This is a genomic window from Serratia sp. J2 (genome assembly GCF_046269175.1).
In the GTDB taxonomy this organism is placed as follows: domain Bacteria; phylum Pseudomonadota; class Gammaproteobacteria; order Enterobacterales; family Enterobacteriaceae; genus Chania; species Chania fonticola_C.
The window spans coordinates 343,747-400,814 of record NZ_JBKABN010000001.1 but is presented as its reverse complement, the minus strand read 5'-3'; the positions used below and the strand labels follow the sequence as shown (position 1 = coordinate 400,814).

The window sequence follows — 57,068 nt, the reverse complement described above, 5'->3', positions numbered from 1 at the left end:
CCGCACCCGGGAGTAGATCCCTTTCATTTCTGGCGTCTGGCTGATATCAACCGACAGCATTTCGTCCAGCGGCAGGTGGGCATCCAACGTCACCATCGCCGTCATCAGCTTGGTGATCGAGGCGATAGGCACCACTTCATCGGGGTTACGTGAATAAATCACCCGATGCGTTTGCATATCCAGCACCATGGCACTGCCAGAAGCCAGCTCAGGCTGGGAGGCCTGCACTGCGGCGGTTTTATTGCTGGCTAATGCACTCGGCACCAGTCCAGAACCGGCTTGCAACGCGAGCAGGGTTAGAACCAAAACACGGATTTTCACATGTATTACTCTGTAACGGAGGAGAGAACCGACTGCGTTGAATTATAAGTGAGGGATATAGAATTGCACTGTGATTGTGAGTAGCTATTTGTGACAAAATCTATCGGCGCGAAATTTATGCAACCCGCGAGCGTACTGGGTTGTACGCCCGCAAGGTAAAAGTTACAGCGCTGGCTGCCAGGCAGACTGTGGCAACAGGTACAATCCGGCAGCATGCTGCTCACCGGCCCCCACGATATGCCCGATACCGGCGGCCATCACGGCCAGGGTCACATCGAAGGCATTCAGGCTGTCGCCGTAACCTGCCGTCAGGTTGAACATCGACCCGTTGGCCAGCAGATACAGCGTTTTGTCTGCCAGTTGGTAAGCATTCACAAATGGCATTGGCTCGCTGTGCGGCAGAGCCTGCAGGAAACCGACGTCAATCTCTTCCGCCACATGCCCAACGTTGAGGATGAACACCCCATCCTTGGCCCGCTCCAGATGCCGTGCTGACAACACGTTTTTGGCTCCAGTGGCCGTGGCAATCACGTCCGCCTGCTCTACGGCAGTGGCTAAATCGACTACCGCCCAGCCATCGTAGCGTGCTTGCAAAGCACGGGCCGGATCGATTTCCGCTACGATAACTTGTCCACCATACGCCTTGGCAGAAGCGGCTACGCCCTGTCCCACCAGCCCATAACCAATCACCACCACACATTTTTCATGCAGCGTCAGATGAGTGGTCTGGAAGAAGGTATGCCAGGCGGTCAGCCCAACCATGTGGCGATTATGCAGCCCTTCTTTTACCGGCAGGTCATCCCAGTTAAAGATCGGGTAACGTGGCGCAATGCCCCCCAAGCGGCTGATGCCTGAACCGGTCGCTTCCAGCCCAGCCTTGATCTGCGGGCCATTGGCAGATTGATGCAGGCGAGTGGTCAGATCGGCTCCCATCTCACACAGATGAGTCGGCCCCCAGGCCAGCGCACGGTCGAACGATTCAGACCAGTCGGCATCGCTCATATCACGCCAGGCGTGCGCTTGGGCACCGTGACGCTCCAGCCAGGCCACTACATCATCCTGTACCGTCGTCGGGTTACAGGTGGTGAGATAAATGGCCGCGCCCTTATCCAGCAGCCCGGCTACCAGCGGGGCCATTTTCAGATCCAGGTGCATGTTACACGCCAGGCGCACGCCGTGCAGGTCCGGTAAAGCCGCTACTGCCGCGCGGGTACGTGGCATATGGCGCATGGCCCACTTCAACTCACTGTCAAAATCCTGATACATCGCTTACTCCTCTACTACGCCACGCCGCCAGGGCATGGCAGAATGATTAATCTGCATCGCATGGCGGCTATTATCACTTATCTCACCGCAAAAAACCGAGGTGACTATCATGGCAACAGCATGAGTGATGGTTTTTCCGATCTATCAGGGGGAGGAACCTTCGAAGGGATTGTTCAGCAGGTGCGGGCCGCGATGGTGCAACTCACGGCCCGGTATCAATGATAAGGTTAGAACAGGTAACGCACGCCTAAAGCAAACTCACTGGAAACCAGGCGTGCTTTCATTTGCTCATCTTTTAACCCGCGGGCATTGGTAAAGTTATTGTAACCACTTTCAATCTTGCCCATATCCACGTAGCGGTAGCCCAAATCAAGATTGAGCCGCTCCATGGCCGCATAGCTGATCCCTGCGCCAATGGAGTAAGCCAGATTATTTTGCGTGCTTGCCGCGTATTGGCGTGAGGTATTACCCTGCCAGCCGTCGGATTTCACTTTGGCGATACCCAGGCCGACCGTGCCATAAAGCGAGAAGTCATACCCTAGCGCGTAGTCACGATAGGCATTGAGCATCAGGCGCTCAGCGTCCACTTTGTGGTGATTGTAGCTACTGGCAAAGGTGGTAGAGCCGCTGGTGTATTCGCTTTTCTTTTTGAACACATACTCTGCCTCACTGCGCCAGCCATTGCCAAATTGATAGCCTGCGGCGATAGCCCCGTTATAGAAATTATGCTTTTCGTCACCGCTGACAAAATCACCCACGCCAGGACGGCTGCTGGTATTCATATCTTCTGCCGACTGTCTGGCGTGCAATAGTTTTATCGCCCCATAGTATCCCTCTAAATAATCATCGGCTAAAACATTACCGGAAACAACGGAGAGGGAAACCAGCAGTACCAGAGGTTTAATATTCATGCGATCCTCGCTTGAAAGGTTATTTATGATAAACAATGAAGGTTCAGCTAAAATAACCAGCGCGCGGCGGTGTCGCAATTCGGTTGAATACCTAAGGCTCTAGGTGTTTTTACTTAACTCTTGTTGAAGAAAACAGCTCACCATAGACTTTCATTAACTTCACCGACGAGTTGATCGCCAATTTGGCAAATAAATTGGCGCGATGGGCTTCTACCGTGCGCGGCGAAAGCTCCAGTTCCTGAGCAATTTCCTTGCTGGATTTCCCTTGCATAATCAAGCCGGTGACCTCCAGTTCCCGTGCTGACAGCGCATTGAGCCTCTCTTGCAACTCGGCGGTGGCTTGCCGCTGTTGCTGAAAAATACGCTGATGCTCCAAGGCTCCAGCGACCGTTTCAATCAACAGATCGGCATCAATGGGCTTGGTCAGAAATTCAAAAGCCCCGTTTTTGAAGGCCCGCCGACATAAATCAATATTCCCGTGGCCAGTCATGATGATAACGGGGATCTCCAGGCCCTGCTGTTGCCACTCTTCCAGTAGCGTGATACCGCTTTTGCCCGGCATGCGGATATCCAGCAGCAAACAACCGCACAGCGCCTGCGGTTCTCCCATCCGCTGTTGAAAATCCAGACTATTTTCATAAGCCAGCGTTTGCCAACCCATGGTGGCCAATAGTGAACTGAGTGAACTACGGATGGCCCGATCGTCATCAATCAAATAAATAAACTGTTCCATCACTCCTCCTGAGTGTTAAACGGGAACCACAGGGTAAAACGCGCTCCCTGACCGGCCATATTTTCCACCGTAATAGTACCGTTCAGGCGCTGACCAGAGTTTCTGTCAGCGCCATGCCCAGCCCCAATCCCTCCTGGCGAGTCGTGAAGAAGGGAATAAAGACCTGTTGTAATGCTGGTTCAGAAAGCCCTGGCCCACCATCGGTGATCATCAGTTGGATCCCTTGAGCCGAGTATTCAGCATCGATTGCCACCCAGCCTGGCTCCGGCTGATTGGGCTGTTGTGCCTGAATGGCGTTGGTCACTATGTTATGGAAGATTTGTTCAACCCAGAGAGGATCGGCTCGCAGAGGAGGTAACGCATCGGGCATCCGGTTAACGATCCTGACCTTGCCCTTGTTGATCTCATCTTCCAGCAGCATAGTGACACGCAACCAGACCTTATGCAGATCGACCTCTTGCAATAACACCTGCTCGTGCGCCAACTTTTGCCGAAATTGCAGCAGCAACGTGCTGATGCGTTTGATTTGTATCACTGCCGCATCAAGCAAGGGCACGGCTTTATCCTGCTGCTGTTGGTCTAACAGACGCAGGGCGGCCTGGTTATAACTTAACACCGCAGTCAGCGGTTGGTTGAGCTCGTGAACCATACTGGCCGTGATTTCCCCCATAGCGTTAAGCCGAGTCAATTGCGAGAAGTGTTCACGCAAAACGGCAATATTGCGTTGGCGTTTTTGAATACGGTATTGGGTGATAAAATAGACGACACCAGCCCAGAAAACCGGCAGCAGCAATAACAGCAACCAAGGCATACGTGCCCAATCTGGGTCGTTTCGAGCGGATAATTCAAAGGGCTGTAAGGTGTTGTTGATCCCCTTGTCCCATTGCCAATACGCCGGTTCAGCATGATCCCCCTGCTCAAATAAAGGCTTATTTTGCCAACTCAGGCCGATCTGCCGGAAATCATGACGCTGGGGAATGTCCGCAAATAGCAGCGCAGGATCGATCAACAGCGCAAAATACTGGTGTGTCAGCCAGTAAGTTCCCTCTCCCGTTGGCGTTAAAGTCGGGATTGGCTGTGCCTGTGGCATGCGCTTCCATGCCACAATCTGCGGGAATTTTTGCTGAACGATGGTGGGATCGCTGGAGACCGACAGTAAGGAAAGCACCGTCTCAAGCTGGGATAATTTAACCGTCACCTCACGATATAAAATACGATAGGTGACTGATTGCTCTTCATATTGCTGTTGCAAAGCATAAATTATCACCCCGCCCCCTGAAAACAGAGATAAAACCAACCAGAGAGCAACCTTGAGCATAATATCTCCATGTCATTGGCAGACGAGTTTATTAATAGCGGATTAAACACTATGCGAATGCAAGAATCTATTATTAAGTTCGGGCCGTTTCAATTCATCTCCCGCTGCCGGAACAGGGTGTTATAATCCTATTTCATCGCGATAAAGGAACAACAATGACAGATCTGGCCCACTACATTACCCAATATGGCTACTGGGCACTGCTGATTGGCTGCCTGCTCGAAGGGGAAACCATCACTCTGCTGGGAGGAATTGCGGCACACAACGGATTGCTGCGCCTGCCGCTGGTGATTGCGGTGGTCGCCATCGGCGGCGCCTTGGGCGATCAGGTGCTCTATTTTACCGGGCGCCATTTTGGTGGGCGGGTGCTTGCCCGTATCGAAAGCCAACAAGCCCGCATTGAACGCGCCCAAAAGCTGATTGCCAGCCACCCGGTTTTATTTGTGATTGGCGTACGTTTTATGTACGGATTCCGGATTATCGGCCCGGTGCTGATCGGTGCCAGTAAGCTGCCACCATCGCACTTTATTCCGCTGAATATTCTAGGGGCTATCCTGTGGGCCACGCTATTTGTACTGCTCGGCTATTTTGGTGGCCAGGCCATCAGCAGTTTTGTCAGCGGTAGTGACAAAAAGCTGTATAGCCTGCTGTTCTGCGTGGTGACGATCGCCGTTATTCTGCTGCTTCGCTACTGGTGGCGGCGGCGTCATGCACAATAAGACTATTTGTTGAGCATCAGCTTCAGGCCCAGTAAGGCCAGCACGCTGCCGCCCAGGCGATCGAACCAGGCTTTGAAACGCAGGTAGACGCGGCGCGGGCGCGGTGATGACAGCACAAACGCCACAAAGGCATACCACAGCAGATCGACGGCCAGAGCAATCAGCGGCAACACGATATACAGCACCATGGGGATCTTATGGCTAAGCAGCGCCGCAAATACGCTGCCGAATACGATAGCGGTGTTCGGGTTGCCCAACTGGGTTAGCAGCCCGGTGGTGAATGCACGGCGAAAGCCTAGCTGCTGGCCGCCAACCGCTTCGATCATCAACGGCTGATTGGCTCCGCGCAGCATTTTGAATGCCAGATAGATCAGATAGGCCCCCCCCCAGCATTTTCAGCGTGGTATACAGCCAAGGCAGCGCAAGCAGCAGCGATTGCAGCCCCAACAAGGCAATGAGTGCGAAGATAAAACAGCCGATCCCCATCCCCAATGCCACCGCCATCCCATCACGCCGTGACGAAGCCACCGCCGTTCGCGCTACTAGAATAAAGCTTTGCCCTGGGCTCATCGCACCAAGTGTAATAGCCCCGGTAATGCTGAGTACCGATAATAACGTTTCGTTGATCATGCCCTTTCCCCTTGCCTGGTTCCGTTAATCAAATTAACGCGCTGGCCAAAATAAAAGCAATAGAAACGTAAGGATACGTGAGTAAAACTTCGGCGAGTGCGCAGCAATGTCCCCTCACCCCAACCCTCTCCCACAGGGAGAGGGAGCTAGCCCGGTGTTGTCGTCAGGTACAGAGCTTAGCTAGTTCGATGTTGTCGTCAGGTACAGAAGCTAGTCTGTGGCATGGCTGATGTTGAGGATGAATACCGTTGTTAATTTGTGGCTCGATCGGTCCCCTCTCCCTGTGGGAGAGGGTTAGGGTGAGGGGCCAGTCATCAACGCCACCAACTCCCTGGCCGCCTTCTGTTGCGGCTGGTGCTTCAGCCAAATCAGGTGCACCGGCAGGCGCAGTTCGTTTTTGGTATTTTTAAATTTCAGGCGGATCAACCGGCCCTGTTCCAGCAATGGCGCAGTTAACGACAGCGGAAAGTTGCCCCACCCCAGCCCGGCTTCCACCATGCTTAGCGCCATCGGCAAACTGTCAGTACGCCAGAAGGATTCCGCTACTTGTGGGCGTTTATCGGCCATAGGCAAATCCCGGCTGGCCACCATGATCTGCCGCACGTTGACCAGTTCCTCCAGGAACAACTCGGCACCGCCAGCACCCAGGGCTGAATGCTGCGCCGCAATGGTTGCCACCAACGACTCGCTACCCACATAGTGAAAATGTTCCTGGCTGTTAACGTCCAGCCCGCCGAATGCCAGGCACAGGCTGACCCGCTGTTGATGAAGCATATGCAAAACATCATCCTGCGGGGCGGTCAATACCTCGATATCCAACAACGGGTAGCGTTCCGCCAGCGCTTTCACCGCCGCCAATAGACCGCTGCTGTTGATATCAGACGCCACACCAATCGACAGCCTGCTTTCCAGCCCCTGAGAAAGCTCAATGGCGTGGTTCTGCAGCTGCTTGAGCTGTTCGGCGATCAAGCGCGCGTGGGGAGCCAGTGCCAATGCTAGTGCGGTGGGCACCGGTTCGCGATGCGAGCGGTCAAACAACTGAAAGCCCAGCTCTGCTTCCATATTGGCGATCCCCATGCTAACCGCCGAAGGCACGCGCCGCAATGCCCTGGCTGCCGCCGAGAATGAGCCGCGATCCAACACGGCCAAAAACAGTTCGATATTGTCACTGGAAAAATTCATCGCCCCACCTGTCAGTAAAACTGACAGCTCCTGACTTTTTCTATCAATAGCATTGACGTTATCTTACGCATCGGATTGCCGGACGTCATCAGGCACGAAAAATAAAGCAGGAGAAAGACATGCAAGGCGTGAAGCGCAAACTGGTCTATGTGACCGCTTATGAAGTTATCGGTATGGTCATTTCGGCCCTTGGTTTGGCACTACTCTCCGGCTCAGCCCCCAGCAGCACCGGGCCTTTGGCGGTGATCATCACCACCATTGCCGTAAGTTGGAACCTGATTTACAACTACTTGTACGAATTCTGGGAAAGCCGCCAGGCTTCACGCACCCGCACGCTAAAACGCCGCATTCTGCACGCAGTGGGCTTCCAACTGACGCTGGTGGTTTATCTGATCCCGCTGATCGCCTGGTGGATGGAGATTTCCCTGGTACAGGCCTTGCTGCTGGATATGGCGCTGATCGTGATTATCCCCTGCTACACCTTTGTGTTTAACTGGGCCTTCGACAAAATATTCGGGCTGCCGACCTCCGCCCTGCCTGCCGCCGAATCGGCCTGAGTGAAACCCTCTCCTTCTGCCTGGATAAAATATCCGTTGGGCAGGGGGAGATCATATTGGCTAACCTATTCCCAAACAGTCAATAAGATAAAAAATTTTATAATTCAATAGCCAAAATCACCTCTCACTTCCTCTCCAGACGCTCTCAAACCTATCCAACTGAATATTGCTTTTTTGGTATGAGCAGAAAGCAGGCAGGATAAATCGCCAATGGAACCGCAGTTTTTTTGCCTCGATTACACAGAACGGGTAGCATGCTTCGCCGTTATTTAACGGCGCTGGTATCAACCATAAACTGCGGAATGTTGCCATGACCTCATTCCCATGATGCAAACAGACAGGAAACAGGACGAATAATGCACTCAGACAAAACGACTGCACATGACAAGCAGGCGGCGAGAAAACGTTGGTTGGACTCACATGAGTCCGGTTACCACAAAAGCATGGGTAAACGGCAGATACAGATGATCGCCATTGGGGGCTCTATCGGCACTGGCCTATTCCTTGGCACCGGCGCACGTTTACAGATGGCTGGCCCGGCATTGGCGCTGGTATATCTGGTGTGTGGCGTGTTTTCTTTTTTCATCCTACGCGCCTTGGGCGAGCTGGTATTACACCGCCCATCCAGCGGCAGTTTCGTGTCCTATGCTCGCGAATTTCTCGGTGAAAAGGCCTCCTACGTTGCAGGATGGATGTACTTTCTTAATTGGGCGATGACCGGCATAGTCGATATCACCGCCGTAGCGCTGTATATGCATTATTGGGGTACCTTCGCCGAGGTTCCCCAGTGGCTGTTTGCCCTGGGTGCGCTTGGGATTGTGGCTACCATGAATATGATCGGCGTGAAATGGTTCGCCGAAATGGAGTTCTGGTTTGCGCTGATCAAGGTCGCCGCCATCTCTCTGTTCCTGGTCGTGGGGGTCATCTTCCTTGGCGTCGGCACACCGGTAGCGGGTAATACAACCGGTATCCACCTGATCACCGATAACGGCGGCATGTTCCCACACGGTCTGTTGCCTGCTTTGGTATTGGTACAAGGGGTGATCTTCGCCTTTGCCGGTATCGAGCTGATAGGCACCGCCGCTGGCGAGTGTAAAGATCCGGAAAAAATGATGCCAAAAGCGATCAACAGCGTGATCTGGCGTATCGGTTTGTTCTATGTCGGCTCGGTGGTACTGCTGGTTCTGCTGTTACCCTGGAATGCCTATCAGGCTGGGCAAAGCCCGTTTGTCACCTTCTTTTCCAAGCTTGGCGTACCCTACATCGGTACCATCATGAATATCGTGGTGCTGACCGCCGCCCTTTCCAGCCTCAACTCTGGTCTGTACTCAACAGGCCGTATCCTGCGCTCACTTTCCATGGGGGGGTCAGCACCGAAGCTGATGGCTAAAATGAGCAGCCAGCAAGTACCTTACGCCGGTATTCTGGTGACCTGCGGTATCTATGTGATTGGCGTGGTGCTGAATTATCTGGTGCCATCGCAGGTGTTCGAGATCGTGCTGAATATCGCTTCACTGGGCATCATCTGCTCTTGGGCATTTATTATCGTTTGTCAGATGCAACTGCGTAAGGCGATCAAGGCGGGGAAAGCCAAACCGGTGGCGTTTAAAATGCCAGGAGCACCGGTCACCTCGTGGCTGACGCTGTTGTTCCTGTTAGCGGTGGTGATCATGATGGCCTTTGATTACCCGAACGGCACCTGGACTATTGCCACCATCCCAGTGCTGGCCGTGCTACTGCTACTTGGCTGGTTTGGCCTGCGCAAGCGTGCCGCACAGGTGAAACTGGAACAACAGGCTCACGAGCAACAGATCGGCCAATAAAGGTTAACTTATCGGGTTTACCCAGCACTTTCGCTGGGTAAACCTGACGACGACACGTCACAGATCTACCAGTAGCATCGTTATTTAGGCAAAGCGTGATTTCATCCATTCGCGCAGCCGTTGAATATGCAGGTACAGCGCAGGAATAAAGAAGATCCCGACCAGCGTTGCCAGTAACATCCCGCCAAACACGGTAATACCGATGATTTGGCGGCTCATCGCCCCGGCTCCGGTGGCAAACACCAGCGGCATCACCCCGAGAATAAAGGAAATGGCCGTCATCATCACCGCCCGGAAACGTTGCCGGGCACCGTCCTGCGCGGCGTCACGAATGCTGGCTCCCTCTTCACGCCGCGCCTTGGAGAACTCAACGATCAGGATGGCATTCTTGGCCGCCAGGCCGATCAACAGGACCAGCCCGATTTGGGCGTAAACGTCGTTGGCGAACCCCATCATGCGTAACCCCGCGACCGCCCCCGCCACCGCGAATATCACCGACAGCATCACCACCAGCGGGACGCTCCAGCTTTCATACTGAGCCACCAGGAACAGATAGGCGAACACCAGCGCCGCCAGATAGATCAGCAAGGCTTGGTCACCGGTTTGTTGTTCCTGCCAGGACAGGCCGCTCCAACTGTAGCCGTAACCCTTTGGCAACTGCTCGGCCAATAAAGACTCCATGGTTTTCATCGCCTGCCCAGAGCTAACCCCCTCAGCAGCAGAACCGTTCACTGATACCGCCGGAAACTGGTTGAACTGGCTGATAAAAGGCGCGCCGATAGAAGGCGTGAGCCGCACCAGATTGGCAAGGCTCACCAAAGCACCGGTGTCGCTGCGCACGTTCAGGCGATTAATTTGTTCGGTGCGTTGCCGGAAATCCATATCGTTTTGTAACTGCACCCGGAACATGCGGTTATTAACCGAAAAATCCCCCACGTTCAGGCCGCCAAGCGAAACTTGCAGCGTATTGAAGATCCGGCTGACCGGCACCTGCAACAGCGCGGCCCGTTCACGATCGACCGCCAGGTCGATATCCGGCACCACGGCACTGAAAGTAGTAAATACCCGGCTCAGCTCTGGCCGCTGGTTAGCCGCAAAAATAATCCCCTGGGCCACCTGAGCCATCTGCTGCGGCGTTTGCCCCTCCAGCGCCAGCAGGCGTAAATCAAAACCGGCGGCGTTGCCTAGCCCGGCGATGGCCGGTGGATTAACCACCATGATCATCGCCGAGGGGATCGCCGCCAGCCTGCCCTGAAGATCGGCTAACACCCGGTCAACATGCTCGCGTTGGCCCCAGGGTTTAAGCATCACGATGGCGAACCCCGCATTGGGTGAATTCCCCCCGCTCAGCAGACTGAAGCCGGTAATTTTGATCACATCTTCCACCGCCGGGTTTTGTATCACCTGCTGATGCATCTGATCCATCACCGCCTGGGTACGTTCAAGGGAAGCCCCATCCGGCAGTTGTACGTTGACGAAGAAGTAGCCCTGATCCTCCTCAGGCAGGAAAGAGGTTGGCAGGCGGCTGTAGCCATACCAGGTGGCCAAGCCAACGACCAAAAGTGCAATCACCGTGGTTAATGCCCGCTTGCTGGCCAATGCGGCCAAGCGAACATAGCCATCGCGCATCCGGTCCATACCCCGGTTGAAACCACCAAAAAAACCGGTTTGCGCCAGCTCACGCCGCCGGATCAGCGTGGCACAAAGCGCCGGGGACAGCGTCAGCGCGTTGATGCTCGACAGGATCACCGCCGCCGATAGGGTCACGGCAAACTGACGATACAGCTCACCGGTAATGCCCGGTAGCACAGCAATCGGCACAAACACCGCCATCAGCACTAACGTCGTGGCGACGATCGGCCCGGCAATCTGGCTAATCGCCTTGCGGGTCGCTTCTGCCGGGCTAAGAGAGGGATCTTGAGCCAGCAGACGCTCTACGTTTTCCACCACCACGATGGCGTCATCCACCACAATGGTCAGCGCCAGGATAATGGCGAACAGGCTCAAGGTGTTGGCGGAGTAGCCGAAAGCGTACAGCACGGCGAAGGTACCGAGCAGCGATACTGGAATGGTCAGCGCCACGATAAAGGTGGCCCGCAGGCTCTGTAAGAACAGATAAACCACCAGCAACACCACCGCCAATGTTAGGGCCAGCGAGAGGGCTATTTCATGCAGCGTTGCCGTTACCGGGCGGGTGGAGTCATATTTGATGTCATAGCTCATATCGCTGGGGAAGGATTGCGACAGGCGTGCCATCTCCTGGCGTACCGCATTGGCAACATTCAGCGCGTTAGCTCCCGGCGTGGGGTAAACCACCAAAAATGCCGATTCCTGTTGGTTCATCGAAGCATTGACCTGGTAGTTTTGCGCTCCCAACTCGACCCGCGCCACGTCGCCCACCCGCACCGTGCCGCCATTGGCACCGCTGCGGATAATCACTCTGGCAAACTCCTGCGGATCGGTTAAACGCCCCTGCCCACTGATGGTCAAGGTTTGCTGCTGTCGGGAAGGAGAAGGCGCGGAACCGATCTGGCCTGCTGCGGCCTGCACGTTCTGCTGCTGCAACGCCTGTACGATGTCCTGCACGCTGATATTGAGCGACTCCATACGCTGCGGATCGAGCCAGACACGCATGCTGTAATCGCGGGCACCAAACACCTGCACATCCCCCACACCGCTGATGCGGGCCAAGGCATCACGCAGTTGGATACTGGTGTAATTGCTCAGAAACAGCGTGTCACGGCTGCCCTTGGGAGAGAACACGCTTACGCCCAACAGCAGATTCGAGGCCCGCTTGCGCACCGAAACCCCGTTGTTATTCACCTCCGCCGGTAGCTGCGCGCTAACCTGTGAAATACGGTTTTGCACCTCCACGGCGGCCATATCCGGATCGGTGCCGCTGGCAAAGGTAATGCTCAGTTGATAACCGCCGTTGTTGGCGCTGGTCGATTCCATGTACAGCATGTTGCTGACGCCGTTGACCTGAGCCTCGATGGGCGATGCCACCGCTTGAGCCACGTCGCGGGCGCTGGCTCCAGGGTAGAGCGCGCTGACGGAAACGACCGGTGGTGTGATATCGGGGTACTGTTCCACCGGGATCACCTTGAGGGAAACGATCCCCACCAGAGTGATCACCAGCGCAATCACGATGGCGAATTTTGGCCGCCGGATAAAGAAATGCAGCATCAACGTCCCCTTATGGTTGCGCGTTGGCGCTGGAGAGAATGGCGTTCACCTGCATACCGGGCCTGACGTGCTGTACACCGGCGATAATCACCCTTTCACCTGGGCTGAGCCCGGCGCTCACCTGATAATATTGTTGATGTTGTTCACCCAGCGTCACCGGCCGAACTTCCACAATATTCTCAGACGTGACCACCAGCACAAAGTGGCCCTGCTGGTTTTGCTGTAGTGCAGCAATGGGCACCAGCGTGATCGTCTGCGGTTGCTCGGCGGTCAGGATCACGTTCACCACGCCCCCGGGCAGCAGTAGATGATTTGGATTGGCAAAACGGGTGCGCAACGTAACGGTACCAGTATGGGCATCAATCTGGTTATCTACCGATTCAAAACTGCCCAGCTCTGGGTAGGACTTGCCGTTGGCCAGTTCAAGACGGGCGGAAAACTGCCCTTCGGCGAGCTTCCCCTCCCCACGCTGACGCTGATAGGCGGCGGTAATATAGTCCCGCTCATTGATAGAGATCGCCACGCGGATCGGATCGAGCTGCACAATGTTGACCAGTGCACCACTTGCCGCGTTGACCAGGCTACCCACATGAAAGCGGCTGTGGCCGATGCGCCCGGCAATCGGCGCATAAATACGGGTATAGCTGAGCTGTAGCTGCTGCGTATTTAGCGCTGCCTGAGCTTGGGCCACTGCTGCCCGGGTGGTATCCCGTTCGGCTGCCGCAGCGTCAATATCCGCTCTGCTGACCGCACGGTTATTACCTAGCTGTTGCAGACGCGTCAGGTTTACCTGCGCCAGATTTGCCGCTGCCGTGGCGCTATCCAGCTGCGCCTGAGCCTGTGCCACGGCAGAATGGTGCAAGGACGGCTCAATCTCGTACAGCAGGTCACCGGCCTTGACCATCTGCCCTTCGGTAAACGGCCGTTTGGCAATAAACCCTTCGGTACGGGTCTTCACCTCCACGGTTTGAATGGCCTCGATGCGGCCAAGATAGTGCAATGCGCGTTCGGGTTGGCTTTGTTCAATCATCGCCACGGTCACCGCAGGCAGCGGTGCAGCAACGCTCGGAGTGGCTATGGCCAGCAGCCACAGTGCCATACAACGGGATAGCGAAGGTTTAGTCATCGACGGCAGGACCACTCATTAATTAGTTACCAAGCTAAATTAATGAAAATTATAGTTCACCTATAGCAAGTCAGAATGGGCTCTGTTAACGATTTCTTGCAAGGACGCAAGCCCGCCCACCAGCGGTTTACTGCGCCGTATAGCCGCCATCAATGCTGTAAAAAGCCCCGGTGGTGAAACTGCTGTCTGTAGAAAGCAAAAAAACCACCGTTTTCGCCACCTCCTCACGCGTAGCCATACGCCCCATCGGATGGGAGGTAGCCATTTTCTCCCGCATCTGGGTGGGTAATCTGGCCATCGAAGGCGTATCGACATAGCCAGGCCCGACGGCGTTGATGCGTATCCCTTGATTGGCAAACTCCAGAGCTGCGGCCCTCGTCAAACCGATAATGCCGTGCTTGGCCGCGGTATAAGGCGCAATACCGGCAATGCCGACTATGCCATTGGCGGAAGAGAGGTTCACTACCGCGCCACCGCCTGCTGCCACAATAGCGGGCAACCCGTACTTCATCCCATAGAAAGTGCCGCTGAGATCGGTTTCAATCACCGCGTGCCAATCATCAATGGAATATTCATTCAGCGGCACATCGTGCGGCCCGGTAATACCGGCATTGTTGACCAGCAGATGCAATTGCCCGCCAAGGGCCAGCGTCTGCGCTACCGCACTGCGCACCGATTCAGGATCGCGAGCATCCATAACCAACGGAAATACCGATTTGCCTGTCGGATCGATACGTAGCGCCGTTGCTGCCAGTCTTGCGCGATTTCTGGCGGTTATCGCTACCTTCGCCCCTCGTTCGACCAACTCTTGAGCAATAGCTTCACCAATACCGGTGGAAGCACCGGTCACCAATGCCACTTTACCCGTAAAATCTTGCATAACGCCTCCCGATCGCTTTGAGTTAGGCGTTCAGGCTAAGGCTTGGGCATGACAGTTTCTGGCAGTGGCTATCCTCCAAAAATGCTGAAGCATCACCCCAATGGCAAAAGGATAAAACGAAAAAGCCCTGACAATATTTGCCAGGGCTTTTAGGTTACTGCATATTTAAAATTCAACATTAATCAACTTACTAACTGGGTACTACTTTCGATACTGCTTAAAATGTACTTGTTTATCACAGATAATATTGGGTATTAAAAAGCTAACTACATCCTCCCCTATACTGACTGATTTACAAATTCTGACTCACCTACCTCATAATAATTAGCCAAGGTAAAGCAAGCTAAACTGGTACATTCCCCCTCGCGATATAAACTATTGACGCATGGCTTTACTTTCATTGCAACAAACTTACAGGATAAAATTAACAAGTTGCAACATTAACACTTGAGAAACAGAGCCTTACATCATCGCGTATGGTACACACCCTGCGATCGTCGGTACTGACTACGTGGCCTTAAAGCATTGTCCTTGAGTCCGAACTGGCTACTCAACGACGACTTCCCCATACAACATAACTTCGTGGCCTTTATCGCAATATCACTAAACAACTTATTAAAGATAACCTTTTAATCTGTTATTTAGCTAAGCAGCTAACTATCAATTTCCTGCTGCTGGATACTAATCTACGACTTTTTCAAACTATGTCAATACTGTTTTTAACAACATACGTTTATTGGCTAAATCGCTCATTTTAAACGGACTGAAATCGATACGCATTTGTCTTTCTGGTTAATTACAGACGGCTTTCACATGCTTGCAAGCTCGGTGGCCACGACCAGTCAGGAAGACGAGTGTAATGAATTTGCACAAGCGGCTCTACGCCAGCGATTTTCAGCACCGCACATATTGCTTCCCCGACGGCCACAATTCCCGCTAATTTATGCAAAATTTCCCATATAGCGAGAATTCTGGTGGACATACCACGCTATCTGCAACACATCGGCTTCACAGGCACGCCACAGGCCGATCTGCAAACGCTGCAACAGCTGCATCGCTGCCATATGCTGGCGGTGCCCTTCGAGAATTTAAGCATTATCTATCATCAGAGGATCGATCTTAGCGAGGGTGGGCTGTTCAGCAAAATCGTCGAGCATAATCGCGGGGGGTTTTGTTATGAATTGAACCGGATATTCGCCCTGCTGTTGCAGCAGATCGGCTTTAAAGTGGCGTTTATATCCGGGGAAGTCCACGCCAGAGACGGCTCTTTTGGCCCGCCGTTTGACCATATGGCGCTAATGGTGACCTTGGATCAGCCGTATCTGGTCGATGTAGGCTTTGGCGATTCTTTCCTCGCCCCGCTGAAAATCACCACTACCGAGCAACAACCACAGGCCAGCGGCACCTTTCATCTTGAGCAAGATGGCGAGTGGTATCATCTGGAGCGCCGCAACGGCGATCGGACCTCCCACGCCAAGACGCTGTATCGCTTTACCCTGCAACCCCGGCAGCCAGAAGAATTTAACGACATGTGCCACTATCACAGCACTTCGCCACAGTCGCACTTTACCCAAAAGCTGGTGTGCTCCCGCCCCACAGAAGATGGCCGCATCACCCTCAGCGAGTTAAAGCTGATCGTGACCCAAAACCATCACCGTAAGGAGTCGACGCTGCATTCAGAAGAAGAACGGCTGGAAGCGTTGCGGCACTATTTTGCTATTGAACTCAGTAGTTAGCGGCAAATCACCCGCGCAATATCCTTGGAGTTGTTTAACGTGCGGATCTCGGTAAACAGCTCCGTGGCTTCCTGATACTCTTTGCGCAAGTAACTGAGCCACTGTTTGATGCGGGCGACGTGGTATAAACCGGTATCGCCCTGCTTTTCCAGATGCACGTACTTTTGCAATAGCTGTACCACCTGCGGCCAAGGCATACGCGGTTCGTTATATTTCACCACCCGGCTCAGGTTGGGGATGTTCAACGCGCCACGCCCCAGCATTACCGCGTCGCAGCCGGTGGCCTGCATACACGCCTGCGCACTTTGATAGTCCCAGATTTCCCCGTTGGCGATCACCGGGATGCTCAAACGTTGGCGGATCTCACCGATCGCCTGCCAGTTGATGCGATCGGCTTTATAACCGTCCTCTTTGGTACGGCCATGGATGGTGATTTCGGTCGCGCCCGCTTGCTGCACCGCATCGGCAATTTCAAAGCTGCGGGAATCTGAATCCCAACCCAAGCGCACTTTTACCGTCACTGGCAGATGCGCTGGCACCGCAGCGCGCATCGCTTTGGCCCCCTGATAAATCAGTTCGGGATCTTTGAGCAAGGTGGCCCCGCCGCCGCTGCCGTTGACATGTTTGGACGGGCAACCGCAGTTCAGATCGACACCGTAAGAACCCAGTTCGACCGCTTGAGCGGCGTTCTCCGCCAGCCATTCGGGATACTGGCCAAGCAGTTGCACCCGCACCTGGGTGCCAGATGGCGTTTTGCTGGCATGGTGCAGTTCCGGGCACAGCCGGTAGAAGGATTTGGCCGGCAACCGTTGATCGACGACCCGCAGGAATTCGGTGATGCAGAGATCGTAATCGTTCACCTCGGTGAGCAATTCCCGCACCAGAGAGTCGAGTACCCCCTCCATTGGAGCCAATAATACGCGCATGCCTACCCCTGCAATCAAAGAGGGCGCAATGATACGGGCGAAAGGCGGTGCCAACAAGCCTCCCGCCGATAAAATTACCCCAGCTTACGCACCGGCTCACCGGCAATAAACGCCTGGATATCGGCAATCGCTTCCCGGAAATAGGTGCGGTAGTTATCATCCGCGACGTAACCCACATGCGGCGTAGCCAGCACGTTGGGCAAGCGGCGCAATGGGTGATCGGCGGGCAGTGGCTCTACTTCAAACACGTCCAGCCCAGCACCGGCGATCTGCCCGGTTTGCAGCGCTTCAACCAGCGCTTGCTGATCGACAATCGCTGCGCGCGAGGTGTTAATCAGGAAGGCGCTGTTTTTCATCTGCGCCAACGCCTGGCGGTCGATCAGCCCACGGCTGCGATCGCTTAACACCAGATGCACCGAAACAAAGTCACTCGCTGCCAACAGCGCCTGTTTTGACTCGGCAAGTTGCACACCGAATTCCTGTGCCCTTTCAGCCGTCAGATTTTGGCTCCAGGCCACGACGTTCATGCCAAATGCCTGAGCCACCTTCGCCATCTGGCCGCCGATCTTGCCCAGCCCCAGTAGGCCTAACGTTTTGCCATGCAAGGTGATGCCAACATGTTGCTGCCAAGGTCCGTTGGCACGTAATCCCCTGCTTTCAGCCAGCAGATGCTTGGCCAAACCGAGGATGAGCGCCCAGGTCAGTTCCATCGGCGCTTCAGAACCGCTGGCGGTGCCGCAAACGGTGACGCCTTGCCGGGTTGCCGCTGGCAAGTCGATCGAAGCGTTACGCATGCCTGAGGTGATCAGCAGTTGCAGTTTCGGCAAGCGAGCAAGCAATGCGGCGGTGAACGGCGTGCGCTCTCGCATTATCACCACGATCTCGCAGTCTTTGATGCGGCTCACCAGTTGGTCTTCATCGTCAATATGATCACGCAGGGAGAAAACCTCAACCTGCTCGCCTAGGACGGACCAATCCGCCATCTTCAGCGCTACACCTTGGTAATCATCAAGAATTGCACACTTCAATTTCATCTGGATCTCCTGAAACAGGCGAAAAAAAACCGCCAATAAATGGCGGTTCAGTATAGATCATCAATCGAGGATCACTCAGACGGTTTACGGCTATGCGGACGGCGCGATGGAGCACCTGAACGTGGTTTGCCTTCACCCTGTGGGCGAGCACTGCCGCCGCCGCGATTTTCACGCTGACCGCCACCATTGCCACTACGCTGGCCGCCACCGTTACCGGTACGCGGAGCGCCGCCGCCGTTGCCACGTGGAGCACCACGGCCACCACCAGCCTGACGGCCATTGATGATCGGTTCGGCTTTGATGCTTGGGTCCGGCTCATAGCCTGGCAGGGCAATGCGTGGAATCTCACGCTTAAGCAGGCGCTCAATATCACGCAGCAGTTTGTGTTCATCCACACAGACCAACGAGATCGCCTCGCCGGTACGTTCGGCACGGCCGGTACGGCCAATGCGGTGGACGTAATCTTCCGGTACGTTTGGCAGTTCGTAGTTCACTACGTGTGGCAACTGATCAATATCCAGGCCACGTGCAGCGATATCAGTAGCTACCAGCACGCGGATTTTGCCGTCTTTAAAGTCTGCCAATGCGCGGGTACGTGCGCCCTGGCTTTTGTTGCCGTGGATAGCCGCAGCGGTGATGCCATCTTTATTCAGCTGTTCAGCCAAATGGTTGGCACCGTGCTTGGTACGGTTAAATACCAGCACCTGCTTCCAATCACCTTCGCCGATCATCTGGGAAAGCAGTTCACGCTTGCGCTTCTTATCGACAAAGTGAACGCTCTGTTCAATTTGCTCGGAAGCGGTGTTGCGGCGAGCCACTTCTACCGAGGCCGGGTTGGTCAGCAGTTTACTGGCCAGCCCTTTGATCTCATCGGAGAAGGTCGCAGAAAACAGCAGGTTCTGACGCTTGGCAGGCAGCTTGGACAGCACGCGGCGGATATCATGGATAAAGCCCATATCCAGCATGCGGTCGGCTTCGTCCAGCACCAGAATTTCAATTTTAGACAGATCAACCGCGTTCTGATGTTCCAGATCCAGCAGGCGACCCGGCGTTGCCACCAGGATATCGACGCCGCCGCGCAGCTTCATCATCTGCGGGTTGATGCTCACACCACCAAACACCACCAGCGAACGCAGGCGCAGGTGTTTGCTGTAAGCCTCAACGTTTTCACCGATTTGCGCAGCCAGTTCACGGGTTGGCGTCAGGATCAACGCGCGCACCGGGCGGCGGCCTTTGATTGGGTGATCGTGTTTGCTCAGCAGCTGCAATAGCGGCAAGGTAAAACCAGCTGTTTTACCGGTACCGGTCTGGGCGCTGGCCATCAGGTCACGGCCTGCCAATACCACCGGGATTGCCTGGCGTTGAATTGGCGTAGGTTCGCGATAGCCCTGTTCTTCAACAGCGCGCAGAATTTCAGCACTTAAGCCGAGGGTTTCAAATGACATAGTAGAGAAAAACTCCAGATCCCCCCTAACCTAAACAAATGTTCGGTGCAGTTTCCGGGAGGATTATCAGACGGGGCATAAGGAAGTGCTCGCACTTTTTTGCGGCAGATCCTCGGCATGACCTCGAGGGATTGGCACAAACTGCAGTGCACCAAGCGCGAGAGTGTAGCAGAAATCGAACAAGAAAAGGCAATTTTACGTGTTCACCGCACTTTTCGCCGAGCAAGCTCACGGAAAAGCAAAATGTTCTGGCCTGTGGTTTACATTTTAGCCCGCCCGGCCTAAAGTTAATCATATGATTGATTAACTTTTTGAGTCAACCTATGTCCACTGCAGAAAATCCGCCGCTCACCCCTCTCAAACGGGGTGAGCAAGCGCGCCAACAACTGCTCACCTCCGCGATTGAAGTGTTCGGCGAATATGGCCTTTCGGGCGCCACCACGCGGCAAATCGCCCAGCGTGCGGGGCAAAACATTGCCGCCATCACCTATTATTTCAACTCGAAAGAGGGGTTATATCTGGCGGTAGCCCAGTGGATTGCCGACTTTATCCAACAAAACTTCCGCCCACTGAGCGAAGAAATCGAACGTTTCTACCTGCTGCCCGCGGAGCAACGCCAGCCAGAACACTACCTATACCATCTCAAAAGCGGGTTGCTGGCCTTCAGCCAACTGATGACTCAACCCCACACGCTCAACCTGAGCAAGATCATGTCTCGCGAACAGCTTTCGCCAACGGATGCCTATCCGCTGATCCACCAGCAGGTGATAGCCCCGCTGCATCACGTACTTTGTCGCCTGTTAGCGGGCTACACCGGCATCGATGAGCGCTCCACCAAAATCGTCTTGCATACCCATGCGCTGATCGGTGAGGTACTGGCATTCCGCGTTGGCCGTGAAACCTTGCTACGACAGGCAGGCTGGCATCAGATCGCGGCAGAAGAAGCCCAGCAGATTAGCGAGGTGCTGGCCGAACATATCGACATTCTGGTTAACGGGCTACGCCAGCGTTATGCCGTCTAACTTTCCGTCTTGCAGTCAAGGAATATTATGAACAAGAAAAGAGTTGCCATTGTGGGTGTAGCGATCGTGCTGATCGCCGCTGCGACCTATGGTTTCTGGTCTTATCAACGCCAGCAGGACAAGCCTTTGACGCTGTATGGCAATGTGGATATCCGCACGGTAAACCTGGGCTTCCGCGTTAATGGCCGGTTGGCCTCGCTGGCGGTAGACGAAGGGGACAACGTGCAACAGGGGCAGTTGCTGGGTAAACTGGACGATGCGCCTTACCAGAACGCGTTGCTACAGGCACAGGCCAACGTTGCCAGCGCCAAAGCCAAGCTGGATTTATTGCAGGCAGGCTACCGCAACGAGGAGATTGCCCAGGTGCGATCCGAAGTTGCGCAACGCCAGTCGGCCTTCAGCTATGCCGACAGCTTCTTCCAACGCCAGCAGGGGCTATGGGCGAAAAAGGCCACCTCAGCCGACGCCCTGGAAGATGCCCGCACCGCGCGTAATCAGGCGCAGGCAAATTTGCAGGCGTCGAAAGACAAACTGTCGCAATACCTGACCGGCAACCGCCCGCAGGAAATCGAAGAGGCCAACGCCAATCTGGCACTAGCCGAGGCGGCACTGGCGCAAGCCCAGTTGGATCTGCATGACACCACCCTGCTCTCTCCGTCCGTTGGTACGGTAATGACGCGAGCCGTGGAGCCAGGCACCATGCTCAGCGCTGGCAGCACAGTGTTTACCCTATCGTTGACCCGGCCGGTATGGGTTCGTGCCTACATCAATGAAACCAGCCTGGGTAGCGCTACGCCAGGTACCGAAGTCTTGATCGAGACCGACAGCCGCCCTGGCAAGCCTTATCACGGCAAGATCGGCTTTGTTTCCCCCACTGCGGAGTTCACCCCCAAAAGCGTAGAAACGCCGGATCTGCGTACCGACCTAGTCTACCGCTTGCGGATCATTGTCAACGATGCCGATGACGCCTTGCGTCAGGGGATGCCGGTAACCGTCCATTTCACAAAACCGTAAGGAACCGTGATGGCACAGGCACATACGATTGAACTGGTGGCGTTGGAAAAACGCTTTCCATCACTCGATAAACCGGCGGTGGCCAGCTTGACGACCACGTTGCGCAGTGGCGCGGTGACCGGACTGGTTGGCCCCGATGGCGCAGGCAAAACTACCCTGCTGCGCATGTTGGCAGGTTTGCTGCTCCCCAGCAGCGGCAAGCTGACCGTCGCGGGGTTGGATCCGATCGCACAAGATCGCCAGTTGCACGCCATTCTCGGTTACATGCCGCAAAAGTTCGGGCTGTATGAAGATCTGACGGTAATGGAAAATCTCACGCTGTATGCCGATCTGCGCGGAGTCACCGGCGATCTGCGTAAGCAAACCTTTGAGCGGTTGCTGACGTTTACCGATCTGACCCGCTTTACCGAACGGCTGGCGGGCAAGCTTTCCGGCGGGATGAAACAAAAGCTCGGGCTGGCCTGTACGCTGCTTGGCCAACCCCAGGTATTGCTGCTGGATGAGCCCGGCGTCGGCGTCGATCCCATTTCACGTCGTGAACTCTGGCGAATGGTGCATGAGCTGGCCAACGATGGCATGCTGATCCTGTGGAGTACCTCCTATCTCGACGAAGCCGAGCAGTGCCGCGAAGTGCTGCTGATGAACGAAGGCGAACTGCTATTTAGCGGTGCGCCACAGGATCTTACCCAGCGTATGGCTGGCCGTACCATCTTGATCGATACCCCAGCGGGTAGCCACCGGGCGCTGTTGCAACGGGCGATCTGTCTGCCTGCGGTTAGCGACGGTGTGATCCAGGGGAAATATCTGCGGTTGATCCTCAAGCAGTGCGAAGATCATCAGCAAGTATTGCGGGATCTGGATCTGCCTAAGGCCGAATTAACCGAGGCCGATCCGCGTTTTGAGGATGCGTTTATCGATCTGCTGGGCGGTGGCCCGAACAGCAAATCCGCCCTGGCCGAGATCATGCCCACGGTAACGGGCGACAGCTCGGAAACGGTGATCGAAGCACAGGGGTTGACCAAAAAATTCGGTGACTTTGCGGCTACCGACCATGTGGATTTCAAGGTGCAGCGCGGCGAGATTTTTGGCCTGCTTGGCCCCAACGGCGCGGGCAAATCCACCACCTTCAAGATGATGTGTGGCCTGCTGGTGCCTAGCGATGGCAAAGCGCTGGTGCTCGGTATGGATCTAAAAACCAGCTCGGGCAAGGCGCGCCAGCATCTGGGCTATATGGCCCAGAAATTTTCGCTGTATGGCAACCTGACGGTGGCGCAGAACCTGAAGTTTTTCTCCGGTGTTTATGGGCTGAGTGGCAAGAACCAGCGCGATAAAATCGACGAGATGTCTCGCGCCTTCAACTTCGCCCCGATCCTCAACCAAACGCCGGATTCGCTACCGCTCGGTTTCAAACAGCGGCTGGCGCTGGCCTGCGCGCTGATGCATGAGCCAGACATTCTGTTTCTTGATGAGCCCACCTCGGGCGTCGATCCGCTGACCCGGCGCGAGTTCTGGCTGCATATCAACGGCATGGTGGATAAAGGCGTGACGGTGATGGTCACCACCCACTTTATGGATGAAGCGGAATACTGCGATCGCATCGGCCTGGTATATCGCGGCAAAATTATCGCCGCCGGTACACCGGACGATCTCAAACAGCAGATAGCCAGCGAGCAAAACCCCAACCCTTCGATGGAAGAGGCGTTTATCGAACTGGTGCAGGGCTACGATCGGGAGGAGACAACATGAGCAGCGACAACGGCTTTTCCTGGCGGCGACTGCGGGCGTTATGCCTGAAAGAAACCCGGCAGATCCTGCGTGATCCCAGCAGCGGGCTGATTGCTTTTGTCATTCCACTGATGCTGCTGTTTATCTTTGGCTACGGCATCAACCTGGATTCCAGCAAGCTGCGGCTGGGGATCCTGATGGAACAGCAAAGCGAAGAGGCACGAGATCTGGCCAATGCCTTTATAGGCTCGCCCTATATCGAACCCACCGTCAGCGATAATCGCCAGCAACTGATCCAGATGATGCAGGCTGGCAGTATCCGTGGCCTGGTGGTGATCCCTAATGATTTTGCCGAGCATCTGGCAAGACCCAACGACCGCGCTCCGTTGCAGGTGATTACCGATGGCAGCGAACCCAATACCGCCAACTTTGTGCAAGGCTATACCCAAGGGATCTGGCAAATCTGGCAGCAACAGCGCGCCACCGATCTGGGGCGTGATGACAAGCCGCTGATTGAAGTCCAGATGCGCTACTGGTTTAACCCGGCGGCCATCAGCCAGCACTTTATTATTCCAGGGGCCATCACCATTATCATGACGGTCATCGGTGCCATTCTTACCTCGTTGGTCATCGCCCGCGAATGGGAGCGTGGCACCATGGAGGCGCTGCTTTCCACCCAGGTCACGCGCAGCGAGCTGCTGCTGTCCAAACTGGTGCCGTACTATTTCCTGGGCATGATCGCCATGGTGCTGTGTATGGTGGTTTCGGTATTTGTACTCGGCGTGCCCTACCGTGGCTCCCTGCTGCTGTTGTTCGTGATCAGCAGCCTGTTCCTGGCCAGCACGCTCGGCATGGGGCTGTTAATCTCGACCATTACCCGCAACCAGTTTAACGCGGCAATGGTGGCCCTGAACGCCGCCTTTTTACCTTCAATTATGCTGTCTGGGTTTATCTTTCAGATCGACAGCATGCCCGCCGTGGTACGTGCGGTGACCTATATCATTCCGGCGCGCTACTTTGTCAGTACGCTGCAAACGCTGTTCCTGGCAGGCAACATCGGCACCGTGCTGGTGATTAACCTGCTGTTTTTGATCGCTTCGGCGGTGGTGTTTATCGGCCTGACGGCCTGGAAAACCCAGCGGCGGCTGGATTAAGGGGAAGCCATGTTTCACCGTCTCTGGACGTTGATCGTTAAAGAAATGCAGTCTCTACTGCGCGATCCGCAGACCCGCGCGATCCTGATTATGCCAGTGTTGTTGCAGGTGGTGCTGTTCCCGTTCGCCGCCACGCTGGAAGTCACCAACGCCACCATCGCGGTGTACAGTGAGGACAGCGGCCAGCACTCTATTGAGCTGACTCAACGCCTTGCCAAGGCCAAAGCCTTTTCTCACGTGCTGTTGTTGCGCAGCCCGCAGGAGATAAGAACCACTATTGATAATCAGAAAGCGCTGCTGCTGGTCCGCTTCCCGGCCAACTTCTCACGGGATATCGCCAGCGGTAATACCGCGCCGTTGCAGTTGATCCTCGATGGCCGTAACTCCAACAGCGCGCAGATCGCCGCCAACTATGTGCAGCAGATCGTACAGGACTACCAGAATGAGCTGATTGGGCAGCGTACCAAGCCCAACAACAGCGAACTGGTGGTACGCAACTGGTATAACCCGAATCTGGATTACAAATGGTTCGTCGTGCCTTCGCTGATCGCGATGATCACCACCATCGGCGTGTTGATCGTTACCTCGCTTTCCGTCGCGCGTGAACGTGAGCAAGGCACGTTAGAGCAGTTGTTGGTTTCGCCTTTAACCACCTGGCAGATTTTTATCGGCAAGGCGGTACCGGCCCTGATCATTGCCACCTTCCAGGCTTCGATCGTGCTGTTTATCGGTATCTTTGCCTACCAGATCCCGTTTGCCGGTTCGTTGCTGCTGTTCTACGGCACCATGCTGGTTTACGGGTTGTCTTTGGTGGGCTTCGGGCTGCTGATTTCTTCGCTGTGCGCGACGCAGCAGCAGGCGTTTATCGGGGTGTTTGTGTTTATGATGCCGGCGATACTGCTTTCTGGCTATGTCTCGCCGGTGGAAAACATGCCGGTTTGGCTTCAGCATCTCACCTGGGCCAACCCTATCCGCCACTTCACCGATATCACCAAGCAGATCTACCTCAAGGATGCCGGTTTCGGCATCATCTGGCACAGCCTATGGCCACTGTTGGTGATTACCGCCACCACCGGTAGCGCGGCCTATGCCATGTTCCGGCGCAAGATTGCCTGAACGGATCCGCCGGTTCATCGATTGATGATGGTGGAAACGTAGCTAAGGCCGGGGAGTTAACCACTCTCCGGCTTTTAATATTCGCGTCTGGGGGATCGCGTTTTATTGGTGATCCAGCCCGTTTTATCCCTCACCCCAACCCTCTCCCAAAGGGCGAGGGAGCTAGTACAGCGCTAGAGCTAACTACGAGAGTAAAACTGAGGCACCTTCGGTTCCCTCTCCTGAGGGAGAGGGTTAGGGCGAGGACACCGACTTTCCGCTTTTAGCGACGGTTGCCGAAGATACGCAACAGCATCAGGAACAGGTTGATAAAGTCGAGATACAGCGTCAATGCGCCAACGATGGCGTATTTGCGGAAGCTGTCTTTATCATCGGCATTCAGCTGTTCACCCATCGCTTTCAGTTTCTGGGTGTCATACGCCGTCAGGCCCACAAATACCAGCACGCCGATATAGGTGATTGCCCACATCAGCGCCGGGCTTTTCAGCCAGATGTTCACCAGTGACGCCAGCACAATACCAATCAGCCCCATAAACAGCATGCTGCCGAAACCGCTCAAATCGCGTTTGGTGGTGTAGCCGTACAGGCTCATCGCACCGAACATCCCCGCAGTGACCACGAAGGTGCTGGCGATAGAGCTATAGGTGTAAGCAATGAAGATGCTCGATAGCGTTAGCCCGGTCAGCGCCGAGTAGAGCATAAATAGCCCAGTGGCCATGGTTCCGCTCAGGCGGTTAACCATGCCGGAAATCACAAACACCAGGCCCAACTGCAGGATAATCAACCCAAAGAAGGTGATCTGGCTAGAGAAAATAAAGTTGATGATCGCAGGCGTATGCGCTGCATACCAGGAAACAAATGCGGTCAACAGCAAGCCACAGGTCATCCAGCCATACACCTGCGCCATATAAGCCTGAATGCCGCTGTTGGCACGTTCAACGATCGAACCATTACGTGGATATCGGTCCATGACGGTTACCTTTTACATGTGAGCCAAGTTTCGGGGAACTTCCCCTGCCAACAGTAAGCGTATCACAGAAAACGCTACGCGAAACGGGCAAAGGTATTGATTTATTTCCGCTGTTGAAGCTCGATTTACCAACGTTTGGCGGCTTGTTTATCCGTATCACGAGCCTCTACCCAGCGCTCTCCCTGCCCGGTCGCCTCACGTTTCCAGAAGGGAGCTCGGGTTTTCAGGTAATCCATAATAAATTGTGCCGCCTCGAAGGCCATGCTGCGGTGGGCGCTGGTCACGCCGACAAACACAATTTCATCACCAGGGAAGAGATCACCGATGCGATGGATCACCGTTGCCCGCTGCAATGGCCAACGGGCCCGCGCTTGTGCAACAATCTCTTCAAGGGCTTTTTCAGTCATGCCAGGGTAATGCTCCAACGACAGCGCGCTGACGTCATCCCCCAGATTGTGATTACGTACCTTGCCGGTAAAAGTCACCACTGCGCCGTCATCATCACACTGTGCCAGCCACTGGTATTCTTCACCTACGCTAAAGGTTGCCTGGCCAACGCGGATACGAGTATTTTCCACTGTTAACCTCCGGTTACCGGTGGAAAGAAAGCCACTTCATCACCGGCTTGCAGCGGATGCTCTGCGGCCACCAGCGATTGGTTCACCGCCGTCAGCAATTTACCGGGCTCCAGCGCCAGCGCCCAACGATCGCCACGCTCGCACAGCGATTTACGCAACTCTTCAACCGTAAGGTACTGCGCCGGCAGGCTCAGCATATTGGTACCGACCAGTTCACGCACCTGCGCGAAAAACAGAATAGTGATCATGATTCCACCTTAAAATCACCGGACTTGCCGCCGCTTTTTGCCAGCAGCCGCACCGGGCCAATTACCATATCTTTCTGCACCGCTTTGCACATGTCGTAGATGGTGAGTGCGGCCACCGAAGCGGCAGTCAACGCCTCCATTTCAACCCCGGTTTTACCGGTCAAACGGCAGCAGGTTTCGATACGCACTCGGTTAAATTCCGGCTGCGCTTCGAGCTGTACTTCCACCTTGCTTAACATCAACGGATGGCAAAGAGGGATCAGTTCCCAGGTGCGCTTCGCCGCTTGAATTCCGGCAATACGTGCCGTGGCAAATACGTCGCCTTTATGGTGGCTGCCGTCGATAATCATCGCCAGCGTTGCCGCCTGCATTTCTACAAAAGCCTCGGCACGGGCTTCACGTACCGTCTCCGCTTTGGCAGAGACATCGACCATATGGGCCTCGCCAGCGGCGTTAATGTGGGTTAGCTGCGTCATAGATTATTTCTTTAAATGGGGTAAGAAGTTGCACGGGCGATGGCGCGCGTCCAACTGTTCTTCAATAATACGCTCCCAGGCGGTACGACAGGCGCGGGTGGAACCCGGCATGGCGAAGATCACCGTCTGATTGGCAATACCGGCCAAAGCGCGGGACTGGATGGTCGCGGTGCCGATCTCTTCGTATGACACCATGCGGAACAGTTCGCCAAACCCTTCCACTTCACGGTCAAACAGCGGCAATAACGCTTCTGGCGTATTGTCCCCGGAGGTAAAGCCGGTGCCGCCGTTAATCAACACGGCCTGCACGTCATCGCTGGCAATCCATGCGGAAACCTGCGCACGGATCTGATAAATATTGTCTTTGACCAGGGCACGTGCCACTACCTGATGGCCGGTTTCCTGCGCGGCTTCTTGTAGATATTGCCCGGAGGTATCTTCCGCTTCAGTGCGGCGATCCGAAACGGTCAAAATGGCAATCTTGGCCGCAATAAATTCACTGCTGGTTTGGCTCATTGTGTGTTGTGCTCCTGATTGTCGATGGCCCCTCACCCTAACCCTCTCCTTTAGTGAGAGGGGGACCGTTCGAGCTGGTATTCATCATCTGACGTTCCCCATTGCTACAGGAAATCGTATCAACCGCCGATAAACGAGAGGTTCTGCGTGAGACCGCTATTGCCCTGATGCAGGAAGTGGGTCTGCTTTTTGGTTTGCAGCCCGCTTTGAATGCGCATTTTCAGCTGTTCCAACTGGCCGTCATCCGCCAGCAGATCGCGCAGGGTAATCCCTTGCTCACCAAACAGGCACAAATGCAGATTGCCAATGGCGGAAACCCGCAGGCGGTTGCAACTGGCGCAGAAATCTTTTTCGTACGGCATGATCAGCCCTATCTCGCCCTGATAATCCGGGTGGCTGAATACCTGCGCCGGGCCATCACTGCGGCCACGAACTTGGCGCTGCCAACCCTGCTGCTCCAACTGCAGGCGGATCACTTCGCCAGACACATGGTGCTTGCGGAACAGATCGCTGCCATCACCGGTTTCCATCAGTTCGATAAACCGCAGTTGGATTGGCCGATCCTTGATCCAGTTAAGGAAGCTGCCCAGTTGCTGGTGATTGACATCACGCATCAGCACTGCATTCACCTTTACCTTGCTGTAACCGGCGGTAAAGGCGGCATCGATGCCCTCCATCACCTGGCGGAACTTGTCCTGGCCGGTGATGGCATGAAACTGGCGCGCATCAAGGCTGTCTACGCTGACGTTAATCGCCGTGAGGCCCGCATCACGCCAACTGGCAACATCACGTGCCAGGCGATAGCCGTTGGTGGTCACAGCCAGGGTTCGGATCGCCGGGTTTTCGCGCACGGCGGCAATGATGTCGGTAAAATCGCGGCGTAAAGAAGGCTCACCGCCGGTCAGGCGGACCTTTTCGGTACCCAGTTCGGCAAAGGCACGGCTGACGCGCCGAATTTCATCCAGAGAGAGAAAGGCCTTGGGGCTGCCGCTCGACTTATAGCCATCCGGCAGACAGTAGGTGCAACGAAAGTTACACACGTCGGTGATCGATAGGCGCAAATAGTAAAATTTGCGCTCAAAAGCATCAATAAGTTGCGGCACCTGTAACACCTTCCAAATACGGGAGATGCGAGCGTTTCCACTCTGCACCCTGGTGGCTGACTTCGCCACGGCCAAGATACCCTATCGCTCCAAAGAACAACGTAGGTACCAAGGCTAGGAGTTTTGATCCCATCCCCGCTACCTCAAGTAGCCGGAACGAAACCGTGGTTTTCCTGAGAATTCTAGCGCTAAACAGCCGCGATAGCCAATGTGGATTAACGCTATATAGTTGTGTATACAGCGTTTTTTCACCTTCTCAAGTCTGGATAACCATAATAAACAACCGTTATGCCAGCGAATTGACCAGAATCACGCAAATCGCACTCTTTATCGCGTTTTTGTGCCAAATCCGCTACTTTATGCAGGCAGTCTACCTACCCTGAGTTAAGGAATTTTATGCGCAACCGTACCCTGGCCGATCTTGATCGCGTCGTGGCATTAGGTGGTGGTCACGGTCTTGGCCGTGTGATGTCTTCACTGTCCTCGTTGGGTTCTCGCCTGACCGGCATTGTCACCACCACCGATAACGGCGGTTCTACCGGCCGTATCCGCCGTTCTGAAGGCGGCATTGCCTGGGGTGACACCCGTAATTGCCTCAATCAGCTGATTACCGAGCCTAGCGTCGCCTCGGCGATGTTTGAATACCGTTTTAGCGGCAACGGGGAGTTGGCAGGGCATAACCTGGGAAACCTGATGCTAAAGGCCTTGGATCACCTGAGCGTACGCCCGTTGGAGGCGATCAATCTGGTACGTAGCCTGCTGAAAGTGGACGCTGCGCTGATCCCGATGTCGGAACAGCCGGTCGATCTGATGGCCCACGATCATGAAGGGCACCAAGTCTACGGTGAAGTGAATATCGACCAGCTAAGGATCATGCCGCAAGAGCTGATGCTCTCCCCGCCGGTACACGCCACCCGTGAAGCGGTTGAGGCGATCGCGCAGGCCGATCTGATCCTGATCGGGCCAGGCAGTTTTCTTACCAGCCTGATGCCACTGTTGCTGCTTGAGGATCTGACTCAGGCCCTGCGACGCAGCAGCGCCAATATGGTGTATATCGGTAACCTGGGCCGCGAACTGAGCGTCGCCGCAGCCGCACTGACGCTGCAAGACAAACTGACGCTGATGGAAGAGAAGATTGGCCGTAAAATGATTGACGCGGTGATCGTTGGCCCGGCGGTGGATACCAGCGCCATGCAGGATCGCATTGTGGTGCAACAACCGCTGGAAGCCAGCGATATCCCGTATCGCCACGATCGACAGCTATTACGCCAGGCGCTGGATACCGCGTTGGTGCAGCTAGCTAGCCGCGATTAATCTTGACCACGGAGCCAAGGATTATCGCTAACGCTGTCGATGTAGAGATCTTCCACCTGCTTGCGTGCCCACGGGGTGCGGCGCAAGAACTTGAGGCTGGATTTGATGCTCGGATCGCTGCTGAAGCAGTTAATGCGAATACGCTCTGCCAGCCCGTTCCAGCCATATTGGGCTACCAGCTTGTTCAGCAGTTGCTCCAGCGTAATGCCGTGTAACGGGTCTTTGGATGGGGTTGCGGTCATGGCGGCTACTCATCTCAATACTTGGGGCGCACACCTTAATCAGCAAACCGGCATACGGCAAGAAAATTTACCGGGGCGCGCATACCACGCCCCTTGGGTTCACTATGATAGCGCGATAAACTGCTCGCGCAATTGGTGGATTTCATCACGCACCGCAGCGGCCTGTTCGAACTCCAGATTCTGCGCATGAGAATACATCTGAGCCTCCAACTCCTGGATTTTTTGCTCCAGCGCTTTGGGGGTGAGCAGTTTGTATTGCGCCGCGCTCTCTGCCGCTTTACCCTTCCCTTTGTGCTTGCCACGGCTGCTTGGTTGCCCAAGTTGCAGAATATCCGAAACCTTCTTGTTCAGGCCCTGAGGTACGATACCGTTGGCTTCGTTATGCGCCTGCTGCTTGGCGCGGCGGCGTTCGGTTTCACCGATCGCCTTGGCCATGGAATCGGTGATCCTGTCACCATACAGGATCGCTTTACCGTTGAGGTTACGCGCCGCTCGGCCAATGGTCTGGATCAGTGAGCGCTCAGAACGCAGGAACCCTTCCTTGTCCGCGTCCAGGATCGCCACCAGCGATACCTCTGGCATGTCCAGGCCTTCCCTTAACAGGTTGATACCCACCAGCACGTCAAACTCGCCCAGGCGCAAATCACGGATGATTTCGACACGTTCTACCGTATCAATGTCCGAGTGCAGATAACGCACCCGCTCCCCGTGCTCTTCCAGGTATTCCGTCAGGTCTTCTGCCATACGCTTGGTCAACGTGGTGACCAGTACGCGCTCGTTGATGGCCACGCGCTTGCGGATCTCGGAAAGCAGATCGTCCACCTGAGTAGTGACCGGGCGCACTTCGACGATCGGATCCAGCAGGCCGGTTGGGCGCACCACCTGATCGATAATATCGCCGCCGGATTTCTCCAGCTCATATTTGCCCGGCGTGGCGGACACGTAGATAGTTTGCGGTGCCGCAGCGGCAAACTCTTCAAAACGCATCGGCCGGTTATCCAGCGCCGAAGGCAAACGGAAGCCGTACTCCACCAGCGTCTCTTTACGCGAGCGGTCGCCTTTGAACATACCGCCGATCTGCGGGATGGTGACGTGGGATTCATCCACCACCAGCAATCCGTCTGCGGGCAGGTAGTCGAACAGGGTTGGCGGTGGCTCGCCCTCACCGCGCCCGGAAAGATAGCGCGAGTAGTTTTCGATACCGGAGCAGTAACCCAGCTCGTTCATCATTTCCAGATCGAACTGGGTACGCTGCGTCAACCGCTGTTCTTCCAACAGCTTGTTGTTTTCCAGCAGCACTTTACGCCGCTGGGCCAGTTCCACCTTGATCTCTTCCATCGCCTGCACGATACGTTCACGCGGGGTAACGTAGTGAGATTTGGGGTAAATGGTAAAGCGTGGCACCACCTGCTCAATCTGGCCGGTTAGCGGATCGAACAGCGACAGGCGTTCGACCTCTTCGTCGAACAGCTCAACGCGCAGCGCCAACTCGTCCGATTCTGCCGGGAAAATGTCGATCACTTCGCCACGCACGCGGAAGGTGGCACGCTGGAAGGCCTGATCGTTGCGGGTATATTGCAGCTCGGCCAGACGGCGCAGGATCGAACGCTGATCGATGATCATGCCCTTGGTCAGGTGCAACATCATTTTCAGGTACAGATCCGGATCGCCCAGGCCGTAGATCGCGGAAACCGAAGCCACCACCACTACGTCACGCCGCTCCAGCAGCGCTTTGGTGGCCGACAGGCGCATCTGCTCGATATGTTCGTTGACCGAGGCATCTTTCTCGATAAAGGTATCGGAGCTAGGCACATAGGCTTCTGGCTGGTAGTAATCGTAGTAGGAGACAAAATATTCCACCGCATTCTCGGGAAAGAACTCTTTCATCTCGCCATACAGCTGCGCCGCCAGAGTCTTGTTGGGCGCCAGCACCATGGTGGGCCGGTTGAGGTCGGCGATCACATTGGCGATGGTAAAGGTTTTACCCGAGCCGGTAACCCCCAGCAGCGTTTGATGCGCCAGGCCGTCTTCCAGGCCCTCTTCCAGCTTTTGGATGGCTTGTGGCTGATCGCCGGCCGGTTTGAATTCGGAATGCAGTTTGAAATGTTTGCTCATATCCCCATCATCTTTCAGGTTTGCGGCCAGACGGTAGCGGCCTAATTATGGAAAGACCGGAAGATTTCCGCCAGTGCCCATGATACTGGATATAAAACCAGCTTCAAGCGGATTTACGCTATTGCGTCCGTTAACGGGGCGCGAACGCACCGGCAAGGTGACAATACCATGACATTTTTATTGTCAATCACTCTGTTATCCCCAGATTGCGTCACGAATTAACTTTTGGCCGTCAATACGCTAAAAAATCGCCCATCGGTACGTTAACGGTATCCGTTGGCTTGATTTTAATTAACTTATTGATATTAAATATATTTAATAAAAAGACGAGAATGCGGACAACCTGCATACAACCCGCGCCCGCTCTCTGTTCACACCGCTTTTCTAAGTATAATGCACAAGGTTATCCACAGGAATAGTGGATAACTCTCACTACCCCACGGGGGGCGGGAGTTGCGGAAAGAACGCTTTTCCCAATGAAACGTCAACGGAGCCGGTTTTTTAGTTATTTTTTGACAATATTATCGCTTTGGTTATGCCGATTAATGCTAAAAGCCGTGATAACAAAATTCTTCTTTTACCTATTTCGCTTGCCAGGGGTTGCAAGTTGCGGCAACAACCTTTAGGGCTTGCACCAACAGCTTGCCCTGCCGCACGGTAACGGTGCAAAAAACGCCCAAGTTAACCTTCAGGCCCTGGCAGAGCCCTTGCTCACCGGGCTCAATTCAATTAACAAAACAGTAACAAACTGACTTTTTCGTTGCGCAACGCCTGATGGCCTGGTAATTGCATTTACTTATTCAGGGGCGTGACCTTGCGGAAGAACTGGCAAATTTTGGCCAAAACCGGCTGGAGCCTACAAGGTTATCTTCGGCGAAAAAGTTCATTGCATACCAAAAAGCCCCCCTAGAGCCGCCAAACGACCGGTAGCGGCCATTTTTCAATTTTTTAGCCTGAGCCGCGATTAAGGTAATCAGCACAGCATTTGCCACACCCGGGAGAGACACCGCTTGCTGCGGTCAACGTTATCCATGCGTGAATATCGGTCTTGGAGGAGATGCCAAATGTTAAGCTTACGGGCGGTAAACCAATATTATGGACAACAGCATACGCTGTGGGATGTCAGCCTTGAGTTGCCTCGTGGGCAATGCACCCTGTTGCTTGGCCGTAATGGGGTGGGCAAAACCACGCTGATCAATTGCATCATGGGACACCTGCCGATCGTCAGCGGCAGTATGACCTGGCAGTTGGCGGATGAGCCACCGCAAAACCTGTTGCCACAGCCGGTAGAAAACCGGGCATTACTGGGCATTGGTTACGTGCCACAAGGGCGGCAAATCTTTTCCCAACTGAGCGTAGAAGAGAACCTGCAGGTAGCCTTGCTGGCCGAGCGTGGCAAGGTCCGCCGTATGCCCCCTATTATTTACAATCTGTTCCCACGGCTGCAGGCGATGCGTATGCGCCGTGCGGGCGACCTGTGCCAAAGTGAGCAACAGCAGTTGGCGTTAGGCCGCGCTCTGATGCTGGAACCGGAACTGCTGATCCTGGATGAACCCACCGCCGGTATGTCACCTTCCCTGGCGACGGAGATCGGCCTGGTGCTCCGTAAGCTGAATCAGGAGCTGGGCATGACCATTTTGCTGGTTGAGCACCAACTCCCCTTTGCCCGCCATCTGGCTGACCGCTTCTGTCTGATGGATAAAGGCCGTAACGTGGCCAATGGCACACTGGGGCAGTTGGATGAGGGGCTGATTGATGCCTATCTGACGGACTGATTCTGGCCCCTCCATGGGCCATCAGGTTAAGGGTTCAACCTGGTTAAATCGAGATACTGTCCCAATGCCTGCTGCTCTACCTGCGGTAAATGTGGGATCTCGCCCAACAGGGGCGCGGGCAATAGGCGGCAAAGAGTGGCAAGGTACTCTTGATGTCGTTTTCCCGGCGGGGTGACGTCATTGGCGATCCAGCCTGCCAGGGTCAAACCTGACTGTTGGATCGCCAGCGCAGTCAATAGAGCATGATTGATGCAGCCCAGCTTGATGCCCACCACCAGGATCACCGGCAGTTGCTCCTGCTGCACCCAGTCGGCAAAGGTTTCATGCTCAGAAAGCGGGGTAAACCAACCGCCTGCGCCCTCGACTAAAAGCCAGTCTGCACGTTGCTCAAGATGTCGTAAACCGGTGGAAAGCCGTGTCAGCGAGATGGGCCGCCCTTCGGCCTGGCTGACGATATGCGGCGAGGTCGGTTCTGCAAAGGTGTAAGGGTTCACTACGGCGTAATCCAGCGCTACGCTGCTGTTTCTCTGCAGTGCCAACGCATCGCTGTTACGTAACCCTTCATCGGTCATCTCACTGCCTGACGCTACCGGTTTATAACCAGCACAGCGCCATCCTGCCGCGCGGGCGGCCTGTAGCAAGGCACTGCTGGCCACGGTTTTGCCCACTTCGGTGTCGGTTCCGGTGACGAACCAGCGCTTAATCACGATAAATCACTCCATAAGCCAGATGATAACTGAGAGGAAACTGCCCATCCCGGCAAGGATAAGCAGCCTGCAACGCGGCAAGCCGTTGGCGTGAAAGCAGGCCAGCTTCGCGCCCTTGATGCAGGTGAGTCGCACCGATGCCCTTTAGCGATCGCATCAGCGTCATCACGTCGGGATAATTAAGCGTTTGCCAATCTGCCGTAAGCTGGTGCCGGTAGGGATGACAGGCGGCAGAGATGTGAGCTGGCGGCAGGAAGTTATTAACATGACGCTCACCATCGACTTGCTGCCAGGCGTCGCCTAACTCGTGTAAAGCCCCTTCAGCCAAAGTAGAAAACAGGATCAGTCCGCCGGGCCGCGTCACCCGATACAACTCTGCCAGCGCAAGAGGCAGATCGCTGCACCACTGCACCACCAGGCTGCTAAAACAGATATCCACCGAGGCGGTCGGCAAAGGGATGTGTTCGATATCCCCCAGCAGATAGCGATCCGCCGCTTGCTGCTGACGGGCAAAAGCCAGCATCCCCGGAGCCAAATCCAGTGCGCTGACCTGCTTGCCCAGCTCGCGCCAACGACGGCTGAAATACCCCGTGCCGCAACCGGCATCCAATACCTGCTGGCCTGGATGAGACAGCCCCATCCCCAGTAAGCGTTCACCAACCTCCCGTTGCAGCACCGCTGCGGTATCGTAGCTCGCCGCTGCCCGGCTGAAGGCCGCCGCCACCGCCTGCTTGTTCACCGTATCAATGGCAGACGTCATACAGTACCTCCAGCAAGCGATCGATATCCTGTGGCTGGTGGGCCGCAGTGAGCGTAATGCGTAACCGCGCTCCCCCCGGCGGTACCGTCGGCGGACGGATGGCGCTGACCCACAATCCCTGCTCTCGCAGGCGCTGCGCCAAATCCAGCGCCTGTTGGTTATCCCCCACCAACAACGGTTGGATAGCGGTATCCGACGCGGTTAGCGTTAACGGCAGACCCACCACTCCGGCACGAAAATGCTGAATGTGTTTTTGCAGCCGACTACGTAATTCATCCCCTTGCTGAATACAGCTTAAGGCCGCTTGCAAGGCACAGGCTTGAGCGGGCGGCATCGCGGTGCTGTAAATCAGATGACGGGCGAATTGCAGCAGATACTCAGCCAACGGTTCATCGCAGAGGATCGCCGCACCGCTGACGCCGAATGCTTTGCCAAAGGTGACGACCAACACCTCCGGGCGTACACCTTGCTGCCAGCAACTGCCGCGCCCTTGCTCGCCACGAACACCAATGCCGTGCGCATCATCCACCATCAGCCAGGCCCCCGCCTGCTGCGTCAACCGATGTAGTTCGGCCAACGGTGCGCTATCGCCGTCCATGCTGAACACCCCTTCGGTGATCGCCAACTGTTGGCCTGCACAGGTTTTTTGCAGCAAGGTGGCCAACGCCTGGGGCTGGTTATGGCGAAAACGCCGCAGTTGCGCCGGTGAGTGAGTGGCCGCTTCCAATATAGAAGCGTGGCTGAGCTTATCCGCCAGGATGCGATCGTCGGCCTGCATCAGGGCAGCAAGCAATGCCTGATTGGCCGCATAGCCGGAAATAAACAATAGCGCACGCGGGTAGCCGAGCCACTCCGCCAGTTGCTGCTCCAGCTCATGATGAGCATGGCAAAAACCGGTAACGTGGCCGGAACCGCCACTGCCAACACCGTACCGTTGTGCACCCTGCTGCCAGGCGGCGATCACCTCAGGATGTTGGCTCAGGCCCAGATAGTCGTTACCGGAAAAATTCACATAGCGCTGGCCGTCAAGTTGCAGATAACGGCCATTGCCGCCTTGATTCACTTGACGTTGTCGATAAGCGGCTGCTCCTCGCCGCTCCTCCAGCGCCTGTTCGATCCGTTGCTGCCAGCTCATTACAGCGCCGCGTTGTAGAATTCAGCGGTATCGGCGTGCAGCAACTGCTCGGTCAGCACCTGCTGCTGCTGATTGTCCCCCTGTTCGGTGGCAGTTTGCTGCGGATTCAGGCCCAGCTTACGGAACAATTGCAGATCCTTGTCCTCTTCCGGGTTGGGCGTGGTTAACAGCTTGCAGCCATAGAAGATGGAGTTGGCTCCGGCCATAAAGCACATCGCCTGAGTCTGCTCGCTCATCTGTTCACGGCCTGCCGAAAGGCGGACATAGGACGTTGGCATCATGATGCGGGCAATGGCAATGGTGCGGATAAAGTCGAACGGATCGACGTCGTCATTATCGGCCAATGGCGTACCTTTCACCTTTACCAGCATATTGATCGGCACGCTTTCCGGTGGCTTGGGCAGATTGGCCAATTGCACCAACAGCCCAGCGCGATCACGTACCGTTTCGCCCAGCCCGACAATCCCACCGGAGCAGACTTTGATCCCAGCGTTACGCACCTTATCCAAGGTATCCAGGCGTTCCTGATAGCTGCGGGTGGTGATGATGTTGCCGTAGAATTCCGGCGAGGTGTCCAGGTTATGGTTGTAATAATCCAGCCCCGCTTCGGCCAGCCGTTCGGCCTGCGCACCATCCAGCGTACCCAGCGTCATGCAGGTTTCCATCCCCATCGCCTTGACGCCCTGCACCATCTGTTGCAGATAAGGCATATCGCGCTCGTGCGGGTTTTTCCAGGCGGCTCCCATACAGAAACGGCTCGAACCGGCCGCTTTAGCCTTGCGCGCCGATTCCAGCACCTGTTCCACCTGCATCAGCCGTTCGGATTCCAGGCCAGTTTTATAGCGCGAGCTTTGCGGGCAGTACTTACAGTCTTCCGGGCAGGCACCGGTTTTGATCGACAGTAGTGTGCTGACCTGCACCTGTTGCGGATCAAAATGTTGGCGATGAACGGTTTGTGCTTCGAACAGCAGTTCGAGTAAGGGTTTATCAAACAGGGCCTGGGCTTGCCCCACTGTCCAGCGAATGCGGTCGGCCATTTACGGCGTCTCCAAAAGGGAAAAAAGTGTCGTCAGTGTAAAGTTTGCGATTATACTGTCAACCATTCTATTAAAATTTGGTTTACGGTTAATGTCTGTTTCTCCCTGCGATATTGAATTCGATCGACGCCACATCTGGCACCCTTACACCTCCATGACCCAACCCTTGCCTTGCTATCCGGTGGTATCCGCCAACGGCGTCGAGCTGCAACTGGACGATGGCCGCCTGCTGGTGGATGGCATGTCTTCCTGGTGGGCGGCGATCCACGGTTACAATCATCCGCACCTGAATCAGGCAGCCGTGCAACAGTTGGAGAAAATGTCGCACGTGATGTTCGGCGGCATCACTCATCCCGCCGCTATTGAACTGTGCCGCAAGCTGGTAGCTATGACGCCGGAGGCTTTGCAGTGCGTATTCCTGGCAGATTCTGGCTCGGTGGCGGTTGAAGTGGCGTTAAAAATGGCGCTGCAATATTGGCAGGCCCGTGGCGAACGGCGGCAGCGGATCCTGACCTTACGCCACGGCTATCATGGCGATACCTTTGGCGCGATGTCGGTCTGCGATCCAGATAACTCCATGCACAGCCTGTATCAGGGCTATTTGGCCACCCATCTGTTTGCTACCGCACCGCAGTGTCGTTTTGACCAGCCTTGGGACGAACAGGACATTGTCCCGTTTGCCGAATTACTGGAGCAGCACGCCGGGGAAATAGCCGCCGTGATCCTGGAGCCGGTGGTGCAAGGAGCCGGTGGGATGCGCATCTATCATCCAACCTATCTGCAACGCGTGCGGGAACTGTGCGATCGCTACCAAATCCTGCTGATTGCCGACGAGATCGCCACCGGTTTTGGCCGCACCGGCAAACTGTTTGCCTGCGAACATGCCGACGTGGTGCCGGATATTCTCTGCCTGGGCAAAGCACTAACCGGTGGCTATATGACCCTTTCCGCCACCCTGACCACGCGCCACATTGCAGAAACGATCAGTAACGGGGCCGCAGGCTGCTTTATGCATGGTCCAACCTTTATGGGTAACCCGCTGGCCTGTGCCGTCGCCTGCGCCAGCCTGTCCTTGCTGGAGGAAAATCGCTGGCAACATCAGGTCGCCACTATTGAAGCACAGCTTAAACAGCAGCTGCTACCGCTGGTGAAATCACCCAAGGTGGCCGACGTGCGGGTGCTTGGGGCAATTGGCGTGGTGGAAATGTATCAGCCGGTGGATGTGGCGTTGCTGCAACGCGGATTTGTCGAACGCGGCGTGTGGATCAGGCCCTTCGGTAAACTGATCTACCTGATGCCGCCTTATATCATCACGCCAGAACAGCTCACCCGGCTAACGGCGGCGATCGCCGCTGCGGTGGAGTAACGGTTTTAAGGTTGTATTGTGTCGGCAAAACGATCTAGCTTAGGGGTTCGGTATTTCAGACAACTGGGAGTCATTATGGCTTTTCGTTTGTACAGCAACGATCTGCAAGACGGCGCAAAAATGCCTGAACGGCAGGTATTTAACGGCATGGGCTACCACGGGGACAACCTCTCCCCTCATCTGGCCTGGAAAGATGCACCAGCGGGCACCAAGAGCTTTGCCATCACGGTTTACGATCCCGATGCCCCTACCGGCTCCGGCTGGTGGCACTGGGTGGTCGCCAATATCCCGGCAAACGTGCATGAACTGCCACAAGGTGCGGGTTCCGGCAAACCGGGGCTACCGGCTGGCGCAGTGCAAACCCGTACCGATTTTGGAAAGGCAGGCTATGGTGGCGCGGCTCCGCCGCAGGGTGAAAGCCATCGTTATCAGTTCACCGTGCATGCGTTGGACGTGGAAAGCATTCCAGTGGACGCAGAGGCGAGCGGCGCAATGGTCGGTTTTAACATCCACTTCCATAGCCTTGGCAAAGCGACGTTGACGGTAAAATACAGCTGAGAAACCTTGAGGGGCGAAGCGCTTCGCCCCATTTTTTAACCCACTATTTTGCCAGCACGCTCACCCACATAGGGCCTTTACCCACCGGGTAACGCGCCACGTCCGTCAGCTCACCGCTGTCTTGGTCAATCTGATACACACCGATATGGCCAGATTTCTGCCCTGCCGCAATCACGAAGCGACCGCTGTGATCGATATTGAAACCACGCGGCTGTTCTTCTGTGGCATGGTGGCCAACCACCGCAATCTTGCCGCCGTCTTCCGAGACGCTGAATACGGTCAGGATGCTGGCGGTGCGATCGCTGGTATACAGGAAACGACCGTTTGGCGTGAGGTGGATATCCGCCGCCCAACGGGTGCCGGTGAAATCGGCAGGCATCATGTCCAGGCTTTGCACCAGCGTATATTTGCCACCGTTGGCTTCGATGGCGAACACGTCCACCGTGCCATCCAATTCATTAACGCAGTAAGCAAATTTATCGTTGCCATGGAATGCCATATGGCGCGGGCCCGCTCCGCTTGCCGTCGCTACGGCTTCTTGGCCGTGTGGCGTCAGTTGGCCCTGCTGGCTCAGATTAAACAGGCGGATGCGGTCCTCTTTCAAGCACGGCACCAGCAGCAATTGATTGGTAGGGTCAATATTGGCTGAATGCGGCGCGGTCAGGCCATCGATCTGCTGGGTAGGCGCCAGCACTACGCCATCATGGCCAATCGGGCTGATGCTGGCACAGTTGCCGCTGTAAGACGCCGAGAACAGATAACGCCCCTGCAAATCGGTGGAAATATGGGTTGGGCTGCCTGGCAAAGGTGCCATCCCTGCCTCATGTAACGTGCCATCTTCCGCAATACGGTAACTGACAATGCCAAACGCCGGGCGTACCCCAACATACAGATGGGTGTTATCCGGATGGATCGCCATCGGCTGTACCTGCCCCGCCACCTCGACCGTTTGCAGCAGTGCCAGTGAGCCCTTGTCGTCTAACTGCCATACGTGGATCTGCTGGCTCTCCGGGCTGGCGACATAAACGATTTGCTTCATTTGCTCTCCTTAATGAGAAAGGGTAACCGGTTTCAGTTTGTTCTAGCTTACGCGACATTTGTGACATGGCAACCCTAGGCTGCGTCCCTCAACGCGGTTTTATCGAATGGTTATCCGGTGTACCATCGAGGTAATTTTGTTGCTAACTATAATGAGACCGCTATGAGCTACCGTGTTATTGCCCTCGATTTAGACGGCACTTTGCTAGACAACCAGAAACGTATCTTACCGCAGTCGCTGGCCGCGCTGGAGGAAGCCCGTGCCGCCGGAGTGAAAGTCGTGGTGGTCACCGGCCGCCATCACGTGGCTATCCACCCGTTCTATCAGGCGCTGCAAATCGATACGCCAGCCATTTGTTGTAACGGCACCTATCTGTATGACTTCCAGCAGAAAAAGGTACTGGCCTCCGATCCGCTGGCAAAAGAGCAGGCCAAGCAGGTACTGCAACTGCTCAAGCAAAACGATATTCACGGCCTGATGTATGTGGACGACGCCATGCTGTATCAGGAGACAAGCGGTCATGTGATCCGTTCGCTGGCTTGGTCAGAGACTTTGCCGGTAGCCCAGCGCCCAACGTTGTTGCAGGTCAACAGCCTGATGCAGGCGGCGGATGACGCGCAGGCCATCTGGAAGTTTGCCACTTCACATAGCGATCTCCCGGCGCTGCGCAGCTTTGCCGAAATGGTAGAAAAAGAGCTGGGCCTGGCCTGCGAATGGTCCTGGCACGATCAGGTGGACATTGCCAAAGGCGGCAACAGCAAGGGCAAACGCCTGCAGCAGTGGGTGGAGTCACAGGGGTTGAGCATGGATCAGGTGGTCGCCTTTGGTGACAACTACAACGACCTGAGCATGCTGGAAGCCGTTGGGCTGGGCGTTGCCATGGGGAATGCCGATAATGCCATCAAGGAACGTGCGGATCTGGTGATTGCCGATCACCTGCAGCCGGGGATTGCCGAAGTGATCCGTTCTCGCGTGCTGAATTAGCAAGATACCCCTCACCCTAACCCTCTCCCACAGGGAGAGGGAACCGATCGAGTTGGACTGAAAGTATCGTGATTCTTCATGAGCACCGGCAGATTCAGCTTGGTTGAAGGGGCGATCGAGTTTGCTGAGGTGACCTCTTTATTTCCAAAAGAGCAGGGGCTAATAGCTCCCTCTCCCTGTGGGAGAGGGTTGGGGTGAGGGGCCATCGCGGCTGATCGACACGCTCTTGACCTGTGCATACAGCCACTGGCCGGGCCTGATAGCCAGATCGTCACGAGCCCATGGAGTGATCCGCGCCCAGAGAATGTTCTCCCCGACCGTCAGCTTCACCTCAACCTGCCCTGCTACATCGAGACACTCCACCACCTTAGCGGGCAGAATATTACGGATGCTGCTGTTGGCTGGCGGTTGCAACACTAAAGAAACGTCGGCGGCGTTGATACGAATACGCATTTGGCTGCCCACCGGCGCTTCAATACCGCCGACCCACAGCCGCTGATCGCCCAGTGCCAGCGCGGTCATGGCATAGCGTGGGTGATGCTCAATCACGCTCACACTCAACACGCTGCTCTGATCTTCACGCTGTAGCCAAGGCCGCAGCGCGCTGCTGGCCCAAACCTCCTCCAACCCACCGTACGCCCGCACCTGGCCGTGATCCAACACCATCACCTGCTCTGCAAGGCGCAAGATCTCGTCCATGCTGTGGCTGACATAGAGGATGGGGATGTTGACGTCCTGCGCCAGCCGTTCCAGATACGGTAGCAGTTCACGCTTGCGCGGCATATCGAGCGAGGCCAGCGGTTCATCCATCAGCAACAGTTCCGGCGCGGTCAGCAGCGCCCGACCAATCGCGACGCGCTGTTTCTCACCGCCGGACAGGGTCAAAGGCAAACGGTTCAGCAAAGGCGCAATCCCTAACAGCTCGACAATGCTGTCAAACTGGCCGCGCATACTGGCCGCCATGCCGTATTGCAGATTGCCGCGTACGCGATAATGCGGGAACAGGCGCGCATCCTGGAAAACATAGCCAACCCGGCGTTTTTCCGGTGGCAAACAGACACCGCTGGCGGTATCCACCAGCGTGCGGCCATTCAGCACAATACGCCCCTGCTGCACCAGCGTCAGGCCACCGATGGCATTGATCAAGGAGGTTTTACCGGCCCCGGAAAGCCCGAAGATCGCCGTGATCCCCTGAGCCGGCAGATTAGCCTGCACATTGAGATTGAGATCGCCAAGCTGCTGGGAGAAATCCAGTTCTAACATCTATAGGCCCATACGCTTGCGGCCCCAGCGGGCCAGCCATTCAGAAACCATCAGGGCAGCCAGTGCCAGCACGATGGCAATCACGCACAAACGCGCCGCCGCCGCCTCGGCCCCTGGCGTTTCGATCAGGGTGTACATTGCCAGCGGGATGGTACGGGTTTCACCAGGGATATTGGAAACAAAGGTGATAGTAGCGCCAAACTCGCCCAAAGAGCGGGCAAAGGCCAGCACCACGCCAACGATCACACCGGGCAGCGAAAGCGGTAAGGTGATGGTGAAAAACACCCGCCACGGATTGGCGCCCAAGGTGCGGGCTGCCTGTTCCAAACGGGTATCCACCGCTTCCAGCGACATGCGGATAGCCCGCACCATCAGCGGGAATGCCACCACCGCCGAAGCCAAGGCAGCACCACGCCAGCTGAAACTGAAGCTGAAACCAAACCAGTTGTAAAGCCATTCGCCGATGAAGCCGCGCCGCCCCATGGCGATCAGCAGCAGATAGCCCACCACCACCGGTGGCAGGACTAACGGCAGATGAATAATGCTATCCAACAACGATTTACCGGGAAAATTGCAGCGAACCAGGATCCAGGCCATCAAAATACCCAGCGGCAAACTGCAGATCACCGCCAGGCTGGACACTTTCAGGCTCAGTTCAACCGCCTGCCACTCATACTCACTTAATATCATTTACGCGGGGTGAATCCATAACGTTCGAAGATAGCCGCAGCGGCCGGAGTCTTCAGGTAATCGTAGAAAGCCGTCACGGCTGGCGTCTGGTGATCTTTAACGATGGCCATTGGATACTCAACCGGCTTGTGGCTGTCTTCCGGGAAGATGGCAATCACTCTGACCTTGTCACTGGCCACGGCGTCCGAGCCGTAAACGATGCCCAGCGGAGCTTCTTCACGCTCAACCATGGCCATGGCGCTGCGCACATTATTAGCCCGGGCCAGCTGAGGTTCCAGCGTGGTCCATGCTCCCAGGTTCTGCAACGCTTCTTTGGCGTAGATGCCCGCAGGAACATGATCCGGATCGCCTACGGACAGGCGGCCGCCGTTGAGCAATTTGGCCCAGTCGGTTTGCTTATTGATGGTGATTTTATCTTGTTTGGCCGCTTTGGCGGCGATCAGCACCAACTCGTTGCCCAACAGGGTATAACGGGTGTCTTTCACCATCAGCTGCTTATCGATGGCGTAATCCATCCATTGCTGATCGGCAGAGATAAACATGTCCGCAGGTGCCCCTTGCTCAATCTGGCGTGCCAGCGTTGAGGAGGAAGCAAAAGAGGAGACGACTTCAACGTCTTTGCCTTTCTGGTATTCGGTGGCGATATCTTGTAAGGCGTTGGTCAGCGAAGCCGCGGCAAACACGGTGATTTTCTCCGCCGCAGAAACCTGTGCCACCAGCCCGCAAGCCAATGCCACACCGCCAACCCAGTTAATCCATTGCTGTTTCATTGTTTTCTCCGCAAGTTAACTCTCATTACATCGCTATGTAAAAAATAATATAACGCAGCGAGAACGATTGTCATGCGGTTTATCGGCAAAGCGAGAGATAACTTGAGAAATACCCGCCAAGAGAGCTCAGCGGGCATTTGGGAGGGGGATTAGCTGCGGTTTTCTTTAGGATGGCCAACTTTGGAGAAGATGTTAAACACCTCGCCCAAGCCATAAATCAAGCCTAAAATAATGGCCATCACTACCGGCACCATTACCACGGCAAACAACAGACTTTTCAATAATTCTAACATCGTAGCCTCACTTGACTGCTTTAAACCGCTGCGTAGGTTTCACTGTAAACCAAAACGCAGGCGAAAACGCGGTTATTTTACCGACTGCGGGAAATTTGTAACCGGCTAAACGTGCTCAGTTGGCGCTTTGCGGCAAATCGGCGACAATAGCCTGACTTACTGCCTTATAAGGACCCATCATGCAGGCCGAGATCCTCCTTACCTTAAAGCTGCAGCAGAAACTGTTCGCTGACCCACGCCGCATCGCGCTGCTCAAGCAAGTGGTGCATACCGGCTCGATCAGCCAGGGAGCCAAGCTGGCGGGGATCAGCTACAAAAGCGCCTGGGATGCCATCAATGAGATGAATCAACTGGCCGAGCAAACGGTGGTCGAACGCGCTACCGGCGGCAAAGGCGGCGGCGGTGCGCAGGTGACCCGTTATGGCCTGCGGCTGATCCAACTTTACGATCTGCTGGGCCAAATCCAGCAGAAGGCCTTTGACGTGTTACAGCAGGACAATTTGCCGTTGGACAGCCTGTTGGCCGCCATCGCCCGTTTCTCGTTGCAAACCAGCGCCCGCAACCAGTTTTTCGGCACCGTGATTGAACGCGACCACCAGCAGGTCCAACAGCATATCAGCCTGCTGCTGGCCGACGGCCACACCCGCCTGACCGCTGCCGTCACTCAGCAAAGCGCCGACCGGCTACAGTTGACGCCAGGCAAAGAGGTGTTGGCCCTGATTAAAGCGCCTTGGGTGAAACTCAGTACCGATCCGGCGTCGAACGGCCTGGCCGATAACGCGTTGGCAGGTTCCGTTGCCAGCATTCAGCCTGGCAGCGATCACAGTGAGGTTCTGGTGACGCTCAACGGCGGAGAAACGCTGTGCGCCACCGTCAGCAACCAGGAACTGGCGCAGTTGAAACTGAGCGTCGGCACGCCGATACACGCCTTGTTCAACGCCGATCGGGTGATTGTCGCGACGTTGTGTTAAACGCAACGTCACGTTGCAGTATTGCCGATTGACATCTTTTCCGCTTGCGCCTATTTCTAAAGCGAAACATTGCAGAATAGGGATTAGAAGATGTCGTCGTTGCACATTTCGCAAGGTTCATTTCGTTTAAGCGATACCCGCACGCTGGAGCTGGATCGGCTTGATATTCAGTCCGGCGATAGCTGGGCGTTCGTCGGGGCTAACGGCAGTGGGAAATCTGCGCTAGCCCGGGCGCTGGCCGGTGAGCTGACGTTGCTGAAAGGCGAACACCACAGTGATTTTCGCCACGTAGTACGGATCTCCTTTGAGCAGTTGCAAAAGCTGGTCAGCGATGAATGGCAGCGCAACAATACCGATCTGCTCAGCGCGGACGAAGACGATACCGGCCGCACCACGGCGGAAATCATTCAGGAAGATCTCAACGATCCCGCTCGCTGCGCGCAGTTGGCCGAGCAGTTTGGCATCACGCCCCTGCTTACGCGCCGTTTCAAATATCTCTCTACCGGTGAGACCCGCAAAACCCTGCTATGTCGCGCCCTGATGGCCCAACCCGATTTATTGATCCTCGATGAGCCGTTCGACGGGCTGGACGTCAATTCGCGCGCCCAGCTCGCCACCCTGCTTGGCGAACTATCACAGCAGGGCTATACCGTGGTCCTGGTGCTCAACCGGTTTGATGAAATCCCAGGCTTCATTGAGCAGGTCGGCGTGCTGGCCGATTGCACCCTCACCAGCCAGGGGCCACGGCAACAGGTGATGGCCGATGCGCTGGTCGCCCAACTGGCACACAGTGAAAACCTCAACGGCCTGGCGCTGCCAGAAACCGAAGATCCTACCCAGGTCATCAGGTTGCCAGACGATCGGCCACTGATCGTTCTGCATGATGGCGTAGTAAGCTACAACGATCGCCCCATCCTCAACCAACTCAGTTGGCAGGTTAACCCCGGTGAACACTGGCAGATCGTCGGCCCGAACGGAGCAGGGAAATCCACCCTGCTCAGCCTGATCACCGGCGATCATCCGCAAGGCTACAGCAACGATCTGACGCTGTTTGGCCGCCGACGCGGCAGCGGGGAAACCATCTGGGATATCAAACGCCATATCGGCTACGTCAGCAGTAGCCTGCATCTGGACTACCGGGTCAGCTCCAGCGTGCGTAACGTGATCCTGTCCGGCTTCTTTGATTCGATCGGCATTTATCAGGCGGTTTCCGATCGCCAGCATCAGCTGACCTCACAATGGCTGGCGCTGCTCGGGCTTGGCGCTATGGGCGATACCCCCTTCCATAGCCTGTCCTGGGGCCAGCAACGCCTGGCGCTGATCGCCCGGGCGTTAGTCAAACATCCGGCGCTGTTGATCCTCGATGAGCCACTGCAAGGCCTGGATCCGCTAAACCGCCAGTTGGTAAGGCGCTTCGTGGATGTGCTGATCCAGCAGGGCTCGACGCAGTTGCTGTTTGTTTCACACCACGCAGAAGATGCGCCGCAATGCATCACCCACCGTTTCTCCTTCATTCCTGAAGGCGATGGTTACCGCTATCAGCAAGACGTTCTGGCTTAACATACTCGGGATGAGTGCTACAGCGCTCATCCTGGGGACATATCCGGCAACACTTCCTCCACAACGCATCACATTTGGCCTTTTATCATTAAAGGGTACAGAGACGTTTTTGGAGAAGGTATGTCCGCCGCGCTGATTATTATTGACCTGATTGAAGATCTGGCTGGCCCTAAAGGGCGGGCGAATCACTGCCGCGAGCAACTCGTGACGCGGGATGTGATCGCGCACGTCAATACTGCTGCGGCCTACGCGCGGGTGCGTAAAATCCCGGTGATTTGGTTGCGCACCGGTTTTGCCGACAATTACCACGATATTCCCCGACACTCGCCGCTGTTCAATCATCTCAAACATATCGGTGCGCTGCGCTTAAGCAACGGGGGATGTCATTGGCTGGCCGGTCTGGAGGTAAAAACCGAGGATTTGTGCCTGGAAAAGAAAGGGCTTAGCGCCTTTGCCGGTAACAATTTGTTAGCCTGGTTACAGCAGCACCGCTGCCATCACCTGTTGTTGGGCGGTATCAGCACCCCGCTAGCCATAGAGAGCACCGCCCGGCAGGCGCACGATGCGGGCTTACAGGTAACGGTGCTACAAGATCTGTGCGCCGCCCCAACGGAAGAGATCCACCAGCAAAGCCTGGAGACCTTGCAGAACCTTGGGGAGGTTATGCGTTCACAAGCCTGGATGAAGGGTTAAAACCGTTTGCGCACGATTAACTACTGTCCCGACCTTTAAATTCACCCTGTTGTGCTACTATCCCAATTAGTGCTCGTTTAACCAGACATTAACACGCCGGATTTCCGGCATTGAGCGCCGTGTATCTATTTAAAGGGATAGCTATTATGTGGGGCGTACTTTCGGCTTCGTTGTTTTTTTTGCCATTTAACCGGCTGATTGCCTCGGTAGTATTGGCTGCGGCCGCCGCAATGGGGGTTTACCATCATATCCTGATGCCCGTCGGGCTGGGTTATCTGGCGGTTATCGCCATTGCCATCTGGCTTCATCAGCACTATCGCCAACAGCGCAGCATCGCGCTAGCGCTGGAAGTGTTTTTAGTCGCCTGCTCAATCGCACTGTTTTATCACCTGATACCGGGCTTCAATAACCAATTGATGGTCGATCAGGACAAAGTGGGCCCGATGAGCTCGCTGTATTCCATGTATTACAACTTCGATAAGGCACTGGTGCCCTTTCTGCTGTTAGCCTGCCTACCAACGCTGTTTAACGCTGGCAAGCCTGACAAGCAAGTCGGCGTCAGCGCCTGGCTGATCCTGGTGCTCTGCATCCCTGCGGTGCTGCTGTTGGCGGTGGCGCTCGGTGGGTTGAAAGTTGAGCTGCACCTGCCCTCCTGGATCCTGGCTTTCATCATGGCCAACCTGTTTTTTGTTTCGATGGCCGAAGAAGCGCTGTTCCGTGGCTATTTGCAGCAGCGTCTGCGCCAGTGGCTGGGAGCCTATCCGGCACTGATTATCACCGCTCTGCTGTTTGGTGCCGCCCACTTTGCCGGTGGCATGTTGATGGTGGCATTTGCCACGCTGGCGGGGGTGATTTATGGCCTGGCCTGGATGTGGAGCGGCCGCCTGTGGGTGCCCATTCTCTTCCACTTTGGGCTAAATCTGGTCCATTTGCTGTTCTTTACCTACCCGGCTTACCAATATTAGTCCCTCTCAAGGCCGGTAGACTTCTCTGCCGGCCTGCGTTGTGTAATCGCTACCACTTAACCCACCCTGTTGCCTTCCCTACCTCAACCGTATTAAAGCCTCAATCGATGTAAGCGATTCCATTTTTCGCGCTAGATCACCTTTTTCTCACCGCGAGCATGCTATCTTCTAGCCATTATTTTCCAAAATGCACTCGGCTAAGTCGGTCACGCAGCAAGTGAAAGCGATTACAATTAGCCCCGTTGCGAGATAAAGGAAGCGCAATGCCTGATTTCAATCCTATCGATCATCCACATCGCCGTTTTAATCCTCTTACCGGGCAATGGGTGCTGGTCTCCCCGCACCGAGCAAAACGCCCGTGGCAGGGCCAGCAGGAATCCCCCGCTCAGGAAACACTGCCAGCCCACGATCCCGACTGCTTCCTTTGCCCTGGCAACACGCGCGTGACCGGTGATAAAAACCCTGACTATCCGGGCACCTACGTGTTCACCAATGATTTTGCCGCCCTGATGCAAGATACCCCGCAGGCGCCAGAAAGTGACGATCCACTAATGCGTTGCCAAAGCGCCCGTGGCACCAGCCGGGTGATCTGCTTTTCCCCCGATCACAGTAAAACGCTACCGCAGCTGACGCTACCCGCGCTGGAACAGGTGATCGCCGCCTGGCAGGAACAGACCGCCGATCTGGGGCGCAGCTACCCCTGGGTGCAGGTGTTTGAAAATAAAGGGGCCGCGATGGGCTGTTCCAATCCTCACCCACACGGACAGGTATGGGCCAACAGCTTCCTTCCGAATGAAGCCGAACGAGAAGATCGCCTGCAACAGGAGTATTTCAGCCAGCATCAGTCCCCCATGCTGGTGGACTATGTTCAGCGCGAGCAGGCAGACGGCAGCCGTACGGTGGTGGAAACCGAGCACTGGCTGGCGGTTGTCCCTTACTGGGCTGCCTGGCCGTTTGAAACGCTGCTGCTGCCAAAAGCGCCGGTACAACGACTGACCGAGCTTAGTGCAGCACAAAGCCTCGATCTGGCCATCGCGCTGAAGAAACTCACCAGCCGCTATGACAACCTGTTCCAATGCTCTTTCCCTTATTCCATGGGCTGGCACGGCGCCCCCTTCAACCAGGCCGATAACCGCCACTGGCAACTGCATGCCCACTTCTACCCGCCGTTACTGCGCAGCGCCACGGTACGCAAATTTATGGTGGGTTATGAAATGCTGGCGGAAACCCAACGCGACCTGACCGCAGAACAAGCCGCTGAACGCCTGCGTGCGGTCAGTGATATCCATTACCGCGAAGCCGGAGTGAAATAATGAGTCTGAAGCAACTTACCCAAACCCTGTTTACCGAACACTTTGGCTACGCACCCACCCTGACGATCCAGGCGCCGGGCCGAGTCAATCTGATCGGCGAGCACACCGATTACAACGACGGCTTCGTCCTGCCCTGCGCCATTGATTATCAAACCGTGATCAGCGGGGCTCCACGTAACGATCGCCAGATCCGCGTATTGGCCGCCGATTACGACAACCAGCAGGATCAGTTTTCGCTGGATGAGCCGATCGTCAGCCACGCCAATCTGCGCTGGGCCGATTATGTACGCGGCGTGGTGAAACATTTGCAGACCCGCGATGCCAATTTTGGCGGTGCCGATCTGGTGATCAGCGGCAACGTCCCGCAGGGCGCTGGGCTTAGCTCTTCAGCCTCACTGGAAGTGGCTGTCGGACAGGTGTTGCAGGCACTTTATCAACTGCCGCTGGACGGCGTAGCACTGGCGTTGAATGGCCAGGAAGCGGAAAACCAGTTTGTCGGCTGCAACTGCGGCATTATGGATCAGCTGATTTCTGCGTTGGGCAAGAAAGATCACGCCCTGCTGATTGACTGCCGAACTCTGGAAACGCGTGCGGTGCCGATGCCAGCCGATGTCGCGGTGGTGATTATCAACTCCAACGTTAAGCGCGGCCTGGTCGACAGCGAATACAACACCCGCCGGCAACAGTGCGAAGCAGCGGCTCGCTTCTTCGGCGTCAAGGCGCTGCGCGACGTCAGCCCGGATCTGTTTTTCCCGATCCTGCATGAGTTGGATCCGATCGTGGCCAAACGGGCACGCCATGTGATCACCGAAAACGATCGTACCTTGGCCGCTGCCGATGCCTTGGCCGCTGGCAACCTGAAGCTGATGGGCAAACTGATGGCGGAATCGCACGCGTCGATGCGTGATGACTTTGCCATCACCGTGCCCCCTATCGATACGCTGGTCGAGATTGTTAAAGAGGTCATTGGCGAACGTGGCGGTGTGCGCATGACCGGAGGGGGCTTCGGGGGTTGCATCGTGGCCCTGATGCCGCAGGATCTGGTAGAGTCAGTACGTACGGCGGTAGCTCGCGAATATCCACTGCGGACCAACGGCCTGCAAGAAACTTTCTACGTCTGCAAAGCTTCACAAGGATCCGGTCTATGCTGAGTGATAACTCCGCCGTTGCCCCAGACGGCCAGCCCTTTATTCTCACCACCCTGAAAAATGCCGCAGGAATGACGGTCACGTTTATGGATTGGGGCGCAACCTGGCTTTCCGCCGTGCTGCCCTTGAAATCAGGGGAACAACGTGAGCTGCTGCTGGGGTGCCAAACTCCGCAAGACTATCTGCACCAAGGGGCCTATCTGGGGGCCACGGTCGGGCGCTATGCCAACCGTATTGCACATGCCAGCCTGAACATCGCTGGCAAGCCACACCCGCTGATCGCCAATCAAGGGGAGCATCAACTGCACGGCGGGCCAAACGGCTTCCACGCTCGCCGCTGGCAGATTGTGAAGCAGGATGAGCAGCAGGTGATTTATCAGCTCCATTCGCCAGATGGCGACCAGGGCTTCCCTGGCAACCTCTCCGTGACGCTGACTTATCGACTAACCGCCGATCACCGGCTGGAAATTGAGTATCAGGCACAGACCGATCGCGCCTGCCCGGTCAATCTGACCAACCATGCTTATTTCAATCTGGATGGTGCAGGCCACGACGCCCGACAACAGCGCTTGCAGCTGTTCGCCGACCGTTATCTGCCCGTGGATGGCGATGGCATTCCCAGTGCCGATCTGACGGCCGTTGCCGGTACCGGGATGGATTTCCGCCAGCCGAAAACCCTGCAGCAAGATTTATTGCGCGACCGCGATCAGCAACGGGTGAAGGGTTACGACCATGCTTACCTGTTGCACGATACCTGCCACGGGTTGGCAAGCCCGGCGGCTCACCTGTGGTCTGCCGATGGCAAGGTCGCGATGACGGTGTTCACCACCGCGCCAGCACTCCAGCTTTACAGCGGTAATTATCTGGGTGGCACACCGGCACGCGACGGCGGTAGTTACCAAAATTATGCAGGCGTGGCGCTGGAAAGCGAGTTCCTGCCGGACAGCCCGAACCACCCCGAATGGCCACAGCCGGATTGTTGGCTACAACCTGGTCAGCGTTATCAGAGCGCAACGCACTATCAGCTTATTCCTATCTGAGCCGCCACGCCCCTTGTCATGCGGTAAGGGGCGTGATTGTTATAATTGCTTACATTGCACCCCCAGGCCGTTACCTTTCCTTATTGCCAACCCCGCACTAGAATCAGGCTACCGTGGTATGCACAAGCCCGTGAGTGATATCACAATTTTCGGCCAGTTGGCCGTTCAATAGCTGAAGGAACACCTAATGCGTCTGATCACTGCACTTCCATTACTGGCAGGTTTGCTGCTGAGCACCAACCTGATGGCTGCCGACACCGCAGCAAAAACGCCTTCTCCGGCGCAGGCTGCCCAGCAAAAACGCATGACCGATTGTAATCAACAGGCTACCACCCAATCGCTGAAAGGTTCTGACCGTACCACCTTCATGAGCACCTGCCTGAAGGCCGAAGGCCACCATACCGAGAAGGCCCTGACGCCGCAGCAGCAGAAGATGAAAGACTGTAATGCCGACGCTGCTAAAAAGAGCCTGAAGGGTGACGAACGCAAAACCTTTATGAGTGGCTGCCTGAAAAAAACCGCCTGATCGCATTAACGCAGTGGCGCGGGTGAATAGCTCTCATTCGCGCCCTGTTACCAGCCTGAACGATTCAGCTCTTTCCTTCGCGCCCCTCTTACCTTGCAGCCAAAAATTGGCTATGGTTAACACTATGCCCAATGGCAGTAAGGGTTAGATAATGTCGCACGTCGTACGAAACCCTCGACTTTTAGTGGATATATTCACGGGTATATCGATTGCCGAGTGAGTAGCAGCAGAATATAATGATATTCGTTATCATTAAACCTTCAGATTATTAAGGAGTTAAGCTATGGCTGTAACTAAGCTGGTTCTGGTGCGCCACGGCGAAAGCCAGTGGAACAACGAAAACCGCTTCACCGGTTGGTATGATGTCGATCTGTCCGACAAAGGCCGTACCGAAGCAAAAGCAGCGGGCAAGCTGTTGAAAGACGAAGGGTTCTCTTTCGATTTCGCTTACACCTCCGTACTGAAGCGTGCTATCCACACTCTGTGGAACATTCTGGACGAATTGGACCAGGCTTGGCTGCCTACCGAAAAGTCCTGGAAGCTGAACGAACGCCACTATGGCGCGTTGCAGGGTCTGAACAAGGCTGAAACCGCAGAAAAATACGGTGACGAGCAGGTCAAGCAATGGCGTCGCGGCTTCGCAGTCACACCACCAGAGCTGACCAAAGAAGATGAGCGCTACCCTGGCCACGATCCGCGTTATTCAGCGCTGAGCGATAAAGAGTTGCCGCTGACCGAAAGCCTGGCGTTGACCATCGATCGCGTTATCCCTTACTGGGACGAAGAGATCCTGCCACGCATCAAGAGCGGCGAACGCGTGATCGTCGCGGCTCACGGTAACTCCCTGCGTGCGCTGGTGAAATATCTGGATAACCTGAGCGAAGACGAGATCCTCGAGCTGAATATCCCAACCGGCGTGCCGTTGGTGTATGAGTTTGATGAGAACTTCAAACCAATCAAACGTTACTACCTGGGTAATGCCGATGAGATCGCAGCCAAAGCTGCAGCCGTCGCCAACCAGGGTAAAGCGAAGTAAGTTTTCGCCCCTGAAAAGCAACAAGCCCCCGGTGTTGAGCCGGGGGCTTTTTTATTGCTCTTTGATCCTGGCCGCTTCGATAGCCTGCAAACGCGCCTGCATCTCTGGATGGGTGCTTAACCATTCCGGCACTTCTACTGCCACGGTTGACGTGCTTGCCGCCTGTTGCAATGCGCGGTAAAGATCTTCCATCGCCAATAACGAACGCCCCTGGCGCTGCATTTCTGCGATTGCCCAGTCGTCTGCCTCACTCTCCACACTGCGGGAGAACTGCATTTCATGCACAAATGAGGCTGATTGCAGCAAGGTATCGCCGATGCCGCTGACATCACCTGTCATCCACATAAACGTCAGTGCCACCAGGGATGAACGCACCACCATACGCATAGGATGACGGTACGCATGATGTCCCATTTCATGGAGCATCACCGCTGCCAGGCCGTCGTCATTGGTTGCCAACTTGGCCAGATCGTCGGTGATCACCAAAGTCCCATCAGGTAACATGAACGCATTGGCAACCTCTGGCACCGCCAGCAATTTCAACGTGAGCGGAGTGCGCTCTTGCCGCATCTGCTCCGGCATCACCTGTAAGAACAGCTTCTGTATCGCTTGCTGTTTCTCAGCGGGCAATTGCGATGGCTTGAAGCCACTGGTTTGCAGGAAATCGAGCGTATGCTTACCCAGCTTCTGTTCGGCCACAGTAGGAATACGCATGGCGATTTCACTGCTCGCCCAAGGAAGAACCAGGAAAACATAGGCCAGGGTCAACAAAACGGTTAGCAACAGCGTCAGCAACACGCCACGCTTATATCGCTCTAAGCGGTGCACCAGCCCCGGTGAACGACGTTGATAAAACCACTGGCGGAATGACGCATCATCGGCAGGCACAAACCGGCCTCCGTCTGGGAAGGTCAGGGTCAGCGGAATGCGGCCCAATGACTCGGAAACGGTAATTTGCGCTAAAGAAAAATAGCGATGTTCGCCATCATATTGCAGTGTTACTCCATCGCCCATATCGTTTAACAGCAGCCGGGCCGCCTGTTGGGCGGCCCGGCCAGGGCACTGATAGTGGCCTTCAAGGATCATCAGTCTTTACTCAAAAACTGGTGCCCAAATCGAGCGCCTGTACGGCTTCTTCTGCGATAGCGGTATTCGCCGTATCGTGATGAGCCTGTACCGACAACAGCGACAGATCGCCTTCAACCTGAGTGGACTCAGCAATATAGCGAGCATGACGGACGTGGGCCACCGGAGCTGCAAGGCCCAATGAGAAGACGGTGATCAGGCTGTTGGTGATCAACAGTCCCATATACGGCAGAGTCTGCATGGAAGAACGCAGTTTAACTTCACCTTGCAAGGTGGTTTGGTTAAACACGTAGTTACGCTGAGCGACAACCATATAACTGCTGGAAACCATCACACCTAACAACAGCACCAACATCATCAAGAACAGGCTACCAATATTACTTGCCATCTGGGCTTGTAACATTGCATCGGACATACCGCCAAACAGCGCCATTTGGAATAAGCTGACAAGGAACGAGCCAACCAATACCAAGGCGATGACCAGGAATGGCAAGAAGATCAGCAGGCTGAACAGTGCAATCTTAATAAACTCTGCTTTCTTGAATTGGGCTACAAATGGTGAAGTGCCAAAACGCAGGTTGTTCACATACAGATCATGTTGCAGGGTGGCCAGGATACCATTGATAGCGGCCAGCATCGGCACAAACAGGATGACCGTGATAGCTGCCAGCACAACGATCGCAGTCGGGCTGCCCAGACTGCTGCCAATCACCCCCAATACGATCATAACCGCATACAGACCAATCACTAGCAGTATCGGGCAGAACAGTAATACCCAGTAAGCGCGCCCGGTCTGGCATAAGTAATTGAAGCGAACACCACGATAGCTAGACATAATAGCGTTATAACGCCAGCTACGGATTATAATCCAAGGGATCAACGCCAGGAGTGCCAGCATGGCAATCATGCCAAGCAACGGGTTGATAAATAGAAGAATATAGAACAGGATCACAGCGCCGATCACCAG

General features: G+C 55.5%; 55 protein-coding genes, 1 pseudogene and 1 riboswitch (2 of these 57 only partly in view). Of the genes and pseudogenes, 24 read left to right on the top strand and 32 right to left on the bottom strand.

Features of this window, described 5'->3' with window-relative positions:
• Positions 1-327, bottom strand: partial view of a D-alanyl-D-alanine endopeptidase gene (gene pbpG, locus ACKWMY_RS01970; protein ID WP_074027980.1) — the 5' portion only. Its footprint begins 603 nt before the window's first position; only the first 327 of its 930 coding nucleotides appear in the window; its start codon is at positions 325-327; its stop codon lies off the left edge, out of view.
• Positions 328-483: 156 nt separating this feature from the next.
• On the bottom strand, positions 484-1,587 hold the full coding sequence (locus tag ACKWMY_RS01965; RefSeq protein ID WP_024527411.1) for an adenosylhomocysteinase: 1,104 nt from the start codon (positions 1,585-1,587) through the stop codon (positions 484-486).
• A gap of 42 nt (positions 1,588-1,629) precedes the next feature.
• On the opposite strand from ACKWMY_RS01965, the gene ACKWMY_RS01960 reads away from it, so the two are divergent.
• A complete protein-coding gene (locus ACKWMY_RS01960; RefSeq protein WP_024527410.1) occupies positions 1,630-1,809 on the top strand; it encodes a hypothetical protein in 180 nt (59 codons plus the stop codon).
• A 5-nt stretch (positions 1,810-1,814) separates the two neighbouring features.
• Here ACKWMY_RS01960 and ACKWMY_RS01955 read toward each other — a convergent pair whose 3' ends face one another.
• The 3 genes from ACKWMY_RS01955 to ACKWMY_RS01945 form a co-directional block, all read right to left on the bottom strand.
• Positions 1,815-2,498 carry an outer membrane protein gene (locus ACKWMY_RS01955; protein ID WP_074027978.1) on the bottom strand — a complete coding sequence of 228 codons (684 nt, stop codon included), beginning with the start codon at positions 2,496-2,498 and terminating at the stop codon, positions 1,815-1,817.
• Positions 2,499-2,607: 109 nt separating this feature from the next.
• Complete coding sequence (locus tag ACKWMY_RS01950; RefSeq protein WP_074027977.1) at positions 2,608-3,231, bottom strand: response regulator transcription factor; 624 nt, start codon at positions 3,229-3,231, stop codon at positions 2,608-2,610.
• Positions 3,232-3,313: 82 nt separating this feature from the next.
• On the bottom strand, positions 3,314-4,498 hold the full coding sequence (locus ACKWMY_RS01945; protein WP_409485805.1) for a sensor histidine kinase: 1,185 nt from the start codon (positions 4,496-4,498) through the stop codon (positions 3,314-3,316).
• 206 nt (positions 4,499-4,704) lie between these two features.
• Here ACKWMY_RS01945 and ACKWMY_RS01940 point away from each other — a divergent pair, with 206 nt between their 5' ends.
• The gene (locus tag ACKWMY_RS01940) at positions 4,705-5,268 is read left to right on the top strand and encodes a DedA family protein (RefSeq protein ID WP_024527406.1); all 564 of its coding nucleotides are present in this window, start codon (positions 4,705-4,707) and stop codon (positions 5,266-5,268) included.
• 2 nt (positions 5,269-5,270) lie between these two features.
• On the opposite strand, the pseudogene ACKWMY_RS01935 reads toward ACKWMY_RS01940, so the two are convergent.
• Positions 5,271-5,898 (bottom strand): annotated as a pseudogene (locus ACKWMY_RS01935) (LysE family translocator).
• 294 nt (positions 5,899-6,192) lie between these two features.
• Positions 6,193-7,080 carry a LysR family transcriptional regulator gene (locus tag ACKWMY_RS01930; protein ID WP_065686761.1) on the bottom strand — a complete coding sequence of 296 codons (888 nt, stop codon included), beginning with the start codon at positions 7,078-7,080 and terminating at the stop codon, positions 6,193-6,195.
• Between the two features lie 119 nt (positions 7,081-7,199).
• Here ACKWMY_RS01930 and ACKWMY_RS01925 point away from each other — a divergent pair, with 119 nt between their 5' ends.
• Together ACKWMY_RS01925 and ansP are read left to right on the top strand one after the other, a co-directional pair.
• Positions 7,200-7,637, top strand: a complete 438-nt coding sequence (locus ACKWMY_RS01925; RefSeq protein WP_065686760.1) for a PACE efflux transporter — start codon at positions 7,200-7,202, stop codon at positions 7,635-7,637.
• A 356-nt stretch (positions 7,638-7,993) separates the two neighbouring features.
• The gene (ansP, locus tag ACKWMY_RS01920; protein WP_024527403.1) at positions 7,994-9,460 is read left to right on the top strand and encodes an L-asparagine permease; all 1,467 of its coding nucleotides are present in this window, start codon (positions 7,994-7,996) and stop codon (positions 9,458-9,460) included.
• An 84-nt stretch (positions 9,461-9,544) separates the two neighbouring features.
• Here ansP and ACKWMY_RS01915 read toward each other — a convergent pair whose 3' ends face one another.
• The 3 genes from ACKWMY_RS01915 to ACKWMY_RS01905 all read right to left on the bottom strand — a co-directional run bounded on the left by ACKWMY_RS01915 (position 9,545) and on the right by ACKWMY_RS01905 (position 14,652).
• A complete protein-coding gene (locus ACKWMY_RS01915; protein WP_309048143.1) occupies positions 9,545-12,646 on the bottom strand; it encodes a multidrug efflux RND transporter permease subunit in 3,102 nt (1,033 codons plus the stop codon).
• Between the two features lie 10 nt (positions 12,647-12,656).
• Complete coding sequence (locus ACKWMY_RS01910; protein WP_409485804.1) at positions 12,657-13,772, bottom strand: efflux RND transporter periplasmic adaptor subunit; 1,116 nt, start codon at positions 13,770-13,772, stop codon at positions 12,657-12,659.
• Between the two features lie 127 nt (positions 13,773-13,899).
• Positions 13,900-14,652, bottom strand: a complete 753-nt coding sequence (locus ACKWMY_RS01905; protein ID WP_409485803.1) for an SDR family NAD(P)-dependent oxidoreductase — start codon at positions 14,650-14,652, stop codon at positions 13,900-13,902.
• A 974-nt stretch (positions 14,653-15,626) separates the two neighbouring features.
• Here ACKWMY_RS01905 and ACKWMY_RS01900 point away from each other — a divergent pair.
• Positions 15,627-16,388: an arylamine N-acetyltransferase family protein gene (locus ACKWMY_RS01900; protein ID WP_024527397.1), complete on the top strand. Its 762-nt coding sequence runs from the start codon at positions 15,627-15,629 to the stop codon at positions 16,386-16,388.
• Here the strand turns inward: ACKWMY_RS01900 and dusC are convergent.
• The 3 genes from dusC to rhlE all read right to left on the bottom strand — a co-directional run bounded on the left by dusC (position 16,385) and on the right by rhlE (position 19,793).
• Positions 16,385-17,314 carry a tRNA dihydrouridine(16) synthase DusC gene (gene dusC / locus ACKWMY_RS01895; protein WP_024527396.1) on the bottom strand — a complete coding sequence of 310 codons (930 nt, stop codon included), beginning with the start codon at positions 17,312-17,314 and terminating at the stop codon, positions 16,385-16,387. The genes ACKWMY_RS01900 and dusC overlap by 4 nt on opposite strands.
• A gap of 74 nt (positions 17,315-17,388) precedes the next feature.
• Positions 17,389-18,348 (bottom strand): D-2-hydroxyacid dehydrogenase family protein, encoded by a 960-nt coding sequence (locus tag ACKWMY_RS01890; RefSeq protein WP_409485802.1) that lies wholly within the window; start codon positions 18,346-18,348, stop codon positions 17,389-17,391.
• A 71-nt stretch (positions 18,349-18,419) separates the two neighbouring features.
• The gene (gene rhlE / locus ACKWMY_RS01885; RefSeq protein ID WP_024530562.1) at positions 18,420-19,793 is read right to left on the bottom strand and encodes an ATP-dependent RNA helicase RhlE; all 1,374 of its coding nucleotides are present in this window, start codon (positions 19,791-19,793) and stop codon (positions 18,420-18,422) included.
• 323 nt (positions 19,794-20,116) lie between these two features.
• Here rhlE and cecR point away from each other — a divergent pair, with 323 nt between their 5' ends.
• Genes cecR through ACKWMY_RS01860 form a run of 5 tightly spaced genes read left to right on the top strand, consistent with a single transcriptional unit; the run spans position 20,117 to position 25,824 of the window.
• Complete coding sequence (gene cecR, locus ACKWMY_RS01880; protein ID WP_308871160.1) at positions 20,117-20,815, top strand: transcriptional regulator CecR; 699 nt, start codon at positions 20,117-20,119, stop codon at positions 20,813-20,815.
• Positions 20,816-20,842: 27 nt separating this feature from the next.
• Complete coding sequence (gene hlyD / locus ACKWMY_RS01875; RefSeq protein ID WP_409485801.1) at positions 20,843-21,829, top strand: secretion protein HlyD; 987 nt, start codon at positions 20,843-20,845, stop codon at positions 21,827-21,829.
• A 9-nt stretch (positions 21,830-21,838) separates the two neighbouring features.
• Positions 21,839-23,575 carry an ATP-binding cassette domain-containing protein gene (locus tag ACKWMY_RS01870; protein ID WP_409485800.1) on the top strand — a complete coding sequence of 579 codons (1,737 nt, stop codon included), beginning with the start codon at positions 21,839-21,841 and terminating at the stop codon, positions 23,573-23,575.
• Positions 23,572-24,708 (top strand): ABC transporter permease, encoded by a 1,137-nt coding sequence (locus ACKWMY_RS01865; protein WP_024530558.1) that lies wholly within the window; start codon positions 23,572-23,574, stop codon positions 24,706-24,708. Before ACKWMY_RS01870 ends, ACKWMY_RS01865 begins: the two co-directional genes overlap by 4 nt.
• Positions 24,709-24,717: 9 nt before the next feature.
• Complete coding sequence (locus ACKWMY_RS01860) at positions 24,718-25,824, top strand: ABC transporter permease (RefSeq protein WP_021805223.1); 1,107 nt, start codon at positions 24,718-24,720, stop codon at positions 25,822-25,824.
• Between the two features lie 262 nt (positions 25,825-26,086).
• Here the strand turns inward: ACKWMY_RS01860 and ACKWMY_RS01855 are convergent, their stop codons facing one another.
• The 6 genes from ACKWMY_RS01855 to moaA form a co-directional block, all read right to left on the bottom strand.
• Positions 26,087-26,794 carry a Bax inhibitor-1 family protein gene (locus ACKWMY_RS01855; protein WP_021180400.1) on the bottom strand — a complete coding sequence of 236 codons (708 nt, stop codon included), beginning with the start codon at positions 26,792-26,794 and terminating at the stop codon, positions 26,087-26,089.
• A 125-nt stretch (positions 26,795-26,919) separates the two neighbouring features.
• Positions 26,920-27,372: a molybdopterin synthase catalytic subunit MoaE gene (gene moaE, locus ACKWMY_RS01850; RefSeq protein WP_024530556.1), complete on the bottom strand. Its 453-nt coding sequence runs from the start codon at positions 27,370-27,372 to the stop codon at positions 26,920-26,922.
• 2 nt (positions 27,373-27,374) lie between these two features.
• Positions 27,375-27,620, bottom strand: a complete 246-nt coding sequence (gene moaD / locus ACKWMY_RS01845) for a molybdopterin synthase sulfur carrier subunit (RefSeq protein ID WP_024530555.1) — start codon at positions 27,618-27,620, stop codon at positions 27,375-27,377.
• Positions 27,617-28,096, bottom strand: a complete 480-nt coding sequence (gene moaC / locus ACKWMY_RS01840; RefSeq protein WP_024530554.1) for a cyclic pyranopterin monophosphate synthase MoaC — start codon at positions 28,094-28,096, stop codon at positions 27,617-27,619. The genes moaD and moaC overlap by 4 nt, the downstream gene beginning before the upstream one ends.
• Before the next feature lie 3 nt (positions 28,097-28,099).
• Positions 28,100-28,612 (bottom strand): molybdenum cofactor biosynthesis protein B, encoded by a 513-nt coding sequence (moaB, locus tag ACKWMY_RS01835; RefSeq protein WP_024530553.1) that lies wholly within the window; start codon positions 28,610-28,612, stop codon positions 28,100-28,102.
• A 119-nt stretch (positions 28,613-28,731) separates the two neighbouring features.
• Positions 28,732-29,715: a GTP 3',8-cyclase MoaA gene (moaA, locus tag ACKWMY_RS01830; protein WP_409485799.1), complete on the bottom strand. Its 984-nt coding sequence runs from the start codon at positions 29,713-29,715 to the stop codon at positions 28,732-28,734.
• Positions 29,706-29,848: riboswitch (molybdenum cofactor riboswitch) on the bottom strand. (Overlaps the previous gene by 10 nt.)
• Before the next feature lie 263 nt (positions 29,849-30,111).
• Here moaA and yvcK point away from each other — a divergent pair.
• Positions 30,112-31,029: a uridine diphosphate-N-acetylglucosamine-binding protein YvcK gene (gene yvcK / locus ACKWMY_RS01825; protein WP_024530551.1), complete on the top strand. Its 918-nt coding sequence runs from the start codon at positions 30,112-30,114 to the stop codon at positions 31,027-31,029.
• Here yvcK and ACKWMY_RS01820 read toward each other — a convergent pair.
• Positions 31,026-31,271 carry a VF530 family DNA-binding protein gene (locus tag ACKWMY_RS01820; protein WP_021180393.1) on the bottom strand — a complete coding sequence of 82 codons (246 nt, stop codon included), beginning with the start codon at positions 31,269-31,271 and terminating at the stop codon, positions 31,026-31,028. The two genes, yvcK and ACKWMY_RS01820, sit on opposite strands and share 4 nt — an antisense overlap.
• 102 nt (positions 31,272-31,373) lie before the next feature.
• Positions 31,374-33,386, bottom strand: coding sequence for an excinuclease ABC subunit UvrB (uvrB, locus tag ACKWMY_RS01815; RefSeq protein WP_024530550.1), 2,013 nt, complete (start codon positions 33,384-33,386; stop codon positions 31,374-31,376).
• A 1,064-nt stretch (positions 33,387-34,450) separates the two neighbouring features.
• Here uvrB and ACKWMY_RS01810 point away from each other — a divergent pair.
• Positions 34,451-35,161, top strand: a complete 711-nt coding sequence (locus ACKWMY_RS01810; protein WP_409485798.1) for an ABC transporter ATP-binding protein — start codon at positions 34,451-34,453, stop codon at positions 35,159-35,161.
• Positions 35,162-35,187: 26 nt separating this feature from the next.
• Here ACKWMY_RS01810 and bioD read toward each other — a convergent pair whose 3' ends face one another.
• The 4 genes from bioD to bioB are packed head-to-tail and all read right to left on the bottom strand — an operon-like array spanning position 35,188 to position 38,800.
• On the bottom strand, positions 35,188-35,868 hold the full coding sequence (bioD, locus tag ACKWMY_RS01805) for a dethiobiotin synthase (protein ID WP_074027962.1): 681 nt from the start codon (positions 35,866-35,868) through the stop codon (positions 35,188-35,190).
• The gene (gene bioC / locus ACKWMY_RS01800) at positions 35,861-36,628 is read right to left on the bottom strand and encodes a malonyl-ACP O-methyltransferase BioC (RefSeq protein ID WP_024530547.1); all 768 of its coding nucleotides are present in this window, start codon (positions 36,626-36,628) and stop codon (positions 35,861-35,863) included. Before bioC ends, bioD begins: the two co-directional genes overlap by 8 nt.
• Complete coding sequence (gene bioF, locus ACKWMY_RS01795; RefSeq protein ID WP_308871165.1) at positions 36,612-37,763, bottom strand: 8-amino-7-oxononanoate synthase; 1,152 nt, start codon at positions 37,761-37,763, stop codon at positions 36,612-36,614. Before bioF ends, bioC begins: the two co-directional genes overlap by 17 nt.
• Positions 37,763-38,800, bottom strand: coding sequence for a biotin synthase BioB (bioB, locus tag ACKWMY_RS01790; RefSeq protein WP_024530545.1), 1,038 nt, complete (start codon positions 38,798-38,800; stop codon positions 37,763-37,765). Before bioB ends, bioF begins: the two co-directional genes overlap by 1 nt.
• Before the next feature lie 91 nt (positions 38,801-38,891).
• On the opposite strand from bioB, the gene bioA reads away from it, so the two are divergent.
• Positions 38,892-40,166: an adenosylmethionine--8-amino-7-oxononanoate transaminase gene (bioA, locus tag ACKWMY_RS01785; RefSeq protein ID WP_308871166.1), complete on the top strand. Its 1,275-nt coding sequence runs from the start codon at positions 38,892-38,894 to the stop codon at positions 40,164-40,166.
• 75 nt (positions 40,167-40,241) lie between these two features.
• The gene (locus tag ACKWMY_RS01780; protein ID WP_409485797.1) at positions 40,242-40,724 is read left to right on the top strand and encodes a kinase inhibitor; all 483 of its coding nucleotides are present in this window, start codon (positions 40,242-40,244) and stop codon (positions 40,722-40,724) included.
• Between the two features lie 43 nt (positions 40,725-40,767).
• Here the strand turns inward: ACKWMY_RS01780 and pgl are convergent, their stop codons facing one another.
• Positions 40,768-41,763 carry a 6-phosphogluconolactonase gene (pgl, locus tag ACKWMY_RS01775; RefSeq protein ID WP_409485796.1) on the bottom strand — a complete coding sequence of 332 codons (996 nt, stop codon included), beginning with the start codon at positions 41,761-41,763 and terminating at the stop codon, positions 40,768-40,770.
• A 162-nt stretch (positions 41,764-41,925) separates the two neighbouring features.
• On the opposite strand from pgl, the gene ACKWMY_RS01770 reads away from it, so the two are divergent.
• Positions 41,926-42,747, top strand: coding sequence for a pyridoxal phosphatase (locus ACKWMY_RS01770; protein WP_074027957.1), 822 nt, complete (start codon positions 41,926-41,928; stop codon positions 42,745-42,747).
• Positions 42,748-42,906: 159 nt separating this feature from the next.
• Here the strand turns inward: ACKWMY_RS01770 and modC are convergent, their stop codons facing one another.
• The 4 genes from modC to ACKWMY_RS01750 form a co-directional block, all read right to left on the bottom strand.
• On the bottom strand, positions 42,907-44,010 hold the full coding sequence (gene modC / locus ACKWMY_RS01765) for a molybdenum ABC transporter ATP-binding protein ModC (RefSeq protein WP_024530540.1): 1,104 nt from the start codon (positions 44,008-44,010) through the stop codon (positions 42,907-42,909).
• On the bottom strand, positions 44,011-44,700 hold the full coding sequence (modB, locus tag ACKWMY_RS01760) for a molybdate ABC transporter permease subunit (RefSeq protein WP_024483123.1): 690 nt from the start codon (positions 44,698-44,700) through the stop codon (positions 44,011-44,013). It lies immediately after the preceding gene.
• Entirely contained in the window at positions 44,697-45,470 is a 774-nt protein-coding gene (modA, locus tag ACKWMY_RS01755) for a molybdate ABC transporter substrate-binding protein (RefSeq protein ID WP_409485795.1), read from the bottom strand. The genes modB and modA overlap by 4 nt, the downstream gene beginning before the upstream one ends.
• Positions 45,471-45,619: 149 nt before the next feature.
• Positions 45,620-45,763, bottom strand: coding sequence for an AcrZ family multidrug efflux pump-associated protein (locus ACKWMY_RS01750; protein ID WP_021180335.1), 144 nt, complete (start codon positions 45,761-45,763; stop codon positions 45,620-45,622).
• Positions 45,764-45,942: 179 nt separating this feature from the next.
• Here ACKWMY_RS01750 and modE point away from each other — a divergent pair, with 179 nt between their 5' ends.
• The 9 genes from modE to gpmA all read left to right on the top strand — a co-directional run bounded on the left by modE (position 45,943) and on the right by gpmA (position 55,015).
• Positions 45,943-46,734: a molybdenum-dependent transcriptional regulator gene (gene modE / locus ACKWMY_RS01745; protein ID WP_024530538.1), complete on the top strand. Its 792-nt coding sequence runs from the start codon at positions 45,943-45,945 to the stop codon at positions 46,732-46,734.
• A gap of 90 nt (positions 46,735-46,824) precedes the next feature.
• A complete protein-coding gene (gene modF, locus ACKWMY_RS01740; RefSeq protein WP_409485794.1) occupies positions 46,825-48,294 on the top strand; it encodes a molybdate ABC transporter ATP-binding protein ModF in 1,470 nt (489 codons plus the stop codon).
• A gap of 120 nt (positions 48,295-48,414) precedes the next feature.
• A complete protein-coding gene (locus ACKWMY_RS01735; RefSeq protein WP_024530536.1) occupies positions 48,415-48,987 on the top strand; it encodes a cysteine hydrolase family protein in 573 nt (190 codons plus the stop codon).
• A gap of 146 nt (positions 48,988-49,133) precedes the next feature.
• Positions 49,134-49,952 carry a CPBP family intramembrane glutamic endopeptidase gene (locus tag ACKWMY_RS01730; RefSeq protein ID WP_024530535.1) on the top strand — a complete coding sequence of 273 codons (819 nt, stop codon included), beginning with the start codon at positions 49,134-49,136 and terminating at the stop codon, positions 49,950-49,952.
• Between the two features lie 263 nt (positions 49,953-50,215).
• Positions 50,216-51,265: a galactose-1-phosphate uridylyltransferase gene (galT, locus tag ACKWMY_RS01725; protein ID WP_024530534.1), complete on the top strand. Its 1,050-nt coding sequence runs from the start codon at positions 50,216-50,218 to the stop codon at positions 51,263-51,265.
• The gene (gene galK / locus ACKWMY_RS01720; RefSeq protein WP_211136724.1) at positions 51,262-52,416 is read left to right on the top strand and encodes a galactokinase; all 1,155 of its coding nucleotides are present in this window, start codon (positions 51,262-51,264) and stop codon (positions 52,414-52,416) included. The genes galT and galK overlap by 4 nt, the downstream gene beginning before the upstream one ends.
• Entirely contained in the window at positions 52,410-53,453 is a 1,044-nt protein-coding gene (gene galM, locus ACKWMY_RS01715; protein WP_074027951.1) for a galactose-1-epimerase, read from the top strand. The genes galK and galM overlap by 7 nt, the downstream gene beginning before the upstream one ends.
• Positions 53,454-53,640: 187 nt before the next feature.
• Entirely contained in the window at positions 53,641-53,979 is a 339-nt protein-coding gene (locus ACKWMY_RS01710) for a PsiF family protein (protein ID WP_024530531.1), read from the top strand.
• A 283-nt stretch (positions 53,980-54,262) separates the two neighbouring features.
• On the top strand, positions 54,263-55,015 hold the full coding sequence (gene gpmA / locus ACKWMY_RS01705; protein ID WP_024483132.1) for a 2,3-diphosphoglycerate-dependent phosphoglycerate mutase: 753 nt from the start codon (positions 54,263-54,265) through the stop codon (positions 55,013-55,015).
• A 51-nt stretch (positions 55,016-55,066) separates the two neighbouring features.
• Here the strand turns inward: gpmA and ACKWMY_RS01700 are convergent, their stop codons facing one another.
• Both ACKWMY_RS01700 and ACKWMY_RS01695 read right to left on the bottom strand, forming a co-directional pair.
• A complete protein-coding gene (locus ACKWMY_RS01700) occupies positions 55,067-56,101 on the bottom strand; it encodes a M48 family metallopeptidase (RefSeq protein ID WP_308871171.1) in 1,035 nt (344 codons plus the stop codon).
• 10 nt (positions 56,102-56,111) lie between these two features.
• Positions 56,112-57,068: the 3' portion of a YjgN family protein gene (locus ACKWMY_RS01695; protein ID WP_037435425.1), read on the bottom strand. The gene runs 222 nt beyond the window's last position; only the last 957 of its 1,179 coding nucleotides appear in the window; the start codon falls outside the window, past its right edge; it ends in the stop codon at positions 56,112-56,114.

Bases quoted from the DNA above. Each gene is read 5' to 3' on its own strand.
- moaC (WP_024530554.1), bottom strand. From the start codon at position 28,096: ATGACGCAGCTAACCCACATTAACGCCGCTGGCGAGGCCCATATGGTC.
- bioA (WP_308871166.1), top strand. From the start codon at position 38,892: ATGTCTGTTTCTCCCTGCGATATTGAATTCGATCGACGCCACATCTGG.
- ACKWMY_RS01960 (WP_024527410.1), top strand. From the start codon at position 1,630: ATGATTAATCTGCATCGCATGGCGGCTATTATCACTTATCTCACCGCA.
- ACKWMY_RS01965 (WP_024527411.1), bottom strand. From the start codon at position 1,587: ATGTATCAGGATTTTGACAGTGAGTTGAAGTGGGCCATGCGCCATATG.
- ACKWMY_RS01915 (WP_309048143.1), bottom strand. From the start codon at position 12,646: ATGCTGCATTTCTTTATCCGGCGGCCAAAATTCGCCATCGTGATTGCG.
- bioC (WP_024530547.1), bottom strand. From the start codon at position 36,628: ATGACGTCTGCCATTGATACGGTGAACAAGCAGGCGGTGGCGGCGGCC.
- modE (WP_024530538.1), top strand. From the start codon at position 45,943: ATGCAGGCCGAGATCCTCCTTACCTTAAAGCTGCAGCAGAAACTGTTC.
- ACKWMY_RS01955 (WP_074027978.1), bottom strand. From the start codon at position 2,498: ATGAATATTAAACCTCTGGTACTGCTGGTTTCCCTCTCCGTTGTTTCC.
- ACKWMY_RS01940 (WP_024527406.1), top strand. From the start codon at position 4,705: ATGACAGATCTGGCCCACTACATTACCCAATATGGCTACTGGGCACTG.
- uvrB (WP_024530550.1), bottom strand. From the start codon at position 33,386: ATGAGCAAACATTTCAAACTGCATTCCGAATTCAAACCGGCCGGCGAT.
- ACKWMY_RS01780 (WP_409485797.1), top strand. From the start codon at position 40,242: ATGGCTTTTCGTTTGTACAGCAACGATCTGCAAGACGGCGCAAAAATG.
- ACKWMY_RS01925 (WP_065686760.1), top strand. From the start codon at position 7,200: ATGCAAGGCGTGAAGCGCAAACTGGTCTATGTGACCGCTTATGAAGTT.
- ACKWMY_RS01950 (WP_074027977.1), bottom strand. From the start codon at position 3,231: ATGGAACAGTTTATTTATTTGATTGATGACGATCGGGCCATCCGTAGT.
- ACKWMY_RS01855 (WP_021180400.1), bottom strand. From the start codon at position 26,794: ATGGACCGATATCCACGTAATGGTTCGATCGTTGAACGTGCCAACAGC.
- ACKWMY_RS01890 (WP_409485802.1), bottom strand. From the start codon at position 18,348: ATGAAATTGAAGTGTGCAATTCTTGATGATTACCAAGGTGTAGCGCTG.
- ACKWMY_RS01700 (WP_308871171.1), bottom strand. From the start codon at position 56,101: ATGATCCTTGAAGGCCACTATCAGTGCCCTGGCCGGGCCGCCCAACAG.
- ACKWMY_RS01905 (WP_409485803.1), bottom strand. From the start codon at position 14,652: ATGCAAGATTTTACGGGTAAAGTGGCATTGGTGACCGGTGCTTCCACC.
- ACKWMY_RS01710 (WP_024530531.1), top strand. From the start codon at position 53,641: ATGCGTCTGATCACTGCACTTCCATTACTGGCAGGTTTGCTGCTGAGC.
- gpmA (WP_024483132.1), top strand. From the start codon at position 54,263: ATGGCTGTAACTAAGCTGGTTCTGGTGCGCCACGGCGAAAGCCAGTGG.
- galT (WP_024530534.1), top strand. From the start codon at position 50,216: ATGCCTGATTTCAATCCTATCGATCATCCACATCGCCGTTTTAATCCT.
- ACKWMY_RS01910 (WP_409485804.1), bottom strand. From the start codon at position 13,772: ATGACTAAACCTTCGCTATCCCGTTGTATGGCACTGTGGCTGCTGGCC.
- ACKWMY_RS01730 (WP_024530535.1), top strand. From the start codon at position 49,134: ATGTGGGGCGTACTTTCGGCTTCGTTGTTTTTTTTGCCATTTAACCGG.
- galM (WP_074027951.1), top strand. From the start codon at position 52,410: ATGCTGAGTGATAACTCCGCCGTTGCCCCAGACGGCCAGCCCTTTATT.
- hlyD (WP_409485801.1), top strand. From the start codon at position 20,843: ATGAACAAGAAAAGAGTTGCCATTGTGGGTGTAGCGATCGTGCTGATC.
- ACKWMY_RS01870 (WP_409485800.1), top strand. From the start codon at position 21,839: ATGGCACAGGCACATACGATTGAACTGGTGGCGTTGGAAAAACGCTTT.
- ACKWMY_RS01810 (WP_409485798.1), top strand. From the start codon at position 34,451: ATGTTAAGCTTACGGGCGGTAAACCAATATTATGGACAACAGCATACG.
- ACKWMY_RS01930 (WP_065686761.1), bottom strand. From the start codon at position 7,080: ATGAATTTTTCCAGTGACAATATCGAACTGTTTTTGGCCGTGTTGGAT.
- ACKWMY_RS01860 (WP_021805223.1), top strand. From the start codon at position 24,718: ATGTTTCACCGTCTCTGGACGTTGATCGTTAAAGAAATGCAGTCTCTA.
- ACKWMY_RS01865 (WP_024530558.1), top strand. From the start codon at position 23,572: ATGAGCAGCGACAACGGCTTTTCCTGGCGGCGACTGCGGGCGTTATGC.
- bioB (WP_024530545.1), bottom strand. From the start codon at position 38,800: ATGGCCGACCGCATTCGCTGGACAGTGGGGCAAGCCCAGGCCCTGTTT.
- ACKWMY_RS01735 (WP_024530536.1), top strand. From the start codon at position 48,415: ATGTCCGCCGCGCTGATTATTATTGACCTGATTGAAGATCTGGCTGGC.
- modF (WP_409485794.1), top strand. From the start codon at position 46,825: ATGTCGTCGTTGCACATTTCGCAAGGTTCATTTCGTTTAAGCGATACC.
- ansP (WP_024527403.1), top strand. From the start codon at position 7,994: ATGCACTCAGACAAAACGACTGCACATGACAAGCAGGCGGCGAGAAAA.
- modC (WP_024530540.1), bottom strand. From the start codon at position 44,010: ATGTTAGAACTGGATTTCTCCCAGCAGCTTGGCGATCTCAATCTCAAT.
- moaB (WP_024530553.1), bottom strand. From the start codon at position 28,612: ATGAGCCAAACCAGCAGTGAATTTATTGCGGCCAAGATTGCCATTTTG.
- moaD (WP_024530555.1), bottom strand. From the start codon at position 27,620: ATGATCACTATTCTGTTTTTCGCGCAGGTGCGTGAACTGGTCGGTACC.
- modA (WP_409485795.1), bottom strand. From the start codon at position 45,470: ATGAAACAGCAATGGATTAACTGGGTTGGCGGTGTGGCATTGGCTTGC.
- modB (WP_024483123.1), bottom strand. From the start codon at position 44,700: ATGATATTAAGTGAGTATGAGTGGCAGGCGGTTGAACTGAGCCTGAAA.
- ACKWMY_RS01820 (WP_021180393.1), bottom strand. From the start codon at position 31,271: ATGACCGCAACCCCATCCAAAGACCCGTTACACGGCATTACGCTGGAG.
- cecR (WP_308871160.1), top strand. From the start codon at position 20,117: ATGTCCACTGCAGAAAATCCGCCGCTCACCCCTCTCAAACGGGGTGAG.
- yvcK (WP_024530551.1), top strand. From the start codon at position 30,112: ATGCGCAACCGTACCCTGGCCGATCTTGATCGCGTCGTGGCATTAGGT.
- ACKWMY_RS01770 (WP_074027957.1), top strand. From the start codon at position 41,926: ATGAGCTACCGTGTTATTGCCCTCGATTTAGACGGCACTTTGCTAGAC.
- pgl (WP_409485796.1), bottom strand. From the start codon at position 41,763: ATGAAGCAAATCGTTTATGTCGCCAGCCCGGAGAGCCAGCAGATCCAC.
- dusC (WP_024527396.1), bottom strand. From the start codon at position 17,314: ATGCGCGTATTATTGGCTCCAATGGAGGGGGTACTCGACTCTCTGGTG.
- rhlE (WP_024530562.1), bottom strand. From the start codon at position 19,793: ATGTCATTTGAAACCCTCGGCTTAAGTGCTGAAATTCTGCGCGCTGTT.
- ACKWMY_RS01750 (WP_021180335.1), bottom strand. From the start codon at position 45,763: ATGTTAGAATTATTGAAAAGTCTGTTGTTTGCCGTGGTAATGGTGCCG.
- bioF (WP_308871165.1), bottom strand. From the start codon at position 37,763: ATGAGCTGGCAGCAACGGATCGAACAGGCGCTGGAGGAGCGGCGAGGA.